Here is a 57671-nt window from a genome sequence, read left to right as displayed (position 1 = left end):
TGGCTTACGCCATAAACCAGTAATAAAAGAGACCGACTTTCAGGCCAAGGATCACAATGTAGGCACAGCAGTATTTCATGGTGCCAGACATGATCTGATTGGCCTGACCGTCCATTTTGGTGGCAGAAACCGCGATGGCGATGCTTTGCGGCGAAATCATTTTGCCCCCCGTAGCGCCAGAGGTATTGGCCGCCGCCAGCCAGTTGGGATCGATATGTAACTTGCTGGCAGCTATGGTTTGCAGCTTGCCGAACAGAATGTTCGAGTTGGTATCGCTGCCGGTAACGAACGTGCCCAGCGCGCCAATCACCGGGGCGAGGAAGACGTACGAGCTGCCGGTCAGATCGACAATCGACTGCGCCAGCGTGGAGATAATCCCGCTGAGATCCATCACCGTGGCCAGCGCGACGATCGCCATAATTGCCACGATAGAGTTTTTAAGCTGGAAAATCGTTTTGATAAATACTTCCAGCATCCCGCGTGCGGACGCTCCCTGAATAAAACCGCCGATAATGGTCGCAAAGATAATCAGCATCCCTGGTGTGGTCACCCATTCAACTTTCAGTGCCATCGTTTTGCCGTCAGCCAACGTGAAATGCAGCACAGAAGCCAGTTGGGACGCCGCACCTTTTATTGTCGGGAACAGCGGCGAACACAGCAGGATAAACACAAAAATAAACAGATAGATAGAGCCCACGCGGAACAACACTTTTGCCGAGCGCGGCGTGGTTTCGCGGGTATGGCTGACCTCAATGCGCCACTCGGGATCGGTTTTCCCTTTGCGCAGGCGACTGACCATCGCCACGGCAAACAGGCTGACCAGGCTACCGGCAAAGGCGGGTAATTCCGCGCCAAGATGGATGGCGACAAAATATTGCGGAACCAGCGTGGAAATGCCGCAAATCAACGTGATCAGAAATACGCCACGAATGGCTTTCAGGCCGCCGCCAATAATGCAGACAATCACAAACGGCAGCAGGATATTAAACAACGCAAGCTGCAAAATAATGGTTCCGCCTAAGGTATAAACCGGCAGATTAACCTGTTCAGCCAGAATAGAAACCGGGATCCCGACCGCGCCGAATGCGGTGGGAACGGTATTCGCCACGAGAGAAGCAATCGCTGCTTTCAGCGGGTTGAATCCCAGCGCAATCAGAATGCCGATCGGAATAGCGACCGCCGTGCCATAGCCCGCTGCGGCTTCAAGAAATCCACCAAAACACCATGAAATCAGCAGCACCTGAATACGCTTATCTTCGCTAATACTGGCGAGAATATCGCGCAAAATATCCAGCGCTTTGGTCGCCTGCATGACGTTATAACTGAAAATAGCGCCGAGGATCACAATCACGATCGGCCATAGTCCCTTCAGTGCGCCATACCCTATCGCGGCTTTCAGATTTTGTACGGGCATTTCCCAGAATATTGCCGATAGTGCAGCGGTGAATACCAAAGAGATCAGTACGGAATAATGGATGGGCATTTTTAATTTCAGTATTAAAAATACCATCAGCAGCAAAGGAGAGAGTGCCAGAGCAAACATTAAATATTCGTGCATTACAATTCCCGATTTACTTTTTTAGACTGAACTATATTTAGGGGGAAGGAAGCTACCTGAATAATAAAATAAAAAATGCAAACTGAATCGCTTCAGTGAAATAAAGTTATAAAGGTTAATAATTGTATAAATAATGTTATTTTTTTATTAAATATGAATAACCACTAAATATAATAATACCCATTAGAGTTAATCATTAATAGGTATGAAGCGGTCTTTGCAATAAATGAAATAAGCGTCTTGGCATCCAGTAAAAGAACGGAGTATGAATTATGTGGTAGTGGTAATTTCATTAAAAAAATGTGAGCGGTGCCGAAAGAAATAAAATGGGGTATTGCATGTGGATATTGATTGAGGGAATATTCTGTTTTGTCATACAAATGAACTTATAGCCATTTTCACTGGCCCTGATATAAGGAGCGGAGAGCCGCCCTCCATGAAACATACTGATAATAAGACCTTTTTGACGACTCTTACCCAATTGGTTGGCCCTGCTCATATCCTCACCGAACCGTCAAAAACTGCGCGTTACCGTAAGGGATTCCGCTCGGGTCAGGGTGATGCTCTGGCGGTGGTTATCCCCGGCTCTTTGCTTGAACTCTGGAAAGTCCTCAGCGCCTGCGTTGAGGCCGATAAAATAATCCTGATGCAGGCGTCGAACACAGGCCTGACCGAGGGTTCGACGCCAAATGGTAATGACTACGACCGCGAGATCGTCATTATCAGCACGCTGCGGCTGGACAGTCTGCATGTGCTGGATGAGGGCAAGCAGGTGCTGGCTTATCCGGGCACCACGCTGTACTCGCTGGAAAAGGCGCTGAAGCCGTTTGGCCGTGAGCCGCATTCGGTGATCGGCTCTTCGTGCATCGGCGCGTCGGTTATCGGCGGTATCTGTAATAACTCGGGCGGTTCTCTGGTCCAGCGAGGCCCGGCTTACACCGAGATGTCGCTGTTTGCCCGCATTGATGAACAGGGACGCTTGCAGCTGGTCAATCACCTTGGCATTGAGCTAGGTCAGACGCCAGAGCAAATCCTTGCCCGGCTGGATAACAATGCGATTGAAGCCGCGCTCGTCAACCATGACGGGCGTCACGCGCACGATCACGACTATGTTAGCCGCGTGCGGGACATCAATGCCGACACGCCAGCACGTTACAACGCTGACCCGGATCGCTTGTTTGAATCCTCTGGCTGCGCGGGCAAGTTAGCGGTGTTTGCCGTACGTCTGGATACCTTTGAAGCCGAGAAGAACCAGCAGGTCTTTTATATCGGTACCAATCAGACTGATGTCCTGACTGAGATTCGCCGCCACATCCTGGCGAATTTTACAAACCTGCCGGTTGCTGGGGAGTATATGCACCGCGATATCTATGATATTGCAGAGAAATATAGCAAAGATACCTTCCTGATGATCGACAAACTTGGCACGGACAAAATGCCGTTCTTCTTCAACCTGAAGGGGCGTACCGAGGCCATACTTGAGAAAGTGAAGATTTTTCGTCCGCACTTTACCGACCGCGCTATGCAGGCTTTTAGCCATCTGTTCCCGAGCCATCTCCCGGCGCGGATGAAGACCTGGCGCGATAACTATGAACACCATCTAATGCTGAAAATGTCCGGTGAGGGTGTGGCCGAAGCCCAGGCATGGTTAACGGACTATTTTAAATCGGCCGAGGGCGCGTTCTTTACCTGTACCGCGGAAGAGGGCAGTAAGGCGTTTCTGCATCGTTTTGCCGCTGCGGGCGCTGCCATTCGTTATCAGGCCGTTCATTCCGATGAGGTTGAGGATATTCTCGCGCTGGATATTGCATTACGCCGTAATGATACCGAATGGTATGAGCATTTACCGGCAGAAATTGATAGTCAGTTGGTGCATAAACTCTATTACGGTCATTTTATGTGCCATGTCCTCCATCAGGATTATATCGTTAAAAAAGGCGTAGATGCCCACGCGTTAAAAGAACAGATGCTGGAATTACTGCGCCAACGCGGAGCGCAATATCCGGCGGAACACAATGTCGGTCATCTGTATAAAGCGCCGGAGAATTTGGCGCGTTTTTATCAGGAGAATGATCCGACCAACACTATGAACCCAGGCATTGGTAAAACCAGTAAACAGAAAAACTGGGCATGAAATATGAATGAACATTTGTTTGATATCGCGATATCAAGCGCAATAAACAGAAATGAAGCAATGGAGTAGTTATTGTGAATGTAAATTTCTTTGTTACCTGCATTGGTGACGCACTGAAATCACGGATGGCACGAGACTCCGTATTGCTGCTGGAAAAACTGGGTTGTCGCGTGAATTTCCCCGAGAAGCAAGGGTGTTGCGGTCAGCCAGCCATCAACAGCGGTTACATCAAAGAGGCGATCCCTGGGATGAAAAACCTGATCGCCGCGCTGGAAGACAACGACGATCCGATTATCTCCCCTGCGGGCTCCTGCACCTACGCGGTAAAAAGCTACCCGACGTATCTGGCCGATGAACCGGAATGGGCGCTACGTGCTGAGAAAGTTTCCGCGCGTATGCAGGATCTCACCTCCTTTATCGTCAACAAACTGGGCGTGGTGGACGTTGGCGCCAGCCTGCAGGGGCGCGCTGTGTATCATCCTTCCTGTAGCCTGACCCGCAAACTGGGGGTGAAGGAAGAGCCGCTCACGCTGCTGAAAAACGTGCGCGGACTGGAGCTGCTGACGTTTGCCGATCAGGACACCTGCTGCGGCTTTGGCGGAACGTTCTCGGTCAAGATGGCCGAAATATCCGGTGAGATGGTGAAAGAGAAAGTCTTACATCTGATGGATGCAAAGCCGGAATATTTGATTGGCGCAGACGTCAGCTGCCTGCTGAACATTGGCGGCCGACTGCAACGGGAAGGCCAGCCGGTCAAAGTGATGCATATTGCTGAAGTGCTGATGAGCCGCTGAGGGGAAAGAGATGTCGATAAAAACCAGCGATGTAGAATTTAAACTGCGCATTCGTCAGCAGATAGAAGATCCGATCATGCGCAAAGCCGTGGCTAATGCGCAGGAGCGTATCGGCGCAAATCGGCAAAAAATGGTCGATGAGTTAGGCCACTGGGAAGACTGGCGCGATCGTGCCAGCCAGATCCGCGATCACGTTCTGAGCAACCTCGACGCTTACCTGTATCAACTCTCCGAGAAAGTGACGGAAAACGGCGGGCACGTCTATTTCGCCAAAACCAAAGAAGATGCCACTCGCTACATTTTGCAGGTTGCGCAAAGTAAAAATGCGCAGAAGGTGGTGAAGTCCAAGTCGATGGTGACCGAAGAGATCGGCGTCAACCATGTGCTGCAGGATGCCGGAATCCAGGTGATCGAAACCGATCTCGGGGAATATATCCTGCAACTGGATCAGGATCCGCCTTCGCACGTCGTGGTCCCGGCGATTCATAAAGATCGCTATCAGATCCGCCGCGTGCTGAACGAACGTCTGGGGTATGACGGCCCGGAAACCCCGGAAGCCATGACCTTGTTCATTCGTCAGAAGATCCGTGAGGATTTCCTCAGTGCCGAAATCGGTATTACCGGCTGTAACTTTGCCGTGGCGGAAACCGGCTCGGTGTGTCTGGTGACCAACGAAGGCAACGCGCGCATGTGCACCACGCTGCCGAAAACGCACATTGCGGTGATGGGCATGGAGCGTATCGCGCCGACCTTTGCCGAGGTGGATGTGCTGATCACCATGCTGGCGCGCAGCGCCGTGGGTGCACGTCTGACGGGCTACAACACCTGGCTGACCGGCCCGCGCGAGGCGGATAACGTTGACGGACCGGAAGAGTTCCATCTGGTGATTGTCGATAACGGTCGCTCGCAGGTGCTGGGCTCAGAGTTTCGCGATGTGCTGCGCTGCATCCGCTGCGGAGCCTGTATGAACACCTGTCCGGCGTACCGTCACATCGGCGGACACGGCTATGGCTCTATCTATCCTGGACCTATCGGCGCGGTGATTTCTCCGCTGCTCGGCGGCTATAAAGATTTTAAGGATCTGCCGTACGCCTGTTCTTTATGCACGGCCTGTGACAGCGTCTGCCCGGTGCGCATTCCTCTGTCAAAACTGATCCTGCGTCATCGCCGGGTGATGGCCGAGGAGGGCATTACGCCGAAAGCCGAGCGACGGGCGATCAAAATGTTCGCTTATGCCAATAGCCATCCGGGGCTGTGGAAAGTCGGGATGATGGCGGGCGCGCATGCGGCGAGCTGGTTTATCAATGGCGGCAAAACCCCGCTCAAGGTTGGCGCGATTGGTGACTGGATGGAGGCGCGCGATCTGCCTGATGCTGACGGCGAGAGCTTCCGCAGCTGGTTTAAAAAACATCAGGCGCAGGAGAAAAAGAATGGATAACCGTACCGCGTTTTTAAACACCATCGCCCAGGCGCTGGGTCGCCCGCTGCGCTTCGAGCCGCAAGCAGATGCCGCGCCGGTTAACAACTATGCCAACGAGCGCCTGACCGAGCTTAGCCCGCAGCAGCGCTGCGATGCGTTCATCCAGTTCGCCAGCGAAGTGATGCTGGCTCGCTGCGAGCTGACTCGCGAGGACCTGGCCGCAGACGCGGCGTTACGCCTGTGCGAAGAATTGGGTCAGCAGCCGGTGGTGCTGAGCGGCGACAGCCGGCTGGTGGAGCTGGGTATCACCGAACGCTTGCAGCAGGAATGCAACGCCGTGGTCTGGGATCCGGCGCGTGGTAGCGAAAATATTACCCAGGCCGAGCAGGCGAAAGTCGGCGTGGTGTATGCCGAATATGGCCTGACGGAGTCCGGCGGCGTGGTGCTGTTTTCCGCACCGGAGCGCGGGCGTTCCCTGAGCCTGTTGCCGGAGTCCTCGATTTTCGTGCTGCGTAAAAGCACCATCCTGCCGCGCGTGGCGCAGCTGGCAGAAAAACTGCATCAGAAAGCACAGGCCGGTGAGCGTATGCCATCGTGCATTAATATCATCAGTGGACCCAGCTCGACGGCGGATATTGAGCTTATCAAGGTGGTTGGGGTACATGGCCCGGTGAAGGCGGTGTATCTGATTATTGAGGATTGTTGAGGCAGGATGGAAAACCGCTCTGGCGCTATAGGCCAGAGCGGTATCGACGTTATGCAATCATGCTGATGATCAACACGATAATCAGGCCAACCACGGAGTTTACCAGCTCCAGCAGACCCCAGGTTTTCAGCGTATCCTTCACCGACAGGTCAAAGTAGCCTTTGAACAGCCAGAACGAAGCATCGTTGATATGGGTCAGGGTGTTGGAGCCCGCCGCTGTTGCCAGTACCAGCAACGCCGGGTCGACGCCCACCAGTTGACCGGTTGCCGGGTCGAGGATCGCTGCGCTAATAATCCCCGCCGCCGTCATGGCTGAGACCACGCCCTGACCCGTTGCCAGACGAATCAGCACGGTTATCAACCACGCCATGATGTAGGGAGAAATATTACCGTGCGACATCAGCATGCCGATGGTATCGCCGATGCCGGTATCGATAATGGTTTGCTTCAGTACGCCGCCCGCGCCGATGATCAGGATCACCATGGCGATGCTTTTCACCGCGTTTTCAAAGGCGTTCATTACCCACTGCATGTCATGACCGCGCGCGGTACCAAACAGCACGAAGGCGACAACCATGGCGATAAACATTGCAATCGGCGAGGAGCCTAAGAAGTTGACCACTTCCCACGCCTGCGTCCCTTTCACCAGCCAGATGTTGGCGATGGTGGTGGAGATCATGATGATCGCCGGGATCAGCGGCACCAGGATAGAAACTCCGAAGGACGGCAGGTTGTTCTGGTCAACCGGTACGTCGGCCTTCATGAATGACGGCGTTGGACGATCGAGGTTGCCGAGGAATTTCGGCAGAATAAGCCCGGCGCAGATCACGCTCGGAATGGTCACCAGGATACCGTAGATGTAGACCATGCCCATGTCAGCGCCGTAGGCGTTAACCAGCGCGACCGGACCCGGCTGCGGTGGGAACAGTGAGTGAGCGGTGGTGGCGGCGGCAACCGCAGGAATCGCCAGCTTGAGGAACGGGATCTTCGCTTCCGCGGCAATGACGATCACCAGCGGTGCCAGCATAATAAACGCCACTTCATAGAACATCGCCAGGCCGAAGATCAGACCAATAATGATCACCGACAGCTGCACGTAACGTAGACCGAGTCGCGCCAGCAGTGTATGGGCAATCTGATGCGCCGCCCCGGAGTCAACCATCAGCTTACCGATGACTGCCCCGAATACCACGATAATCGCCAGCTCACCCAGCGTGCTGCCAAAGCCGGATTTCATGGTATGCAGCAGTTCCATTAAATCCATTCCCGCCAGCATACCGACCGAGAGTGCCGCCAGCAGCAGGGCGACCATCGAGTTTATTTTGAATCTTAAATTGAGCACCAGCATCAGGCCGATGCCGAATACAACCCACAGAATATTGAGAACGTGCATATAACGTCTACCTTACTTTGGTTGAACTATTATGATTTTGGTTGAGATGTTACATATATTGGTCAACCTATGATGCGATGGATGTCACATTGCGTTACATGTTTACATTAATACTGGGTTGTCTGGACGTAAAAAGGCGATCTAATCAGCAGGTATCGTGATTTGGTTAACCAATTTAGCGCTTCAGGTTGACATGTAATACCAAAAGGAGGAATTTATGTGCCATATCGTCGAGTCCATAACGTAAATGAGGAATAAAACATGGAACAGACATGGCGCTGGTATGGTCCTAACGATCCGGTCACCTTAGCGGATGTACGTCAGGCGGGTGCTACGGGCGTTGTTACCGCCTTGCACCATATCCCGAACGGGGAAGTGTGGACGGTTGATGAGATCCTAAAACGCAAAGCCATTATTGAGCAGGCGGGTCTGGTATGGTCGGTCGTCGAAAGCGTACCGATCCACGAAGACATTAAAACCCGTTCCGGCAACTATCAGCAGTGGATTGCCAACTACCAGCAAAGCCTGCGTAACCTGGCCGAGTGCGGCATTCGTACCGTGTGCTACAACTTTATGCCGGTTCTCGACTGGACCCGTACCGACCTGGAATACGTCCTGCCGGACGGCTCCAAAGCGCTGCGTTTCGATCAAATTGAATTTGCCGCCTTTGAGCTGCATATCCTCAAACGCCCGGGCGCGGAAGCGGACTACACCGCCGAAGAGATTGCGCAGGCGCATGAACGCTTCACCACCATGAGCGAAGAAGACAAAGCACGTCTGACCCGCAATATCATCGCCGGTTTGCCGGGCGCGGAAGAGGGCTACACGCTCGACCAGTTCCGCCAGCATCTTGAACGCTATAAGGATATCGATAAAGCTGCGCTGCGTGAGAATTTTGCCGTCTTCCTGAAGGCGATTATTCCTGTAGCAGAAGAGGTCGGTGTGCGCATGGCGGTACACCCGGACGATCCGCCGCGCCCAATCCTTGGCCTGCCACGCATTGTTTCCACCGTGGAAGACATGCAGTGGATGGTCGATACGGTCAACAGCATGGCGAACGGTTTCACCATGTGTACCGGCTCCTACGGCGTTCGTGCGGATAACGACCTGGTCGACATGATCAAACAGTTTGGCCCGCGCATTTACTTCACACATTTGCGCTCCACGCTGCGTGAAGATAACCCGAAAACTTTCCATGAAGCGGCGCATCTTAACGGCGACGTCGACATGTACGAAGTGGTGAAAGCGATCGTTGAGGAAGAACAGCGCCGTAAAGCCGAGGGCAAAGAGGATCTGATTCCTATGCGCCCGGACCACGGTCACCAGATGCTTGACGACCTGAAAAAGAAAACCAACCCAGGTTACTCCGCGATTGGTCGCCTGAAAGGCCTGGCGGAAGTACGTGGCGTTGAGATGGCTATCCAGCGCGCTTTCTTTAGCCGCTAAAGCAGTGTTGCCGGTCGCCTGTCTGGCCGGCTTTTTTCTTTTCTCTCCGTTGGTCTTTCCGACGGGATCTGGAGTTCACGATGACAACGACAATTGCCAATAGCAACCTGCCGGTTGCACGCCCCGCATGGGACAGCTCTCGTCTGCAATCCCGCATTGTTCACCTGGGATGCGGCGCTTTCCACCGCGCGCATCAGGCGCTGTACACCCACCATCTGCTGGAAACCACCGACAGCGACTGGGGTATCTGTGAAGTTAACCTGATGCCGGGTAATGACTGCATACTGATTGAAAACCTGCGCAAGCAACAATTGCTGTATACCGTGGCGGAAAAAGGCGCGGACAATACCGTGCTGAAAGTGATTGGCTCAATGAAAGAAGCCCTGCACCCGGAGCTTGATGGCTGTGATGGTATTTTACAGGCCATGGCGCGCCCGCAGACGGCAATTGTCTCGCTGACGGTCACGGAAAAAGGCTACTGCACCGATGCCGCCAGCGGCCAGTTAGATCTCAATAACCCGCTGATTAAACACGATCTGGCGAATCCGGCCGCGCCGAAATCGGCGATTGGTTACATCGTACAGGCGCTGCATCTGCGTCGTGAGCAGGGGCTGGCGGCCTTTACCGTGATGTCCTGCGATAACGTGCGCGAAAATGGCCATGTGGCGAAAGTTGCGGTGCTGGGCCTGGCGCAGGCGCGCGATCCGCAGCTGGCGCAGTGGATTGAAGCGAACGCCACTTTCCCATGCACCATGGTCGACCGCATTGTTCCGGCGGCGACGCCAGAAACGTTGCAAGAGATTGCCGACCAGTTGGGCGTTTACGATCCGTGCGCTATCGCCTGCGAACCGTTCCGCCAGTGGGTGATTGAAGACAACTTTGTTAACGGTCGTCCTGACTGGGACAAAGTCGGCGCACAGTTTGTTGCCGACGTAGTACCGTTTGAAATGATGAAACTGCGCATGCTCAACGGTAGCCACTCTTTCCTCGCTTATCTGGGCTATCTTGGCGGTTATGAAACCATCGCTGACACCATGACCAATCCAGCGTACCGCAAAGCGGCGTTTGCACTGATGATGCAGGAGCAAGCGCCAACGCTGTCGATGCCGGAAGGCACCGATCTCAGTGCCTATGCGACGCTGCTGATCGAGCGTTTCAGCAACCCGTCTCTGCGCCACCGTACCTGGCAGATTGCGATGGATGGCAGCCAGAAACTGCCGCAGCGCCTGCTGGATCCGGTGCGTCTGCATCTGCAAAACGGCAGCGGCTGGCGTCATCTGGCACTGGGCATCGCGGGCTGGATGCGCTACACCCACGGTGTGGATGAACAGGGGCAAGTCATTGATGTTGTCGACCCAATGCAGGCCGAATTCCAGCGCATTAACCAACAGTTCCAGGGAGCCGAACGGGTGACGGCGCTGCTGGGGTTAAGCGGCATTTTTGGTCACGATCTGGCGGAAAACGCCGATTTTGTGGAAACGATTATCGCGGAGTATCAACAGTTGTGTGAACACGGCGCACGCGAGTGCGTTGCAGCGTTAAGCGCTGACGCATAACCTCCCAGGTATGACGGGTCAATCAAAATACTAATTTGGTTGACCCGTTTTCTGTTTTTGGCTTCCCGCAAATGCTATAGTTCAGGCGAAAAAAACGTTATTGGTAGGCCGGATAAGGTGTGCGCAGTCATCCAGCCTCCGGATTCTGAATTGACGCATCTGACGGACATAACACGATGAAATCAAACACTTCTCAGCAAAGACCCTACCAGGAAGTGGGTGCAATGATCCGCGATCTGATTGTCCAGACGCCGTACCTACCTGGTGAGCGCTTACCTCCGGAGCGTGAAATCGCCGAGAGGCTCAATGTCACTCGCACGGTGGTGCGCGAAGCGTTAATCATGCTGGAAATTAAAGGTCTGGTGGACGTGCGTCGTGGTGCCGGGATCTACGTACTCGACAATGCAGAAGCTCAGACTATCGACAGTTCGGATGTGAATCATTGCAATGATGCAGGCCCGTTTGAGCTGCTACAGGCGCGACAGCTGCTGGAAAGCAACATCGCCGAATTTGCCGCGCTGCAGGCCACCCGCGAAGATATCATCAAAATGCGCCAGGCGTTGCAGCTGGAAGAGCGGGAGCTGGCCTCCAGCGAACCCAACGGTTCTGAAAGCGGTGACATGCAGTTCCATCTCGCTATCGCCGAGGCCACGCATAACAGCATGCTGGTGGAGCTGTTCCGCCAGTCATGGCAGTGGCGCGAGAACAACCCGATGTGGATCCAGCTTCATAGCCATCTCGATGATACCCACTATCGTAAAGAGTGGATGGGTGACCACAAGCAGATCCTGGCGGCGTTAATCAAAAAGGATGCTCGCGCGGCCAAGCTGGCGATGTGGCAGCATCTGGAAAACGTCAAACAGCGCCTGCTGGAGTTTTCAAATGTTGATGACATCGACTTCGATGGCTATCTGTTTGACTCCTGGCCGCTGGATAAAGTTAACGCTTGATTTTACCACCTCTCACGCGGGCTGTTTCGGCCCGCTCGGCATTGCATAACAACCTTTCTTTTCACGTCTTAAACCTCATGTAAAGAATGGTTTCCATAGTCTTCAATGATCATTTTTTTCGCCGCCCCTGTGTGATGTAAATTGATTTTCATCAATTAAAAACAACTTATTTTTGCTTGCGAAAAAATGCGCTATTTACCTTATTTTTACCTTTTTGTGCTTATTTTTAGACAATACAGGTCTGTATTAAGTGAGAATCAAAGTGATTTCCGCTGCAGATAGTGCAGGGCCGCCTGGCATAACAGCGCATAAAAACAGATGTTTTGCGTAAAAGTAGACATTAATAACGGTATGTAACTCATTGTCTGTAGTGATGTTTTGATTGAGCATTATTATTAATGTGAATGATTCGTGGCTTTTTAATCATATGAATAAAAACGGACATATGTAAAGCTAACATTACACATTATTCTATAATCAAGTTATCTTTCATTTGAAATAACGTTCCAGTTTTTTGTTATTTATTAACAGTTTCATTACTATTGTGACTGTATTTTGCCGTTGACATGTTTTTACACTGACTGCATATTTCATCGCCATAAGCGTGTTTGCGTTCAGGAGATGATTATGCCCTCTCGAGATTACCCTGATATCCGAAAAGCCAGGGGAACCCGATCAAAAGATATGGTTCTATTAAGTGCCCGTGTCGATACTTCTCTATGGGAATATGTTCGGACGCTGGCATTTGAAACTCGTAAAAGTAAACAAGACATTATTGCCGAGGCATTAATGTTGCATCGCTCTATTAATGAGAGCACAAGCGAAGAATCTAAGTAATTACTCTCTGTTCGGGTTTTCTTTAAAACCCAAAATTGAAACAGGTCTTGCCACTTCATTATTGCCTTTATTGGTATATTTTTTCGGTGTGTTATTGGTGTTTCCCCTTATCTGGAGGGGACTTTTTTATGTGGGCATCCCGCCTTCATAACAAAGTTGATAGCAAAATTCACAATTAAAAGTGAGTAATAACATGAAAAAGTCAGTAGTGGCATTAGCTGTAATGGCATTAGGGGTAACCTCCGTTCATGCAGCGGAAATTTATAATAAAGATGGCAACAAACTGGATCTGTACGGCAAAGTAAAAGCGGTCCATTCCTGGACTGACGGCAATAACGCCGATGAGACCTACGCGCGTCTGGGTTTTCGCGGTGAGACACAAATCAACGATCAACTGACCGGTTATGGCCAATTTGAGAGTCAGTTTGATGCCTCTAAAGCAGAAGGTTCTCAGAATGGCGTTAAGACACGTCTGGCGTTTGCTGGCCTGGATTACGGCCATGACGTTAGCTTTGACTACGGTCGTAACTACGGTATCGCTTACGACGTGGGAGCTTACACTGACACTCTCTCAGAGTTCGGCGGTGACTCCTTTGAAGATGCTGACCGCTTCCTTACTTCACGCACTTCTGGCGTTGCAACACTACGTACCAAAAATCTGTTTGGTGCCGTTGATGGTTTGAGCGTTGGTGCGCAATTCCAGGGTAAAGGTGATGCGAACTCGGAAGACCCAGCGAAGCCTAATTTGACTAAGCAGCACGGTAACGGCTACGGCTTCTCCCTGGGCTATGACAATATCGCGGATTCTGGTGTTTCTGCCATTGCGGCCTATACAAAAAGCTCAATTACCGCGGCCCAAAAGAAAGGCAATACAGACGGTATATGGGATGGTGAAAACGCAGAGTTCTGGGGCGCAGGCCTTAAGTATGATGCAAACGCAATCTACGTTGCGACCATGTACGGCGAATCCCACAACCTGCTCCTGAATACGCGCGAAAAAAATTCTCAGGGTGTCCCTCAGGATGCGGACAAAGCGCAGCACTTTGAAGCGATGGCGGCCTATGTGTTTGATTTTGGTCTGCGTCCGAACGTGGGCTACGTCCATACGCGTGACAACAACAATAACGATCTGACCGAATACGTTGCGCTGGGCACAGACTACTACTTCAACAAAAACATGGTTGCTGATGTGGGTTACAAAATTAACCTGCTTGATGGCAAAGACGGCGACAACAAGGTTGTTGCGGGTCTGACCTATCAGTTCTAAGTAGTTATACTAGTACGAAAAAGGCGTCTTGGTTAAGACGCCTTTTTTACATCTGCTGGAGTTTAAACCGGCTGACTCTCTTTCATCTGTACACCGCTAAACAGCCATTGCCAGATGCCCACTTTTACCCATGCGACCACGCAGAGGATCAGATAAAAAAGCGGATTATGGGTAATGGTAACGCGCATGACTTCCATTAAATCCACATGCAAATTTCCGGCAATTGCCATATTGATAACAAAAATAGAGGCTACCGCGCTGGCCAGTAAAATAAGTATGGCATGTAACTTTGTTATCTCCGGTAACTTGCCAGAGGCCCATTGCCATAAGAATGTTGTTGATAACAGGAAGATAATAAACAATCCCAGTGCGCCAAACAGGCCAAAGTCTTTATAATCCATTAGCGTGCCAATTAAACCCGCTAAAATAATTAACCCCAGTAGTATTTTTTTAAACCACGACATGTGCCTTTCCCGAAGATGGTGTTGATGTTGAATTAATATGTCCATTTTTACGCATTTTAAATTGAGTTTATAAATGAACTGCCGGGAATTATAAATTGTCTGACAGGTAATTGCCGATTATTTGCGGTTTATTAAATGCTGACATTTAATTGCGGACTAATCCGAATATATCTTCTTTAGACGTTAGCCGGTTATACCCTTTTGGGCGAGGCGAAACGCTGTTTGTATAATTGCGTGAGGCTGATAAGCGCCGCAATAAACAACGCGACCGCGCCGCACACCGTGGCGTTAACGATCGCCTGTGCGCCGCTTCCCAGCAGGCTGGTTAATAGCGGACCAAGTATTTGCCCAATGCCGTAAGTCAGAGTGACCAGGCCCAGCAGATTAATATTGCGCGGTACGCTAAGTTGTCGGGCAAGCGGCATCACCAGTGAAGTGGTTCCCATAAACGTTGCGCCAAACCCCATGCTGCTTATCACCAGCAGCGGCAAGGAGCCGCTGGCGAGCGTCATGACCACGCAGGCGCTTTGAATCAGCAAATTCGCCGTCAGGCATTGCAATACACCCCAGCGTCGGGCGGCCCACAGCCAGGCGAAACACCCCGGAATTATCGATATGCCGACCAGCGACCAGAGATGGGCAGTCAACAGCGGCGAACCGGCACTTTTCGCCATCAGCGGCAGGTAGGTGGCGACAATGATGTAGCCAAATCCGGCCAGCCCGTACAGTAGCGCCAGCAGCCACCAGGACATAGGCTGATACTCTGTTTTTACCGGGGCCGCAGCGGGGAGCACGTGGTCGCGAGATGGCAGGAGTATAACCAGTAGCACGAAGAACAGAGCCGAGGCTGCCGCTGCGCCCAGCCAGAGCGTGTGCGATGAAAGCGCAAAATGCAGACCGATAATGACATATTCATTGCCCAGCAAAATGCCTGCACCAACGCCGGAGAACAACGCCGCGATCACGAAGGGATGCCGGGTATGATGCAGAACGATCATTGAGCCAAAGATCATCATACCGGCACTGGCGACGCCTGCCAGAAAGCGGATCAGCATCACCAGCGCGGGCTGCGTAAAGCTGGCCATCGCCAGAATCAGCCCTGCGGTAGCGAGCGCGGACGTTAGCAGCATCGGGCGTAAGCGTGAGGGAAGATGGAAGAGCCCGAAGGAGAAGAGCAGGCTTCCTGCCAGATACCCGGCGTAGTTGGCGCTGGCAATCCAGGAGAGTTGGTCAAACGTAAATAGACCTTCCGACAGCAGCACTGGCAGCATTGGTGTATACAGAAAGCGCCCAATTCCCATCCCCAGTGTTAAGACCAGCATGCCAAAAAGCGCGACGCTGATGGCATGACGATTTGAATCTGGGCTTCCCTGGGACATACGGACTCTCATTTCGCGCTGTTAGCTGATAATTGTTATATTACATGCGTAAATGATAATGAAAAGTAAAATAAAACTAAGTCCCCTGGCTCGTTCAGGAAGGAGGAAAAGTGGCAAGGCAGCGCCAGTCTCCGTTTTCAAGACGGTAGATAGATTCGGTATGACCCGGAATTATCCACTCATCCTCCTTGCCAGCAACACAGTCGATGTAAATGCACAGCCCGCAGCCACCGCGTAGCTCGCGGGGAATATCTGCCACCCGAAAGCACATACCCGCAGCCTGTAGCGCTTTACGCGTTTTGATGACGCCGAGGGTAGTATGAAACAAGAACAGTGTTTCCTTCACTCACGTTTCCCCTGACGCTGACCAATTAACGCGGCCCCAATCGCCCCAGCAAACTGCGCGTCGGGATGCGTGTGTACGGGAATGCCAATGTGGCCTTCAAGCATACGAGCAAAGGCGTGACAGTGGCTTACTCCCCCGGTAAATAACAGTGGAGCCTGCCCTGAAAGCCGTCCGATGAAATTCGCGCTGCGTCGGGCCATCGCGTTGATCACACCTGCTAAAATGGCCTCCGGCGCGACACCCGCAGAGCGCAGGCTGATAACCTCTGACTCGGCAAAAACCGTACACATGCTGGTGATGGCATGTGGTTCGACGCCAGCGGCAATCGCATCTAGCTGCTCTACGCTGGCGCCGAGCGTGCGTGAGATGACTTCCAGAAATCGTCCGGTCCCTGCCGCACATTTGTCGTTCATCAAGAAATCGCTGAGGTTGCCATCATCATCTAACTGGATGACTTTACTGTCCTGACCGCCGATATCAATCACTGTGCGGGTGCCGGGAGCCAGCAAGCGCGCCCCCAGCCCGTGGCAGGAAATTTCAGTGACCTGTTTGTCGGCATAATCCACGAGCTGCCGTCCGTAGCCAGTGAGGGTTAAAAATGGTCTATCGTTCAGCCCCGCTTGCAGGGTTTCCCATGCCTGAGCGATCGCTTCGGCAGGGCGAAAAGGTGTTGGGCAGAGGAAGCGACGTCTGATGACGTTCCTTTCCAACAAAATACCTTTAGTCGCCGTGGAGCCGGAATCGATCCCTATTGAGTATGTCATCCCTGTTCCTCACAACATTTCAATGAACGCGGCGACACGAGTGCTAAGTTGGCCGATATCCGCGCTGGAGTAGTCGGTTTCAATAGCGATATAGGGAATGTTGTGCTGCTGGCGGACGTGGCGTTTAATGGCCAGTGATTCAACGGCGTAAGTGTGGCAAGCCTGTAAAATGACATCGACGACGCCGTCAGCCTGGTACTCTTCAACCATTTGGCTGAGCATTTTCAGACGTTGATCGTTAGGGGAAATACATGAGCAGCCGATGGCGAGGTATTTATCGGTCAGCGCGTCGTAGACGTCGCCAGTTTCCTCCACGCACTGTTCAGTGGCTTTCGCCCCGGTGCAGTTTTCATAGCCCACCACCCAACCGCCGTTTTCTTCAATGGCACGAACCACTTTTTCTGCCGCGCCGCCGATGGGGCAGCCGGTTATCAGTATGCGTGGACGCGATGCCAGACGTTTCCCGGCCTGCCATTCCTGATGTACCCGCTCGGCCATGCTATTAAGCTCGTCGATCAGCGCTGCTTTATCAAAGCGGAAGGTTGCACCGTAGACGACTTTCAGAATGTCACTGCCGCTGAGTGCGGGTGGGTTGAGCTGACCAACGCGGTAGAAGTTTGCCAGTGCACGACGTTCCTGGTTTTTTAGAATGACGGCTTCACGTAGCGCGGCTTCGGTTATCGGGGTGCCAAAACGGGCTTCGATTATCTGCTGCAAACGCAGGATCTCGGCTTTCCACAGCGCCCGCGAAGCCGCATCACTGGCGCTGTTGGGCAGTTGCATCACATGTACCGCTTTAAATTCAGCCATGTACTCGTACATCTTCTTTTTACCATCGCAGGTCGTTTCGCCCACCACCAGGTCAGAGAAGTAGAAGTACGGACATTTATCCGTTTTACCAAACCCGTAGCTGCTTTTGATCAGTGGGCACAGGTTTCGTGGCAGATCTTTTTCGGCCTCTTCAATCGTTTCATCAGAGGTTGAGCATAGCGAAACGACGACCGCGCCTGCCGCCATCGCTATCTCCTGCGGCATAAAGGTGCAATAGGTCCCAACGAGCGGGATACCCTGCTCTTTAAGATCCATTACGGTGAGAAAACCTTTCTGACGGGCGTCGGAGAATTGATTAAAAATGGCGGGTAAATCGGTGATTAGCGACATGATTTTCCTTCCCCGTAACACGGGAGACAGTAAAAAGACGTCGCATTATAACCATGCAATTTATCTGGCTTTATTGATGTACAACAATTGTGCGCTTACAGATTACGACTGTAGACCCGTGAGACTTCCCCCCACGGATGATAGCCCGGCCCGTCAAAGTAAAATCCCGCTTTCTCGTATAAGCCTTCCAGGTCAGTACACAAATGGAGCTGCATAAAGCCTAGCTGTTTAGCCTGCTGCGCAATATGTTCAATCAGGCGAAATGCCAGACCGTGACCACGATAGCGAGGATCGACATAGAGCGCGCATAGCCACGGCCACAGTTCGCCGCGACTGATAAAATCATTAGTGATCAATCCGGCGCAGCCAACAATGCTGTCGCCGTCCTGCAGCCAGTACCACTGCGGTAGCGGGTTCTTTGCGCCAATGCAACGATGCAGCGCATCTTCGTATACCTTCACGGAGTCTTCTGAGGCCCATTGTTGCTGAAAGTAAGCGGTGACCTCGTGCAGTTTTTCCGGTGTTTCGCGCAGGGAAAAAATGCGGATGTTCATCGTCATTGAATTTTTCTCCTTAAAAATTCGCCAGCGTCAGCAGGGAAGGAATTTGCGACAACAGATATAACACCAGCCCAATAGAACCGCCAACCAGCGTGCCGTTGACGCGGATAAACTGCAAATCTTTACCGATGTTCAGCTCGATTTGCTGCGACATATCGCGTGCATCCCAGCTTTTCACCGTGTCGCTGATATGGCGCGTCAGGAAGGTGGCGAACTCTGGCGCTACTTTATGCGCGGCCTGTTCCAGATGCCCATTCAGTGAGGCGCGCAGGGCGCTGTCGGCTACCAGCGTTTCGCCGAACCACTGCCCGGCGCTGGCGATGCGCTGCTTCACGCGGGAATCATCGGCGTTAATGTCGGTTTTCACCCACTGACGCAGGTCTGCCCACAGCTCGCCAAGATAACGGTTGAAGGCTTCATCTTCCTTCAGATAGCTTTTCAGACTTTCGGCCCGCACGGCCATCTCCGGATCGTGTTTGAGCTTATCGATGAGCTTAAACGTGGCGCGATCGAAGGCATAGCGGATCTGATGCGCGCGATCGTGGCTGATGTCATCAAGCAAGGAGTTAACGGCATCAGACACCAGCTCGGCACTGTGCTCGCCCAGCCATTCGGTCGGCAGGATCTTCGCTTTCAGCGGATGTTCGGTTTCCAGCCAGTGCACGACCTGTCTGGCGATAAATGCCCGCGAGCTGTCGCGCTGGAGCAGGGCGATCAGTTGGGCGATCAGCGTGTCGAGCAGCACCTGATGGCGATTGTTTTTGGTCATGCTTTCCAGCATCAGCGCACTGGTACCTGAGAGATCGACCTTGTCGATGGCCTTGTGCACCGCCCGCTTGATCAGCCGCTGAATGCGCGAGTCGTCGGTCAGTTCGAGAAAACCGCTCATAATTTGCAGCAGATGCTGGCCGATGCGCTGGGCGTTTTCCGGCTGGCTGAACCAGTTGCCGATCAACAGCGCCGGTTCATGGCGGCGGATCAGCGCGACCAGCGACTGGGTATCGAGAAATTTTTCCTGGACAAATTGCCCGAGATTTTCGCCGATCCGATCCTTATTGCGCGGGATAATCGCCGTGTGCTGCGAGATAAACGGGATCGGCACCCGGCGAAAAAGCGCCACCACGGCAAACCAGTCCGCCAGCGCGCCCACCATCGCCGCTTCGGCGATCGCTTTGATCCCCAGTACCCAAAAGTTAGGCGGCAGAAACAGCGTGATGACGAAAGTGGCAGCGGCAATCAGCAGCAATGAGAGCGCCAGTCGCTTGGCGCGTTTGAGTTCAGCAATTTTATTCATAGGCTTAAGGATAGAGCCAGACGGGGGGATCGCGCAAAAAATGTGGAGCGCCTCCCATTTTCAGGTGGGCTGGGCTTACTCCGGGATCCAGTTGTCCCAGGCGGGTAAGGGGCCGAGTTCCGCCACCAGAAAATCGATAAACGATCGCACCTTAGGATTGCTGTACTTGCTGGGAAAGTACAGCGCATACAGGGCGTGAGTTTCACAGGTGATGGTGCCGTCGAGCATCAGCGGCGTTATCTCTTCTTTTTGAATATGATCGCCAATCAGATAGGTGGGCAAATACGCCACTCCCTGATCTTCTAACACCGACTTCAGTAATACCAGGCTGCTGTTGGCCTGGATTGGCATATGCAGTTTTAACTGGTGCAGGCGATCCTGTTCATCCGCCACCTTCAGCACCGGCGTGAGGCCTGGGTAAACCAGACAATCATGGTTGACCAGGTCGCTTCGGCGCTGGGGCATGCCTTTTTTGGCAAGGTAGCCGGGTGAAGCGCAGTACGCCCAACGGACTGGCACCAGCTTGCGCATCGCATAGTTCTGCGGCGGTGCGGTGGAGATGCGCAGGGCGATGTCGAAATCTGTTTCGTTCAGATTCACAAAGTTATCGTTGAGATCGATATACAGATTCACATCCGGGAACTGGGAGCGATATTTATCCACCAGGTTCACCAGCCGGGAATAACCAAACGCAATTGAGCAGGTTATGCGTAATTCACCCTGCGGGCTGTGGTAATAACCGGAAGTGGTATTCAGCGTTTCATCGAATTCTTTCAAAAGCTTATTAGCGCGGTTGAAGAGATATTGCCCGGCGTCGGTCAGGGTAATACTGCGGGTGGTGCGTTTAATTAAAGTCGTGCCCAGCGTGTCTTCCATCGCAGCCAGACTTTTGCTGACCGCAGACGGCGATACGTTGAGCTGCGCCGCGGCTTCTGACAATCCTCCGCAGTCGACGATTTTAGTAAAAAACTCCAGATGCTTGAGTGAAATCGGCGTACTCATAGTTTCCTTTAATTCACAAGTGATTTGCAAAAACGGTACGAATAGGCCGTTACATTCGCGTTTTAAACATGCAACTATTGAATCATAGGAAACAACTTGCTGGCAAAATGAAAAAATAACAACTTAGGTGAGTTACGTCACAAAATAAAAGGAGGCGAAACGGAAACTCATCACATTGTGAATTTAATCTCATTAATTATTATTCTAAAGGTACCGATTATGTGGTCACGACTCGAACCCTACAAATCGTCGATTATTTTATTAGTTGCTCTGGTGATTGGCGGCTTATTAGGTATTTATGCCCCATCGTTTGCAAGTAAACTCCAGCCAATAGGTCAGATATTCTTAAACCTGCTATTTATGATTATTGTGCCGCTGGTGGGGATCAGCGTTATGTCTTCGATCGCCAGTATGACCGACCTGAAAAGGCTGGGACGCATTATGGCGATTATCTTTATTGTTTCGATCGCCATGGCCTTTATTCCAGCCGCCGGGATCGTCGCGCTGGCGCTCTGGTATAACCCGGCGCAGGGCGTCACTATCGATCTCTCGCAGTCGGTACAGGCGGGCAGCGGTAAGATGGATTTTGTCAGTATGATCACCACCAGCGATTTTATCGGACTGTTTTCTAAGTCCAATATTCTGGCGCTGATCGTAATGGCGATCATCGCCGGTGTCGCAATTGGCCAGTCGGATCAGGCCGGTAAACGCATTGCGTCGCTGTTGGAAGACGCCAATACCGTGATCATGAAGATCGTGTCGATCATTATGAAGGTCGCGCCGATTGGTCTGGGCTGCTACTTCGCCGCCACCATGGCCAGTCAGGACTCTGCACTACTGTTAACCTTTGCCCGCGCCATCGGCCTGTTTATGGTTGCCACGCTGGTCTACTTTGTTTTTGGCTCAATTCTCTATTCGTATATTGGCGGCGGTATTCCGGCGGTCAAAGCCTTCTGGCGTAACGCGATTGAACCGTCTGCGACCGCGCTGGGGACCTGCTCTTCACTGGGGACGCTGCCGGTGACGCTGCGTGCCGGTAAGGCGATGGGGATTAACCCGGAAATCGTTGATGTCTCCATTCCGCTGCTGGTTAACCTCAACAAGGGCGGCGTGGCGATGATTGCCGCGCTAAAAATTGTCTTTATCTATTCCGTGCTGGGCATGGAATTCACCACCGAAACCTTCTTCCTGACGATGCTGATTGCGGTGCTCTCCGCCATTATCGTTGGTGGCGTACCGGGCGGGGCGTTCCTCGGTGAAATCTTTATCGTCACCACGCTGGGCCTGCCGATGGAAGCAATCCCGATGCTGGTGGTGCTGGGCACCATTACCGATGCGCCGGCCACACTGATTAACGTTATCCATGATTTGAATGCGGCGCAGATTGTTGAACGGTTCGCTGGAAAAAAGCAGACCAACACTGAAATAAACTCTACTGCTGCGGTGGTATAGGTCTCACACGGATTAAGAACAGGAGATGTTATGAAAGACGCAATGAAGCTTGAAACGCACCTGGTTGTTGCTGGTCGCGACAAACGCTATACCCAGGGAGCGGTGAATCCGGTTATCCAACGCGCCTCTTCACTGGTATTTGATACCGTGAAGGACAAGAAATTTGCCACCGCCAATCGCGCGAACGGCGAGCTGTTTTACGGCCGTCGCGGAACCTATACCCACTTTGCCTTCCAGAAGGCAATGAGCGAACTGGAAGGCGGCGTTGGCTGCGCGCTATACCCATGTGGTGCTGCGGCGGTGACCAATGCGATTCTGGCGTTTGTTCAGGGTGGTGATCATATTCTGATGACGGGTGCGGCCTATGAACCAACACAGGATTTTTGCAATAAGATCCTGAGTAAATTCAACGTGGAAACAACGTATTACGATCCGCTGATTGGTGCAGGTATCGTCGATCTTCTGCGTCCGGAAACGAAGGTGGTATTCCTTGAGTCACCAAGTTCTATCACCATGGAAGTCCAGGACGTGCCGGGGATGGTGAAGGCTATCCGCGCGGTGAATCCGGAGATTGTTATTATGATCGACAACACCTGGGCGGCGGGCGTGCTGTTCAAAGCGCTGGATTATGGCGTGGATATTTCCATTCAGGCGGGAACGAAGTACACCATCGGTCATTCGGACGGCATGCTGGGCACGGCGGTGTCGAACGCCCGTTGTTGGGATCGTCTGCGCGAGAACTCCTATCTGATGGGGCAAACGCTGGACGCCGATACGGCCTACAATGGCAGCCGCGGATTGCGCACCCTGGCGGTACGCCTTAAGCAGCATCAGGAGAGCAGCATCCATATTGCCCGCTGGCTGTCGGCAAGGCCGGAAGTGGCACGGGTGAATCATCCGGCATTACCGGAATGTCCGGGCCATGAGTATTTTCAGCGTGATTTTATTGGAAGCTCAGGCCTGTTCTCGTTTGTGCTGAAAAAGAGATTGACCGACGAACAGATGGCGAATTTCCTCGATAACTTCTCGCTGTTCCATATGGCCTATTCGTGGGGCGGATTTGAATCGCTCATTCTGGCGAACCAGCCGGAAGAGCTGAACAGCATTCGCCCGGCTGGAGAGGTGGATTTCAGCGGTACGCTGGTCAGGGTGCATATCGGCCTTGAGGATATCGACGACCTGATTGCCGATCTGGAAGCGGGATTTGCGCGCATTGCGTAAGGTGAGGTGAGCGTAGCCGGATGCGGCGCAAGCGCTTATCCGGCCTACATAGTTGTCGTAGGCCGGATAAGCGGGCAGGTTAGTTTTCAGTGGCTAACGTCGTTGCCTCATGCTGGCGTACCCGTTTGAGTAAACCTGCCAGCGTGAACACGACAGTGAGCCCTGCCGCAACCGCCAGCAGATGAAACGAAATCCTGCCGCCGTTAAACCATAGCCAGCGCCCAATTTCGACAGAAACCGCCATCACCGTCAGGATCACCATATTCAACGATGCGGAAACCGTACCCTTCGGTAAGTTGTTGGAAAACAGTGTAAAGCGGAACAGCGTTGGGAAGATCATCCCAATACCAAACGCATACAGGCTGGTCCCCAGCACCGACCACAGCCAGACGTGCGGCCACAGTAAATTGCCGACAATCAGCACTGCCAGCCCGCTCAGCTGTATAGGTGCGGCCCGCCAGATGAAGCGTGGTTGGGTCGGATCTTTCACGAAACGAACCACCACCATATTGGCGATGATAACTGCGCCGAACACCGGGGCCTGTGCCCAGGCAAACTCCGATGTGGTCATGCCGCCAGCATCGATCAGAATAACCGGTGAGACCGCCACCCAGCTCATCATCGGGATATAGCTTAACGACAGCGTGGCTGCGCCAAACAGGAACACCCGGTTGCGGAAAACGTCGCGGAAATCACGCACTACGCCGCGGGCACTGAACGGCACCGTGCCGCGCTGGACGGTTTCCGGCATGGCTAACATTAACCCAATCAGGGCGATAAGCCCCATGACGGCAATGATGGCAAACAGGATCTTCCAGTGTACAAAGTGCATCAGCGCGGCCCCGGAGAGCGGGCCGATAACCGGTGCAACCAACACAATGGAAGTGATTATCGCCATTAACTTAATGGCCTTCGTTTGCCCAAACGCCTCCTGCACCGTGACATAGCCAACGGTCGCGATAAAGCAGATGCTGGTGCCCTGCACAAATCGGGCTACCAGAAATTGCGTCATTGAGGTGGTGAACAGCGTGGCAGCGCAGGCGAGGGTAAAGATTAACGCCCCCGCAATCAGCACGGGTCGACGGCCAATTCGGTCGGAAAGCGGCCCCAGCAGCCATTGCAGCGCCATGCCGCCCGCCAGATAGAGGCTCACCGCAGCGGGTGCCAGGCTAACATCGGCGTTGAAATCACGTACCACATTGATGATGCCAGGCTGGATCAGGTCCGTCGACAGATAGGCGGCGAAGTCATATAAAATCAACGCGACAGGAAAAAATAGCGTTGTGGCGCGTTGGGAGAAAAACGCGAGAATCCGTTGCATAAAACAGCTCCTTGTCGGGAGAAAACCCTCAACGGGAATAGCGAAATTCAATACCGTCTTTGAGACGTCACACCGATGACAGAAAAAAGCAGACTGCAAATGTACTGAATTTCATGTAATCAAAAACGCTGTCTGCGCGAAGCGCAAACAGAAGATACGCTCACTGACGCGGGGTCAGAAAACGTAACGATTACAGGTAACAATCAGCACATCGCACCTCAGGAAGAGTAAGTTGAACGGGTAATAACCATCCGCAGTTTAATGCGGATTGGATATTAATTAAACGAGTTTATCCGGTTTATGTGCAGAAAATCGCCCTGGAAATCAGACTACGATGCTCTGCAAAAACCGCAGAGCGATGGCACAACCGAAGATAATCAATACACCGCCAGCGATACGTTCTACCCATAATATCCCTCTGGATAACCGTCGCTGGATCTGCGGTAAACCGATGAACATCACGATCAGCAGATCCCAGCACAGCACTACGCTGGTCATCCAGATCCCGCTCATGGTTTGTTGCAGCAGCGTCACCGACGGGCCGAGCAGGGCGGTCATTAGCGCCAGATAGAACAGCGCATTTTTGGGGTTGAGCAGTGACGAACCCAATCCCAGCAGTAGCTGTTTGCCAAATCCTGGACAGGTAGACTGGGCGTCTGTTCCGGTCAGCGTTTGCGGGCGGCTGCGTACCAGCAGGCTGCCAATCCACAATAAATAGAGCGCGCCAAGCGGCTCAATAACCGTAAACAACAGGGGAAGCTGGCGCAGGATCCCCCAACCGATAATTGCCAGCAGGACATACAGCCCGTTGCCGAAAGCGATCCCCACGCACAACCCGGCGCTGCCGCGCATCCGGTATCGTGCGGCGTAACCGACCAGTAAAAAGAAGTCCGGCCCGGGGCTAAGCAATGCGACGAAATGCGCCAGCGCCAGCGCGGGAAAAGCAGAAGGAAAAAGTACAGAAAGCAGCGACATAGCGACCTCAGAGAATGAATCTGAGAGCACCGTACGCCTGACGCAGCGCTAATTATTGTCTGATATTGATCGTCCCAACGCGTACTGGCGCGGTGTGGCGGCGGTGTAGCGAACAAAGGTGCGATGGAAATGGCTCTGGTCGGCAAACCCGCTCTGGTATCCGACATCGGCAATTTCGTCTCCGGCCCGCAGCCGCTGGCGAGCATAGTCAATCCGTATGATGTTCAGATAACTTCCTGGCGTCAGCCCGGTATCTTGCTTAAAGGTACGGATCAGCGTCTCTTTACGCATATGACACTCATGTGCCAGCTCATCGAGCGAGGGCGGCGCGAGCAGGCTGGACTGCAACCGTTCGCGCAGATACTGGCTGGTTGCGCTTAGGTTGTCTTGTGTGACCGACTGCAACGGCAGCGTGTGCAGCAATGCTTGTGCGGCATCCGTTATTTGCGCGGTTTGGCGTTGCGGTATGAGCGTCACAAGGTGCATATAACGCTGGAATAATTGCGCATCGCGGATAACGGGAGCAGGCGTGCAAAGCCGCTGATTGGTGTTCTGTGCAGGCAGATTAGCAAGACACCACTGGGCATCAAGATAAAGCATATGATAGCTGCGAAACTGTCCGTTAACAGGATTACAGCTGTGAGGTGCCAGCGGCGGTATCACAATCAGATCGCCCACCTGCAGATGGTATTCCTCGCCATCGCACTGACAGCACGTTTCCCCCTCGAGAATTGCCCCAATCGAGAGCTGAGAGTGGTGATGCCGCTTATAGGCCTGCTGGCTCTGCCAGGTGCTGCGCAGTTCCAGCCACGGCAACTGCTCATCACGCCAGAACGATTGTGGAATATCTCGGGTATGCGTCACATCGTGTCCTCCCTGAAAGTGATGGTTTGTTATAGCACAGGCCGGGAGGTGAAAAAGTGGGAATGCGCATTGAGATGGCGATTCTGCGTGACGTGTTCCAGACAAATGTAGACGTTACATAAGGGCGTTGTTATCCCGGAAATCGCCTCGCAAAGAGAGAAAGTTGCAGGTGAGGATGTGGTTTTCCGGCGCTACAGTCATGGCATCTTATTTTCAGGTGAAGGATCGCCATGAACAAAGCTTCCGCTTCAACACCGCATGATGCGGTTTTTAAAACATTTTTACGTCACCCTGAGACTGCACGGGATTTCCTACAAATACATCTTCCCGCTTCGCTGCGCGAGCTTTGCGATCTTCGGACGCTTAAACTCGAGTCAGACAGTTTTATCGAAGAGAATTTACGTGCGTACTATTCCGATGTGCTGTGGTCGGTGAAAACGACGGATGGGGATGGATATATTTATGTAGTGATTGAACACCAAAGCACACCGGATGCGCATATGGCATTCAGACTGATGCGCTATGCGGTAGCGGCCATGCAGAAACATTTAGATGCCGGGCATCAGCAGTTGCCGCTGGTGGTGCCGATGCTGTTTTATCACGGCGCTAAAAGCCCGTACCCTTATTCGCTGTGCTGGCTGGATGAGTTTGCCAACCCGAAGCTGGCTCGTCAGCTGTATGCTGCGGCGTTTCCGCTGGTGGATATTACGGTTATTCCGGATGACGAAATTGTGCAGCATCGACGTATGGCGCTGCTGGAGTTAATCCAAAAACATATCCGTCAACGCGATCTTATGGGGTTGGTCGAGCAAATTGTTTCCCTGCTACTTACCGGACTGACTAATGACACTCAGATAAAGACGCTGTTTAATTATATTTTACGAACTGGCGATGCACCTCGATTCAGTGAGTTTATTCGCGGGGTTGCCGAACGTTCACCGCAGCACAAGGAGCAATTGATGACGATCGCGGACAGATTACATGAGGCAGGACTACAAAAAGGCAGGCTGGAAGGGCTTCGAGAGGGGCGACGTGATGAGGCACTGCGTATTGCCCGCACCATGCTGGCAGATGGCATCGATATCAGCACGGTACAAAAAATCACCCGACTTTCCGCTGAAGATATTCAGGGTTTAAGACATTAGATATAGCTTAAACTGCCTAATTGCCTGCCCGGAAGCGCCGGGCAGCTCGATCTACTCTATTGCCGTTTTTACCGCCTCTCCGAGCTTCTGCATTACTTCCCGATGCTTATCGTTTGGCGGCAATGCGCAGTTGATGCGCACACAGTTGCGATACTTCCCCGATGCGGAGAACAGAGAACCCGGTGCAACCTGGATTTTGAGGCGACAGAGCTGCTTAGCGACACAGACCATATCGACCTGGAGCGGCAGCTCGACCCACAGCATAAAGCCACCTTTTGGTCGGGTGACGAAGATCCCGCAGGGGAAGTATTCCCGTACCCAGCAGGTGTAGATCTCCATATTGCGCTGATAAATCTGGCGCATACGACGAATATGTCGATGATAATGACCTTCGCGCACAAAGGAAGCCGCTGCCAGTTGCGTAGCGGGAACGTTAGTTCCAATGACGGCGTACTTCATGTGCAGCAGTTTGTTGTAATAACGACCGGGCACCACCCAACCCACGCGCAGACCGGGGGCGACGGATTTGGTAAACGAACTGCAGAGTATTACGCGGCCGTCGCTGTCCCAGGAGTGGATCGTGCGCGGGCGCGGGTACTCTGTGGCCAGCTCGCCATACACATCGTCTTCAAAAATGACGATGTCGTGACGCTGGGCGAGGGCGAGCACCGCCCGTTTACGCGCATCCGGCATAATGAATCCGAGCGGGTTGTTGCAGTTGGGAACCAGCAGCACACCTTTGATCGGCCACTGATCCAGCGCCAGCTCCAGCGCTTCAATGCTGATCCCGGTATCCGGATCGGTTGGGATCTCAATCACCTTGATCCCTAAGCCGCGCAGTAGCTGCATCGTGCCGTAGTAGGCCGGTGATTCAACGGCGACAATATCTCCGGGCTGGCAGACCGTCAGCAGCGCCAGCGACATTCCGCTCTGACTACCGCTGGTGATCACAATATCATCTGCATTAACCACCGAACCGCCGTCCAGCATCAGCCGCGCAATCTGCTGACGCAGTTCACGGCATCCGGAGATTTCATCGTAGCCCAGTATTGCGCGCAGATTATGCTGTGCCACGCGGCTGAGCTCGCGCCACAGCGGCTTCAGGCTGGGTTGATTAATATCGGGCACGCCGCTGCTAAACGGGATTATCGATTTGTCCGCGTTGCCCTTTAGCATATCCAGCACCTGATCCCACTGTGTTATTTCGACCGGACGCTGTACCGGACGCGACATCGGTGGCACGGGTGGCTGCGCTTTTTGTGGCGCGACAAAATAACCGGAACGTGGTTGGGGCGTGATCAGCTGGCGCTGTTCCAGCGTCTGATACGCCTGCTGGACGGTGCTGATGCTGACCCCATGCTCCTGGCTCAGGCTGCGAACCGAGGGCAGTTTTTCGCCATGGCGATACAGCCCTTGCTCAATGCGTTCGGCCAGCAGATTGGCCAGATGTTGGTAACGCGTCATGCTGTATCCCTCATGGGTACCATACAGATTAAAAAATCAGTACAGATTGGTGTGAAAAAAGCGATGCAGAACTCTTTTTAACCAATCTGTATGTTAAATAAAAGTACTTTGTGAGTCTGTATTGTTTTAGGCCAGATCCGTGAAGATAAAGCCTCTGGCAAGGCGGGGAGGCAAGGTATGGAATTTCACGAGAATAAAGCAAAACAGCCGTTTATTGGGTTTGTACTGATCTGGCGGGCATACAAGGCGTGGCGGCTGCGAGCGCAAACGCGGCGCGTATTGCAACAGATGAGTGATGAGCGGCTGCGGGACGTCGGGCTGCGACGCGATCAGGTGGAGTGATTTTCTTTTATTGACTGAGGCTGGGGTTATCGTCCCGGCCTCTTTTATATTCACGATATTTATCAATTCATGCTTCTGGATAGCCTGTTCCTTGATACTTATCCTGATAAGTATTGTTTTCTTTTCAGCGATGAGGGGAAAATAAGATGACTGAAGATGAATTGTTTGCCCGCCGACCAATGGGAATGCGCATGGCAATGGTGGTGCGCCAGTGGCGGGCCATTATTGATGCTGCCATCACCGATACTGGCCTGACGCAGTCCAGCTGGACGGTACTGATGCAGCTGTATCAACTGGGAGACAACGTCTCGATCAGCGAACTGGCACAAATGCAGGGCATTGAATTGCCTCCGCTGATGCGCACCCTCTCACAGCTGGAAAAGCAGGGGTATCTGCTGCGTTCCACATCGCCTTATGACAAACGTATCCGCCTGCTAACGCTGACCGCGCAAGGCCGCTTAAGGCTGGACGAACTCAACCGGGTGATAGAGACATACCAACATCGCGTCACCTGCACCATCCCTGAGGCGGAACTCGCTTCCTTCAGCGCCACGCTCAATCAAATCGCCTGCAATCTGCGGACAATCCGCGAAGAAGACAATCAACACTAAAAAATATGATGACCCCAGAACAAAAATTTGCCCGTTGGGTAAGGGTGAGTATTGCCGCTTTCCTGGTAATATTCGCCTGGTTTATCGTTGCTGATATCTGGATCCCGCTGACGCCGGACTCCACGGTGATGCGTGTGGTAACGCCCGTTTCCTCACGCGTTTCCGGCTACGTCTCGCAGGTGCATGTACACAATAATAGCCAGGTGAAGAAGGGCGATTTGCTGTACGAACTGGATCCGACGCCGTTTATCAATAAGGTCGAGGCTGCGCAAATCGCCCTTGAGCAGGCGAAGCTGAGCAATCAACAGCTGGATGCGCAGATAGCTTCCGCGCGCGCCAACCTGCGCACCGCGCAATTCAACGCCCATAACGATAAGACCACCCTTGATCGCTATCAGCGCCTGAGCGCCATGCAGAACGTGTCGCAATCCGATCTCGACAAGGTGCGTACCGCCTGGCAGACCAGCGAGCAGTCGGTGGCGGCGCTGAATGCCAGTATTCAGAACCTGCTGATCCAGCGCGGCGAGCGCGATGACAAGCGTAACGTGACGCTGCAAAAATACCGTAACGCGCTGGAAGAGGCGCAACTGAACCTCGGCTGGAGCAAAGTATATGCCCAGACCGACGGTACGGTGAGCAATCTCCAGCTTAGCCCCGGACTTTACGCCACCGCCGCCACGCCGCTACTGGCGCTGGTCAGCCATCAGACCGATATCGTGGCTGACTTTCGCGAGAAAAGCCTGCGCCACACTCGGGTAAATACCGATGCCGCCGTGGTGTTCGATGCCATGCCGGGCAAGGTTTTCTCTGCTCGCGTTACCAGCAGCGATGCCGGTATTCTGGCGGGTCAGGAGCAGGTTAACGGCCAGCTGTCGCAGCCGGAACAGTCCACCCGCTGGGTGCGCGATGCCCAGCGTATGCGCATTCACGTCGCGCTGAACGAACCGCTCGACACGCCGTTACCGACCGGGGCGCGCGCCACGGTACAGCTGTATAACAGCGAGGGGATGTTCGCCCGCACCTTTGCCGGGGCGCAGATCCACCTCGTTAGTTGGCTGCATTATGTCTATTAACACGCTGGCCCACGTCTTTACGCCGCACGGGAATATTGTCTATACCGCCAATGATTTTCGCCAGACCCTGCGTATCTCCGTTGCCGGGACAATCGCGCTGAGTATCTCGACATTCTACAACGTGCAGTACGGCGTATTTTTTGTGGTTTATCCGCTGATGCTGCTGTCGCTGGTGCCAGTATTCAACCGCCATGTGGCAACACAGTTTGTGTTCAGCGCGGCGGTGAACTACGTTGAAATGGTGCTGATTGTCGGTTATCTCTCGCAGTGGCCGCTGATCATGACGCTGGTGGTGTTCGGCCTGTACGTGATGCGCTTTCGTTTTATGAGCAAAGGCCCGCTGTTTCTGCTCGGTTCGATGGGCGTGGTGTGCCAGAGCACGATGCTCAACTTTATGAGTTATCCCACCACCAACTGGCATACGCTGATGTTCTCCAATATGGAAGCCTGCGTCATGGCAGTGGCGCTGAGCGCGCTGCTGCATTATCTGATCCCGGACGTAGAACCTCGCCAGCCGCCGCCGCGCATTGAGAAAGATGCCGCCCGGGTGCGCCATGAATCGTTGCTTTCCGGTACGGTGGCGACGATGATTTTTGTGGTCTTCCAGATCTGCGATTTGAGTGATTCGCTGTCGGCGCTGATGGCCGGCATTTTGATCCTGTTTCCGATGCACTACCGCGGCGCGGTGATCAGCTCGATTTGGCGCGTGGTCGGCGTGGTGCTGGCCTGCCTGTATATTCTGCTGGTGCAGCTGCTTATCTATGATTTCAGCAACCATATGCTGCTGATGATGCCGCTGATTGGCCTCGGGCTGGCGTTCAGCGCCCGCCTGCACGTAATGGAAAAAGTCGGGGCGGGCGTGGGTTTTGCTAGCATCACCACTATCGGCATTATGTTTGGCCAGAACCTGCACCCGGATCAGGACCTGGTATTCAGCGATCTGTACCGTATCACCTCCGTCACCGTCGCTCTGGTGGCAACGCTCACCATGGTATTCCTGGTACACCGGGTGTTGAACTGCTTTGCCGCGACGCGATTTGTGATTACCGAGTGAGTGGGGCAAGTGCCGGATGGCGGCTGTGCCTTATCCGGCCTACGGGGAAGTGCTATTTCCAGGCCCGGTAAGCGTAGCGCCACCGGGCAATTCAGCAGGCGATTACTTCTTCAATCCCGCAAACGCGGCTCGGATCTCGTCTTCCGGCAAATTAATGCCGATAAACACCAGTTGGCTGTGCGGTTGCTCGTCGCCCCACGGGCGGTCCCAGTCGGCGCTGTACAGGCGCTGGACGCCCTGGAACAGCAGGCGGTTTGGCTCGCCTTCAATCCACAGCATACCTTTGTAGCGCAGCAGCTTCTCGGCGGATTCCAGCAGCAGGTTTTCCATCACTCGCGACACGTCGCTGATGTTTACCGGGTAATCCAGCTCGACGACGATCGAGGAGATATCGTTTTGCTTGTCGGCGATAAAGTGGAAGCGCGGTTTGGCGCTGACCACGTTCTCTTCCAGCATAAAACCGTTGGTGTCGAACAATTGCGCGAGGTCGATATCGCCATGCGTCACGGTGTAAATCGGCGCACGGGCGTTGATGCGCGACAGGCGCTCACGCAGTTTTTCGCTTTCACCCGCGACGTCGGTTTTGGTGAGCAGGATCCGGTCGGCGTAGCCGACCTGCGACTGGGCGATGGTGAACTGGTTCATCTGCTCGTCGGCATGTACCGCGTCAACCAGCGCAATTACGCCGTCCAGCAGGTAGCGTTCGCAAATCACTTCATGGGAGAAAAAGGTCTGGATGATCGGGCCGGGATCGGCCATGCCGGTGCATTCGATCACCAGACGGTCGAAATTGATGGCGCCTTTGTCGAGGTTATCGAGCAGGTCTAACAGTGCGTCTTCCAGCTCACTGGAGCGGGTACAGCAAATGCAGCCGTTGGTCAGGGTTTTGATCTGCGTGGCGCGATCGCCAATCAGCTGATCGTCCACCGAGACTTCGCCGAATTCGTTTTCGATAACGGCAATCTTGTAACCGTGCTGCTCGTTGAGAATATGGCGCAGCAGGGTGGTTTTACCCGCGCCAAGAAAACCGGTGAGTAGGGTAACTGCAATCGGGGTCATTCACTTCTCCTTCTAACAGCAACTGCTTCCGCCGCTACCGTAGCGGGCTTCCTGGCGCTCGCGGAAGAATTCTTCGTAGGTCATGTACGGCTTATCGGGATGGTTGGTCTTCATGTGCTCGACGTAGTTGTCGTAGTCCGGAATACCAATCAGCATTTTCGCCGCCTGACCGAGATATTTTTTTGCCTGACCTAAAGTACCAAACATGGAACGCCCTGTTAATGAATAAAGCCGGATGGCGGCTTGCGCCTGATCCGGCCTACGTTAACTTTACTTTGTAGGCCGGGAGCGCAGTTCGCCACCCGGCTTCAGGTTAGTGGTGTGAAGAGGTCTTCACGCCGCCTTCCGGCACCGGTACATACGGCGTCTCTTTATCAGAGCGACCGTTGATGGCGCGGGCTTTCTGCCAGGTACGGAACCCGTAGAAAATGATGCTGTACACCACCACCAGGAACAGGATACTCAGACCTGCGTTGGTGTAGTTATTGACGACGATGTGGTTCATGTTGGCAATCTGCTGAGCGGTCAGTTCGCCGCCGTTAGCAATCTTCTCTTTGTACTGATTCGCCATGAAGAAGAAGCCTTCCATCTGCGGGTTGGTGCTGAACAGTTTCAGACCCAGCGCCCAGGTGGTGCAGATAAGCAGCCATACAGCCGGAACAACGGTAACCCAGATGTATTTGGTGCGCTGCATTTTAACCAGTACCACGGTGCCGAGAACCAGTGCCACGGCAGCCAGCATCTGGTTAGAGATACCGAACAGCGGCCACAGGCTCTTAACGCCGCCCAGCGGGTCAACAACGCCTTGATACAGCAGGTAACCCCACAGGCCTACGCAGCCCGCAGTACCGATGATACCCGCAACCAGAGAATCGGTTTTCTTCAGGAACGGCACGAAGTTACCCAGTAAATCCTGCAGCATAAAGCGGCCAGAACGGGTACCGGCATCCAGTGCGGTCAGGATGAACAGCGCTTCAAAAAGAATACCGAAGTGGTACCAGAAGCCCATATCAGCCATCGGCAGCACTTTGTGGAATACGTGAGCGATACCAACGGCCAGCGTCGGTGCGCCACCTGCTCGGTTCAGAACGGACGGTTCACCGATGTCTTTCGCGGTTTGCAGGATCTGCTCAGGCGAAATGACGAAGCCCCAGGAGCTGACGGTCGCTGCCGCATGTGCGGTGACGTCTTTCAACTGCGCCATAATCAGCGGTGCGTTTTCGCCGCTCATTTCATGCAGGTTCGGCATGGTGATGCCAAGGCCCGCAGGCGGGGTGTTCATCGCGAAGTACAGACCTGGTTCGATGATAGACGCGGCAACCAGCGCCATAATTGCGACGAAGGATTCCATCAGCATCGCGCCGTAACCGATAAAGCGCGCATCGGTTTCACAGGCCAGCAGCTTCGGTGTGGTACCGGAAGCAATCAGCGCGTGGAAGCCAGATACCGCACCACACGCGATGGTGATGAACAGGAACGGGAACAGAGCGCCTTTCCACAGCGGACCGGTACCATCAACGTACTGGGTCATCGCTGGCATTTTCAGTTCCGGGTTGAGGATAACAATCCCCACCGCCAGACCGACGATAACGCCGATTTTCAGGAAGGTAGCCAGATAGTCGCGCGGGGCGAGGATCAGCCATACCGGCAGCAGCGCAGAGATAAATGCGTAGCCGATCAGGGTAAAGGTAATGGTGGTGTCTTTAAAGGTCAGCGCCGGGCCCCAATACGGGTCGTGCGCAATCACGCCGCCGAAGTAGATAGAAGCTACCAGCAGCACAATACCAATCACCGACACTTCGCCCACGCGTCCCGGTCGCAGGAATCGCATGTAGATCCCCATGAACAACGCGATAGGTACGGTTGAGCAGACGGTGAACACACCCCACGGGCTTTCTGCCAGCGCTTTCACTACGATCAACGCCAGTACTGCGAGGATGATGATCATGATTAAGAAGCAGCCGAACAGCGCAATGGTTCCCGGGATCGGGCCCATCTCTTCTTTGATCATCTCACCCAGAGATGCGCCGTTACGGCGGGAAGAGATAAACAGCACCATGAAGTCCTGTACCGCACCGGCCAGCACGACGCCTGCCAGCAGCCACAGCGTACCGGGCAGGTAGCCCATCTGCGCGGCCAGTACCGGCCCAACCAGCGGACCTGCACCTGCGATAGCGGCAAAGTGGTGACCAAACAAGACGTTACGGTTGGTTGGAACGTAGTTCAGACCGTCATTGTTGATGACCGCCGGCGTGGCACGCGTTGGGTCAAGTTTCATCACCTTTTGGGCGATGTACAGGCTGTAGTAACGATAGGCCACCAGATAAACAGAAACTGAGGCGACCACGATCCACAGGGCACTAATGTGTTCACCCCGACGTAATGCCACTACCGAGAGGCAGAATGCACCGATGATTCCGAGAATCACCCAGGGTATGTGCTTGAATATCTTTTTCGTATCCATAGTAAAACCTGGTATCTAATTAATAATTGGCCGAAGCCGCGTGGGTTTGATCTTGTGTTTGAGGAGGTTATTTGACTGCTATGTTGGGGGGATCTTGCCAGAGAATTACGCGCGTAAAGTAAGGTAAATAAGTGAGCGGTTGTATGTCAGCTTAAGCGGTCCCAAGTGTCAGTGAGCGGTAAACTGCGGGGAGAACGGGGAAATTTATGTGATTGAGATCACGGCATTATAGCGTTTGCCTGCCTACATGCCGTGTTTTCCCACTGACAAAGCACCTCACTGGGAGACTCAGATTACGATATAACAGTAAGGCGTATGTTCGATGTCTCTGAGCAACACATGTTTCTTACGTGATTTAGTCAGGTAATATTTTTCATCCAGATAGTAGTCAATGAGTTCATCGAGACGCTCTTTATCTATGCGGGGCGTTACCCCCAGCGTCCAGAAGCTACGCAGCTCTAATTCCGAACGTTTGATTTTTGCGCTTTTAACCAAATCAGCAATCATATTTCTGACGCAGCTTGTCGGATCCTGGTTCTGTTTGAGTTCAAGCGCAATGTAGCTATCCTGCGTCCAGCCTTTTTTCCGCAACAAGAAATCTGCACGTACAGACAAACGCTGTGGATTTTTCCGGAGATCGCAAGCAAGAGTTTGCTCACGCCACCATTCATGACCCGTCGAAGCTAGCAGATTGGCAAATTCTATCTGCATCCAGACTTCCCAACCGGAGATGTTGTACTGATCGATGATATTGAGCTTTTGGCGAATATCTTCACGTTCAAAAAAGTGGTGTGCGAGGGTGGATAGGTGATCAAAATCGCGATTTAACATAGAAGCATCCTTTCCTTCAAAAAACGGAATCCTACACCTAAGACGTAATGGAACGACTAATTTTTTGCGTAATTTGTCATAGGGAACGGTATTTAATGTGAAAACGATAATTTTGTGGCAATTGCTGGTACCATAAAGTTTTCTCTTTCCAGGCCGAAAACCAGAGTATCTGTCTAGCGGAAAGAGAAAACATGTTAAAACGAATGAAGATTGTTACCAGCTTACTGCTGGTATTGGCGCTATTTGGCCTTTTACAGCTCGCCTCGGGCGGCTTGTTTTTTAACTCACTTAAGAATGACAAAGAGAACTTTACCGTTCTGCAAACCATTCGCCAGCAACAGTCTGCGCTGAACGCCACCTGGGTTGAGCTGCTGCAAACGCGTAACACCCTGAACCGGGCAGGCATTCGCTACATGATGGATCAGAGCAATATTGGCAGCGGCGCGACCGTTGCCGAACTGATGCAGGTAGCCAGCACGGCGCTGAAGCTGACGGAAAAAAACTGGGCGATCTACGAGTCGCTCCCGCGCGATCCGCGCCAAAGCGAAGCCGCTTTCCAGGAGATCAACCGCACCTATGACATCTATCACGGTGCGCTGGCGGAGCTGATCCAGTTACTGGGTGACGGGAAGATCAACGCATTCTTTGATCAACCGACACAGAGCTATCAGGATGGTTTTGAGAAGCAATATATCAACTACATGCAGCAGAACGATCGCCTGTATGACATCGCGGTGGCAGATAACAACAGCTCTTACAGCCAGGCGATGTGGGTGCTGGTTTGTGTGCTGATTACCGTACTGGCGGCGATTATTGCGGTGTGGTTTGGTATCAAGCTGACCCTTATCTCCCCAATGAACCGTCTGATTGACAGCATTCGTCATATCGCCAGCGGTGACCTGGTGAAACGTATTGAAGTGGAAGGGTCCAACGAGATTGGACAGCTGGCGGAAAGCCTGCGTCACATGCAGGGTGAGCTGATGAATACCGTGGGTGACGTGCGTAACGGTGCCAACGCGATTTACAGCGGGGCCAGCGAGATTGCGATGGGCAATAACGATCTCTCCTCCCGTACCGAGCAGCAGGCTGCATCTCTGGAAGAAACCGCAGCCAGCATGGAACAGCTGACGGCGACCGTGAAGCAGAACGCCGAAAACGCGCGTCAGGCCAGCCATCTGGCGCTGAGTGCTTCTGAAACCGCGCAGAAAGGCGGCAAAGTGGTGGATAACGTGGTGCAAACCATGCGTGACATCGCGTCCAGTTCGCAGAAAATCGCCGACATTATCAGCGTCATAGACGGCATTGCCTTCCAGACTAACATTCTGGCACTCAATGCCGCAGTAGAAGCCGCGCGTGCGGGTGAGCAGGGCCGTGGATTTGCGGTGGTTGCGGGTGAAGTACGTAACCTGGCCCAGCGTAGTGCGCAGGCCGCGCGCGAGATTAAGAGCCTGATTGAAGACTCGGTCAGCCGCGTGGATGTTGGTTCAACGCTGGTAGAAAGCGCCGGTGAAACCATGGATGAGATCGTCAATGCGGTAACCCGCGTGACCGATATCATGGGTGAAATCGCCTCTGCTTCTGATGAACAGAGCCGCGGTATTGACCAGGTTGGTCTGGCCGTTGCCGAGATGGATCGCGTGACGCAGCAGAACGCCTCGCTGGTGGAAGAATCCGCCGCCGCCGCTGCGGCGCTGGAAGAGCAGGCCAGCCGCCTGACTCAGGCCGTTGCCGTGTTCCGTATTCAGCATGACCAACAGCGTGCGCGTGACGTTGCGGCCGCTAAACCGGTTTCAACGGTCCAGCCGCGCAAAGCCGCGGTAACGGATGCCGGGGATAACTGGGAAACGTTCTAAGCCTGTGATGCCGGATGGCGCTGTCGCTTATCCGGCCTACGGGAAAGTTACGTGGTTGCCGGATGGCGCTGTCGCTTATCCGGCCTACGGGAAAGTTACGTGGTTGCCGGATGGCGCTGTCGCTTATCCGCCTACGGGAAAGTTACGTGGTTGCCGGATGGCGCTGGCGCTTATCCGGCCTACGGGGAAATATACGTGGTTACCGGAAATGTTACGTAGGCCCGATAAGGCGTAGCCGCCATCGGGCAATTAGCGCAACATCAGGTGCATGGCACAGCGCGATTCAAATGCCAGTCCATGCGCTGCTTCCTCTTCTCTTTTCTGGCGCAACTTTTCAGGCAGCGTCTCGTCAGCCAGCATTTCAAATCCCAGTCGCGCGTACCACGGCGCATTCCACGTCACATCGCGGAAGGTGGTCAGCGTGAGCGACGTGTAACCTTTCTTGCGCGCCTGTTCGGCAACATACTCAATCAATCTGCGGCCAATTCCTTTTCCCTGCCACTCCAGATGCAGCGACAGTTCAGCAATAAACAGCGATGACCCCAGCGTTTCGGCAACCAAAAAACCGACCGGAAGTGCATCGACCTGCGCCAGCCAGCTCATGCCTGCGGCGGCAAAAGCCTGATGCTGAGCAGCCGATAAAATCTGGTCTTCAGCAATCCACGCCAGTTCGGGGATGCGTAAAAAACGTTGCCCCGCAGATCGTTCGATGGCGGGAAGAGCGGCAGTATCTGCCAGGGTAGTGGCGCGCAAGGTGATGTTCATACGAGGAGCATAACATGCCCGATAAACGTGGTGTTATCGGGCATCTGGAGGATTAATCTTTACGCGGATCGCTGATGGGTTGGCGAACCAGGAAGATGTAGGCGAGGGCACCCACCATGGTGACGCAGCCGCAGATGATCAGCGCCAGGCGGAAAGAGTTGGTGGTATCAACAATAAAACCGGTGACGATCGGTGCGAACGACGCGCAGATAAAGCTGGCAAAGTTCTGGATACTGCCCACGGAAGCGGTCATACGTGAGGCGACGGCGACGTGGATCAGACCCCAGCACGAGGTACCTGCGAAGTGGATACAGAACAGCGCCATACCGATCAGTAACACGGCGGCCATTGACGTTGTGGCCTGCGGCACGACGAAGGTGAAGGCTGCGGAGCAGAACATCCCGGCGATAATACAAATCTTACGGCTCTTAATCGGCGCCATACCGCCTTTCACCAGCCAGTCGGTGACAAAACCGTTAATTAGCATGCCGGCTGCGCCAAACAGGAACGGGATCGCCGCCATTAATCCGGTGCTTTTTAAATCCAGGTTGTAGGAGGTTTGCAGGTAGCCCGGCAGCCAGGCCAGGTATAGCCATGCGGTATAGTTGATGCCGCTAAAGCCCAGCATCATGCCCCACATGGTACGGTTGCGGAACAGGCTGCGCCATTCGGCAAAGCTCAGCGGATCGCGGCGGGCATTGACGCTGCCAGCGTTCAGGTACGCTTGTTCCGTGGCGCTCAGCTCAATTTGCTCGCGGTTGCGATACAGCATGTACCAGCCGATGGCGAGGAAAATACCCAGCACGCCAATGGTGATGAACATCCAGCGCCAGCCCATTACCAGCATCATGGCAGCCAGAATCGGCGGGCTAATGGCAACCCCGATGGTGGAGGCGGCGTTGAATAATCCCATCGGGCGGCCGCGCTCTTTGATGTTAAACCAGTCGTTGATGACCTTTACGCCGCACGGGTTCATTGGCGCTTCGCCGATCCCCATCCCGATACGCACCAACACAAACTGGGTGAAGCTGTGCACCATGCCGGATAGTGCCTGAAACAGCGACCAGAAGAACATCCCCAGTCCCAGCATAATGCGCGGACCTTTGCGATCCAGCAGCGGACCGCAGGGCAGTTGCGCAATACCGTAAGCAAGAGAGAATACCGACAGCAGCACGCCGATTTGCGTGGCGCTCAACCCCAGTTCTTCACGAATCGTTAAGTTGGCGACCGACAGTGAGCTGCGGTCGAGGTAATTAATCACCGCAGCAAAAAATAATAAAATCATTGCTGTGGTCTGGATACGTTTAATTCGGCTACTGCGTTGCACCATGCCCTCAGGCGGAACATTAATATCCGCAGATGACGACGTGCCAAACGAAGAACTTGGGTCGAGGGTAATATTATTTTTTTCCACGCCGGACTCCTGAACCTCAATAATTTATTTTTCACACAGCAGGACTGTGCAGTATTGAAAAAATACCAGTGATGAATCAATTTGCTCATCACTGCTCACAAAAGTTTTTAATGCAGTCGACTTAGCGTGAGCATAGGCAAGAGGTATTTTTCAGGCGTTTTTATTTTTATAAAATCGTGCTCCCGGTAATGATTTGCTGTTTTTTATCGGTACTTAATGAGCGACGTTACAACCCTGGTTGATGGAGCGAATCATCGATTGTTTGGCTGAATTCAAATGGTTACAGAGCGCGAGGGTGGCATCCAGGTCGCTGCGACATATTAGCGCGCTGAGGATGGTCATATGCTCATCAATGGCAATGATGTTACGCTGCTTGAGGTCGCTCTCATCCCACTGATAGTGGAAGTGGAAAATCACGGAGATGATTTCAAGTGATTGATTAAAAAATACATTATCGGCAGCAGAGAGTAGCAAAGCATGGAACTCACGATCTAACTGCGAGAACATGCGAAAGCTGCTGCCAATGCTGTCGCGTAGGATCCGATGGCGCTCCAGCAGCGTTTTAGCCTGCAACCAACGCGGGTCATCGTCAGGCAGATTGAGGAAATGCTGCAGAGAATGCGTTTCCAGCATCTCTCTGAGTTCAAACAGCTGTTCCGCATAGGCCTGATCGAACTGCTTCATGCTCCACTGACCGCGTTTTTCGTTTTTAATCAGGTTGTAACGTTCGAATTTTAAAAGATATTCCCGTACTACCACCGGGCTGACGCCTGCAGCTCTGGCAAGCTGCAGTTCGGAGAAGCTCTCGCCTGCACGCAGCTGTCGCTGGTTGATCATGGTGAAAAACGCCTGTTCAAAAATCCGGTTTTGCTCGGTCATGGAGGCGGTGGTGCAGGCAAAACCATCGTCATGGTCGGGTTTTCGCACGATGACGTAGTGGCTGCCGACCTGGGTCAGAACGCCGCACTCGCCTAAGTGGCTCAGCATATGGCGCACGGTGGTGCGGCTGATGTTGTACATCTCCGCCAGTGCGCTTTGTGAGGGGAGTGGGGAAGGGATATGACCACGCGCCATATCATCGATTATCTGGTTAATCACATTGTGGCGTAAGTTCTGCGAACGGCTCATGGCTTCTCCTTTTTATCTATTAAAACCCGATTTAAAACATTTTTATGCGCTGGGATTCACAGATTGTGTTTCTGCTTTCTCCGTCTTTTTTATTTTCGTTGATATCTGAGGCAACAAAAAAACAGGAGAGCAGAATCATGTCTACGATGAATACGTTGATTTGCCAGGAACCTAAAAAATTAGTCTGGAAAGAGCGCGAAATACCTATTCCGGGTGAGGGTGAAGCATTAATTAAAATTAAGTCGGTAGGAATTTGTGGTACCGATATTCATGCCTGGGGTGGCAATCAACCTTTTTTCAGCTACCCGCGTGTATTAGGGCATGAAATATGTGGGGAAATTGTCGGTCTGGGTAAGAATATACAGAATCTGAAAAATGGTCAGCAGGTGGCGGTTATTCCTTACGTGGCCTGCCAGCAGTGTCCGGCATGCCTGAGCGGGCGCACCAACTGCTGCGAGAAGATTTCAGTGATTGGCGTGCACCAGGATGGCGGTTTCAGTGAATATCTGTCCGTTCCGGTGACCAACCTGCTGGATGCGCAGGGGATTGACCCGCAGGCGGCGGCGCTGATTGAGCCTTATGCCATCAGCGCCCATGCGGTACGCCGGGCGGCGGTGGCTCCGGGTGAGCAGGTACTGGTGGTCGGCGCGGGTCCGATTGGTCTGGGGGCGGCAGCGATTGCCAAAGCCGATGGCGCACAGGTGGTGGTCGCCGATACCAGTCCAGCACGCCGGGAGCACGTGTCTTCCCGGTTGGGACTCCCGGTTATCGACCCATCCGCTGAAGATTTTGATGCGCAGCTGCGCGCTCAGTTTGGCGGTTCGTTGGCGCAAAAGGTTATTGATGCCACGGGGAATCAGCATGCGATGAACAACACGGTGAATTTGATTCGTCATGGCGGCAGCATCGTTTTCGTTGGGCTGTTCAAAGGCGATTTGCAGTTCTCTGATCCGGAGTTCCACAAGAAAGAGACCACCATGATGGGCAGTCGCAACGCCACGCCGGAAGATTTCGCCAAAGTGGGCCGTTTGATGTCGGAAGGCAAACTGACCGCTGACATGATGCTTACGCACCGTTACGCGTTTGCCACACTGGCAGAAATCTACGAACGGGATGTGATTAACAACCGTGAGCTGATTAAAGGCGTGATCACGTTCTGAGAGGGGAAATGCGATGAAGACATTGAATCGACGTGATTTTCCGGGGGCCATCTACCCAACGCGCGTGATCCAGTTTGGTGAAGGAAACTTCCTGCGGGCGTTTGTTGACTGGCAACTGGATATCCTCAACGAGCAAACCGATCTGAACGCTGGCGTGACCATCGTTCGCCCGATCAATACCGATTTTCCGCCGTCGCTGAATACCCAGGACGGGCTGTATACCACGCTTATTCGCGGGCTAAACGAGCAGGGCGAGGCGGTGAGTGAGGCGCGGCTTATCCGTTCGGTGAATAACGAAATCAATCCGTATCAGGATTTCGCGGCGTATCTGGCGCTGGCGCACAATGCGGACATCCGTTTTGTGTTTTCGAATACCACCGAAGCCGGAATTAGCTATCACGCAGCGGACCGTGTGGATGACGCGCCGCCGGTGAGTTTTCCGGCCAAGCTGACACGCCTGCTGCTGGAGCGCTTTAACCACTTTGCGGGCGCGGTGGATAAGGGCTGGGTAATTATCCCGTGCGAGCTTATCGACTATAACGGTGAGGCGCTCAAAACGCTGGTGCTGCGGTATGCGCAGGAGTGGCAACTTCCTCCGGCATTTGCCGACTGGGTGGAGACGGCAAACACGTTCTGTTCCACGCTGGTCGACCGTATTGTCACCGGCTTTCCGCGTGAAGAAGCCGCTGCGCTGGAGGCTACGCTAGGCTATCACGATGCGTTTCTCGATACCGCGGAGCATTTTTACCTGTTTGTGATCCAGGGGCCGCAGTGGCTGGCAGAGGAGCTGAAGCTGGCGCAGTGTCCGCTGAATATCCGGGTGGTGAGCGATATCAAACCGTACAAAGAGCGCAAGGTCGCTATCCTCAATGGTGCGCATACGGCTCTGGTGCCGGTCGCGTGGCTGTGCGGGCTGGAGACCGTTGGTGAGGCGATGCAGGATGCTGATGTCCGCCGCTTTGTCGAACGAGCGATTAGTGAGGAGATTATTCCGGTGTTGGATCTCCCGGCGGACGAATTGCGTGAATTTGCCGACGCGGTGAGCGGGCGTTTTCAGAACCCCTACATTCGCCACCAGTTGCTTTCCATTGCGCTTAATGGGATGACCAAATTCCGCACCCGAATTTTGCCGCAGCTGCTGGCGGGTCAGCACAATGGGCGCTGGCCCGTGCGGTTAACGTTTGCCCTCGCTGCGCTGCTGGCGTTTTATCGTGCAGAACGCGACGGGGAACGCTATCCAATACAGGATGATGAGCAGTGGGTAAGCCTCTATGCCAGCCTGTGGCCGCGAGTTGGCAATGATTTAACGCTGCGTGAACTGGTGGATGCCGTGCTTGGCGATGCGGCGCACTGGGGAGAGGATTTGACGTTGTTACCTGGCCTTGCCGGGCAGGTCACGGCCAATCTGGAGATGATTCTGGTGCAGGGTATGCGCCAGACGGTGAAAGGTCTGGAATAAGGTTGCCATGCAGCGCCCGGTGTGGTGTTGGGCGCTGTTTTTTTTCAGACAATACATTCGGTTAACGATAGGTCTGATAAGCAAAGCGCTATCAGACCTATCATGTTACGAACCCTGAGCCACGACTTTGATTTCAACCATTCCGATCCCCAACTTACGCGGTGAGTGACCGAGAATATTGCCCTCGTTGGTGGCGACCGGATCGGGTGGAACAATTACCAGCGTATCGGCATCAGCCGGGTTATCAAAATGTAAGATGGTGGTGGTGACGTCATGGCCTAACACCAGCGTCTGTTCCTCGTTGCCAACGCGCACGGGAATAGGGCGATTAGCATTGTCGCCGAAGGCTTTCGCGGTAATGACCAGATCGAATTTCTTCGGTAGCGGGGCTTTGTACTCAATCGTTACTTCTTCGCTGAGCTGCGCATTGGACCAGCGTCCCCAGGATTCGGGGCGTGAAATACCGCTAAACTGTTTGACCTCTTCCGGCGCGCCCGCCACGTTGAAAACGAAGCTATCTGCTTTGTAGCGAATGTCATTATCGACAATTTTCAGCGTATCGACGTTACCTTTATAGCGCTCCATGTCGATCACCGTGTCTTTAAATACGGTTTTACTTTTCCACTTAGCTTTATCGACGTGCTGTACGATTTGCTGCCCGCCCAACTGCCCCTGTGATACGCACCAGTCGGTAGAAAGCGCCAGCTCCGGCGCCCACAGTTGCGCCATTTTGTAGCAGCGATCGACCCAGACGAAGTTATCGCGTGGGGCGAAATCTGCCAGTTGGAAGCGCAGCGGGGCCGAGTATTCGCTTTCCGGCAGCGGCTCGACGCGTTTGTCCGATACGCGCAGCAGCAGCGGCAGGCGGAAATGACTGCCGGAGAAAGAGATCATATTTTTGTCCTGGTCGACGGTGAACTCTTTCATCTCTTTCGGGAAATTCCACAGGCGAATGATATCGGGCTTCCACGCCAGCATTTTTTCTTTGATGTTCAGGAACACTTCCGACACGGATTCGCTCGACAAGCTGCTGCGGCCAAGGCCGATAAAGTTATCGCCGCCGAGAATATCCAGTACCGTTGCGCCGTTATCCATCGTATTACGTTTCACCGCCAGCGTGTCCTGTTGCGGTTGATCGCCGCGCAGCACGAAGAACAGGTTGTTGCGGTCCTGCTTGTTCAGATACTTCCATGCGGTGTTGTTCATCGCCAGATGATCGGAAGACACCACGATAATGGTATCTTTAAACCACGGCGATGCTTTGATTTTATTGATAAATTCGGCAATGTTTTCTTGGCTGCAGCTGACCGCGCTGAACGATTGGTTGGCCTTCCCGTCGATGTCATAACGTTTACGGTTGCAGCTACGGGAGATAAATCCATCCGGATGATGGGTATCCACGGTCAGGGTAAACAGTGAAAAACGCTGGCCCGAGCGCGAAAGCTCTTCGAATTTTTTCCACGCTTCGTCCAGTACGGTATCGTCGTAGAAGCCCCAGTCGTTACGATAGGCCGGGTCCGCCACCACGCTTTTTAACTCTTCCGCACCATACAGATGGTCAAAGCCGTGAGATTTCAGGAACACGTCTTTGCCAGCAAAGCGCAGGTTGGCACCCTGCACAAAGTAGTTCTGATAGCCGGAGTTTTTCAGGATATCGCCCAGACAAATATTGTTAGGGAAGAAACTTGAAACAGACGCAGAGGCGTTGCCTTCAAACGGCGCAAACAGCGGAATACCGCACTGGGAGGCGACCATGCCCGCGATGGTGTAATCCGTACCCGGCAGTTGCATGGTGTTGCTGAAATCCAGACCTTCGTTTTTCAACGCGCCGAGTTCCGGGGTCAGATCCGGGAATGCGTCGTTATTAAAATAGGTGCGTTCGAGGCTTTCGCCGTAGATATAAACCAGGTTCAGCTTCGGGTTGGGAATGGTTTTTGATGGCTCTTTATAATACGTCGGGAAATCCGGGTCGCCATCGCGTGACTGCGACTTCACCAGTTCGGTTATCTGGTGAAACGCCGGGCTGGCGTCAACGGAGGCCAGCGCCAGCAGCAGGGCCAGCAGACTGTAACCCACGTGATGCGGGTGATGGCGACGGCGGCGCAGAACCCAGCCGAGAGCGACAAAAACGGTCGTCAGCGCCAGCGCGATCCCAACGCCCGGCAGGATATATTTGCCGATACCTGCACCGGTCAGGCTGTTGGTCAGCGTGTACAGAACCGCGTCATTGATCCCGTCGCCGGTGAAATAGTCACTGGCGTACAGCGTGATATTCAAGACAATAAAAATCCCCAGCACCGTTAACGTGGCGGCAAACCACCAGGTGTTGCGACCCGCTTTCCAGGCATAAATCAGCACTGAAGCGAGAAACAGAGTGATGGAGATTAATTCTGACAACGGTCGATCCTCAGTAAACCGGGCAATTGCCTGGCAGGCTAATCATTTGGTGAGAGAACAATGTAATAGCGTTGTTACATTGCTGCAATTGTAGTGACATTAAATTACGTTGTTATTCAGAATTGGTTTAGTTATGCGCGTTTTTGTGGGGAAATACTGTTTATTTGGAATGTGAATGTATTGTCGAAAATAAATAGATGCCGCGCAGGTTATACGCGGCATGTCGTGCGTCAGGAAATGAAGTTCATGCCCTGTTTTAACACCAGATCGCAGGCCTTGGTTTTTACCTGCTTCGCCAGCGAGCTGTTGCCAATCGTGTTCAGGTCCAGCTGTTGACCATCTTTGGCGTTGAGCAGACCCTGAATCCCGTCCATATAGTTGGTGTCTTGCTTCTGCTCAGGAGCACTGAGCCCCAGTTTATCCAGCACCTGGTTTTTGACGTTTTGCGTGTCGGTGACCGAGGCCAGCTTCTGTTTCGCGCAATATTCCAGGATCCCGGCGGCGTTATTCATGCTGCTGGAGGTCAACGACTGATTGCTGCCATTCAGCAGGCTGGTCAGGGAAGAGAGCGACGAGCTGCTTTGCGAGCCGGAGCTTTGTTTGCTCAGCTCACTGGCCGCGCTGGAGAGCGAATCCTGCCAGGAGGCGGCGAAAACGCTGGTAGAGATGAGCGTGCTGGCGGCAAGCGCACAGCACAGCAGACGTTTGGTAGTTTTCATCATTATATGCAACTCGTGTTATGCCTTTTCAGCGCAGTATAGCGCTGGCAGTCTTAGGAGTGGTCCTAATACGTTAATACTCTTTACCGGTGACCCGACTACGGTAGCTTTCCCAGTTAAAAATGACCCACAGGCTGTTGCCAAGGCGCATACGATCCATCACGCGCTCGCCGAGCAGCTTGTTCATTTCATCCATATTGCTGTTAGTTAACATGCCGGTCGGACGTTTTGAGGACGAACGGCGATCGACAATCTGATTAATGATCACTTTTTCATAGCGGGATTCGGTCTGCATGCCGATCTCGTCGATCACCAGCAGATCCACATTGCTCAGATCGTTGAGCAGCTGTTCTTCGCTGGTTTCACGATTACTGAACGTTTCTTTCATCGCCGACATTATATCGGCCACGGTAATGATCAACACTGACTTACCACGCAGCAGCAGTTCGTTGCAGATGGCAGCGGCTAAATGGTTTTTGCCGGTGCCGGGTTTGCCGGAGAAGATAAAGCTGGCGATGTTGCCGTCAAACTCTTCAACATACTGGCGGGCTTTGCTCAGGGCGTTCATCTGACCTTCGCACTCTACCCGATAGTTTTCGAACGAACAGTTCTGATGCAGCGGACGGATACCGGAACGGTTGAATGTGCGCTGCATTTTCATAGCCCGGTTTTCGCGGGCCAGCGCTGCGGCACGAATTTCACCTTGCTCTTTTTGCCATGCCAGCAGCTCTTCGCCCGTTTTAAAGGCGGGCTCGACATTAGGTGGCATCATTTTTTGCAGACGTTTCATCAGGTCGCCAACGTTTTTCATCGTTATCCTCTAAAACCCGGTGGAATGTGGCTGTCAGGTTCACTGACGCTGTTCACATCGCGCTTTGGCATTCCGCCATTGCTGGCCCGTCCAATCTGAATGCTGCGCGCCAGTTTTTGCTGCCACTGAATATGGTGAAAGACTTTTCCTTCAGCCTGCCAGTAGGCAACAAATGAGGCCAGTTCTTCAGCAGTAACCGGCTCTCTCAACGCTACGCCCCATAAAGCGGCCTGACGCTGAAAGTCGGCATCAGGCTGCCAGGCAGCGTACATCGCAAATTTCCCCATTGGTACGGCAACGGGAGCAGCTTGCGGCTCTTCATAAAATTGATCATCTAATGTCACATCGCTTCCCGGGCGTGACAGTTTCTCCTCAAGCGCCAACAGCTCAGCCAGTCTCGCAGGCGTCACCGCGTAAAACGCTGGCGCATTGTTAGCGAATACGGCTACGGCGCCACCCGCAGACCTGGCCAGCACGGCGTGGTGATCGTGTAGTAAGGCGTCAATGCTAGTGACGTCTGGCGTCAAAATTTTGCAGGGCATAATGTTTCTCAATACTGAACAACAACCGAGAAGGGAACTGCTTTTATAGTAACACAGAGAAGAAGGAGAGCAGCAGATGAGGGGGGAGATTCCCCTCTCTGCATGGTATTAAAGAAAGTGCACCGTCAAACGCGTGGGCGTTTGCGATACAGCCATAACCCTGGCACGGATAGTCCGATGGAGAGCGCGCCGACAATCGATGAGGCTTTCAGGAAATTGGTCAGCAGGGTGATCATCAGCGCTTCGCTGTAGCCAAAATGGCCGATTTTTACCGCCGAGATCATGGCGGTGTAGGCGGAGATCCCAGGAAACATCGGGATCACTGCCGCAACGGTAAAGACTTTCGGATGCGCCAGATACCAACGCGACCACTGGATCCCAATGCAGCCGACCAGCAGCGATGCCATAAAGGTTGACCATTCGATATTAAACCCTGCGCTCATCATTGCCATTCGCGAACCGTGACCGAGCGCGCCGAGTAACGCACACCAGGGGAGCGCCCGATGAGGGACATTAAATACCATGGCAAATCCTACTGCCGGGATCGCCGACAGGATCATGTCCTGCATTAACGCCAACATGAAATCGATCACGCCCATCCGCGCAGCCCCCATAAGGTCATCGACATGACCACGCCAATGCAGGTCGCCAGTGTAAGCAAACTGGCAATTGCCCAGCGGGCGAGCCCGGTATTAATGTGTCCCTTAAACATATCCGCGACGGAGTTGATCAGCGGAAAGCCTGGAACCAGCAGCAGCACGCTGGCAGCCATGGCGATGGTCGGGGTGTGGTTAAACGTCGGTAGCGTCAGCAGCAGACCAGAAATCGTTGTCGCCACAAACGCGGTGATGCAAAAGTTAATTTGTGGGTGCAAATGCCGGGATGCCAGAATCTGACGGATATACATTGCCACCATGCTGGCGAAAAAAGTGATCACCGCACCATCCCATCCGCCGTTATTGAGCTTACAAAAGCAGGCGCAGGACAAGCCGACCATGAAGGCGACCAGCCATCTTGGATAGCGTAGCGGCTTAATCTGGCTAAAGCGTTTCTCTACCCCTTTAATATCCAGCAGTTTATGTTCCGCCAAAATGACAATGTGCTGCACTTCCGTCACGACGTGCATATTAATGCCGCGATCCTGATTTTTTCGCGTTGATGTCAGGCATTGCCCGTCTTTAATGGTGGTCAGGACGATAGCGTTAGAGGAGATGGCGCTTTCTACGCTATCCATGCCAAGTGCCAGCCCGAGTCGGGTGGATAACTCGTCAACCAGAGCGCTTTCTGCCCCATGCTGAAGTAAAAAAAGTCCGCATTGAATACATAACCGTGTAACCGTTCGCTGTGACGACTGCTCTGTTTGCATGGCTCGCTCTGACTGAAAAGGATCTCTTTGAGTGACGAATGTCTTCTTTTTATCATGAAGCATGAGCCCGCTGGCTCTGGCTAAGATCAATCTTTGTGTCGAAAAAAGACACAGGTGATACGGTTGCGGTATCTTAACGCCCCCGTTCGCTAAGGTACGAGGGGGAGACATGATTGAAATGTAGCGTTATTTTCCCGGATGGCAAATACGTAAGCCATGCTAACGATCTATTGTAGTTATTATAATTGTACAGATAATGTATTTATACGTAATTGTGCAATAATAGCTTAGAATTTGGCGCTATTTGGATGGTGCCGTCAATACTTTTTGAAATAAATACCAAGGATAACAATTCACCCCGCTTATTGTTCGGAGTATTTTCCTGTGAGTTAAGATTATTAATCCACCTAGGAAGATTTAATTAAGTACGATTGCGGACTGGTGAGTGTGGAGGGGATATGTTGCCAGGACGCTGCAAAAACGCAATTATTATTAGTAAATCACCGATTATACAAACTGGTCTTAAAGGTATAATGCAGGGAAAGTTCTCCGATTACGAACTTACCTACTGTCGTTCTGTTGAAGAACTGACGTTATTACAGCTACGGTGTGCTGATTTGGTGATTGCTGATTTAACCGGAGACTGCAATTATCCTCGTTCAGTCTGCGAGCAATATTATTCTTTATTATCTCAATATCGTGATATTCACTGGGTATTTCTCGTATCTCGTATCTTTTATCCTCTGGCGGTTGAACTACTGATGTGTCCTGTCAGTTCGCTGCTCTCTGACGCCGAGCCGATTGAAAGTTTAGTGAATGTCATTCACGCGGGAAATACACGAGCAGAGAGAATAAGCAAGGCACTGCTCTCTCCGCCTGCTATGCCGCAATTGTTAGACCATAGCGCACGATCTATTGTTCTCACTCTCTCTGAAAGAAAAGTATTGCGCCTCCTTGGGAAAGGCTGGGGGATTAACCAGATTGCGGCGTTGCTGAAAAAAAGCAATAAAACAATAAGTGCCCAAAAGAATAGCGCTATGCGTCGCTTGTCGATAAATAGCAATGCAGAAATGTATGCCTGGATAAATAGTTCTCAAGGATCGCGAGAACTTAATTTACCTTCAGTTTATGGAGAAACCACGGAATGGAAAGCAGAATCATCAAAAGAAACGTTGCACTGGTAGAAAAGTGCACGATGAGCAGCGTGGGTATTAAGAGTTTATTTAATACCATACCGGATGACCAATATAAACTTCATCTCTTTTCAAACCAGCCCGCTTTTAGCCAGGCAATGTTAAAGATGTCGTTTTCGGCAGTTATTTTTTCCCTCTCTGCAATCAGAACCGATCGTAGAGCAGGGTTGGCCTATTTAACGGAGCTGGCGATAAATTATCCGCGGATTCGCCGTGTGGTGATTGCCGATGATGACGCTGAAGCGCGTTTAATTGGTTCCCTGTCCCCCTTGCCGTTAGATGACGTTGTGAGTAAAGCTTCTTCGTTAACGGTGTTGCAGGACGCGTTATTTACGGCGTTAAGCAGCCCTGGCCGGGGAACCGAAGGCACGAAAAACCATTGGTATATTAATCAAAGCCGTATGCTCAGTCCGACAGAACGAGAAATACTGCGCTTTATGTCGAATGGTTATTCGATGCCACAGATTGCTGTTCAGCTTGAACGGAACATCAAAACCATTCGGGCACACAAATTTAATGTGATGTCCAAACTGGGGGTCAGCTCGGATGCCGGGTTACTGGATGCGGCCGATATCCTGCTGTATCTGCGTGCTGGAGAGCCAGCGCCTTTTATGCAGGCGGTTTCGTGACGGGCAACGTTGACGTGTTTCTTGCCGGGTTTGGCCGCCGGTTTAGCGTGTGAAACATTACTGACACACGTCAACCCAGGTGGCAGAAGTCAGTTCAGCCATCCTTTCAGGCGTGATGCGAACCGCGCTGTGGATGGCACCTGCGGCAGGCAGCACTTCAGCGTAGTGTTTCAGAGAAACATCACAGTACACTGATATCGGTGTTTCTAATCCGAAGGGGCAAACGCCGCCAACGGGGTGCCCCGTCGCGTTTACGACCTCATCACTACTTAACATTCGGGCTTTGGCACCGAATGTACTCTTTAGCTTTTTATTATCCAGTCGGGCATCGCCTTTTGCTACGACCAGGATGATATCGTTCTTCACCTTTAGCGAAAGTGTTTTCGCTATTTGGCCAGGTTCAACGTTATGGGCTTTTGCTGCCAGATCAACGGTTGCTGTGCTCTGGTTTAATTCGATGATCTCGATATCTGGTGCATGTTGCGCCAGGAATTGGCGTACTGATTGCAAACTCATTCTTCTCTCCCTAACGCTTACAGATAGCCCTGCACAGCAGAAAATTGCAGGATGTAATTTGTCATAGGGGCAACCACACTGTAAATATTTTATTGTAACAACATAGCAACATTAGCAGTTTTTCGATCTTCTTCACAATCAAAGAAACCGGTTACAGTAACCGGTTGCAGAATGCTGAAATGACGATTAATACTGAAGTTGTCACTTCCTCTGTATCACATAATAAGAGCCATCTATGAAACTTAACTCGAAAAGCGGTAGCGCTGGTGTTCCTCCCGGCACGGTTGCGAAAAGTGGTAATGGGCTTTACGTGGTGGCGGTGTTGATGCCAGCACCGTTGCAGGGTTTTGCACAATGGGAGAACGGCTATGTCTACTAACCATGCTGTGTTTAACGTGATTTTCCGTTTTGTTGAAAATTACGTTAGTCCTGTCGCCGGGCGCATCTCTTCGCAACGACATGTAATGGCCATTCGCGACGGTTTTATTTCGGCGATGCCTTTTATGATTGTAGGCTCTTTTCTGCTGGTTTTTGCCTACCCGCCTTTTTCTCCGGATACCACCTGGGGATTCGCCCGCGTGTGGCTGGATCTGGCAAAACAGTTTGAAGGCCAAATCCTCACACCGTTTGATATGACGATGGGGATTATGTCGGTCTACATATGTGCGGCTATTGCTTATAACCTGGGTAAGCACTATGTGAAGTCGCATCAGTTAGATCCGTTTATGTGTGCGATGCTATCAATCATGGCTTTTTTGCTGATTGCCGCGCCAAAAACCAAAGGCACAATGCCGGTTGATAGCCTGGGAGGAACGGGGATTTTCACCGCCATCCTGGTGGCCATTTACTGTGTTGAAATGATGCGCTTCCTGAAGGCGCACAACATCGGCATCCGTTTACCCGATCAGGTGCCGCCGATGATCAAAAACTCTTTCGATCTGCTGATCCCGGTGCTGGTGGTAGTACTGACGCTTTACCCGCTGAGTCTGGTGATACAGTCGCAGTTTGACATGCTGATCCCGCAGGCCATTATGGCCATCTTTAAACCACTGGTGTCGGCTGCAGATTCTCTGCCGGCGATACTTCTGGCGGTATTGATTGGCCACCTATTGTGGTTTGCGGGTATTCACGGCGCGGCAATTGTGTCGGGAATGCTGCAAATGTTCTGGCTAACTAATCTTGGAATGAACCAGTCGGCGCTGGCGCAGGGCGCGCCGTTACCGCATATCTTTATGGAAGCGTTCTGGACGTTCTTTATTGTGGTCGGTGGGTCAGGCGCAACGATGGGGTTGGTGATTTGCTATCTGCGTAGTCGTTCGGCTCATCTACGCTCGATTGGGCGTCTGAGCGTAGTCCCCAGCATTTTTAATATTAACGAACCGGTGATTTTTGGTACGCCGATTGTCATGAACCCTGTGTTTTTTATCCCTTTCCTGCTGGCCCCAATGGTGAATGCGGTACTGGCCTGGGCGGCGATGAAACTGGATTTAATTGGGCGGGTCATTTCAGTGGTTCCCTGGACCGCACCGGCACCGGTTGGCGCGGCATGGGCATTAGGCTGGGATTATCGTGCGGCTATCCTGGTGGTGCTGTTGGCGCTGGTGTCGGCCGTTATCTACTTCCCGTTCTTTAAAGTCTACGAAAAGCAGCTATTGGCGCAGGAAAAGGAAGAGGCGCAGCGTATGGAAGAGGAAAACCAGCAGGTTGCATAAATATCTGGCGAGGGGCTACGGCTCCTCGCTTACTTCAGCGTGCAGTCTCCGCATTGCTGAACGTCAGGCAGGCGATAGCGTTGGCAGCAGGTTCTGCGTACTAACAGCCCCTCACGCGGAACAACGGTTCGCCACAGAGGGTTATCCTGACCGCAGGAGAGTTGTTTCTCAAAAAAGCAGGTCTGGCGCAGCGTAGTCAGCAGTTCCTCACCTAGTAACGGCTTCATTTCCGTTAAATACCAGTGAATTAAATATCCGGTGTTGCTCCAGATAAGCTTCGCGTTGATCTCGCCAGTCGCTTCAAGCGCCTGCACAACCGGTGTCAGTGCTGAGAGAATCAGCGTTTCCATGCGTTGTTGAGGAGACAGGGCTGTAGCCTGGTGATCCTGATGGACGTCGATCCAGAAGCAGGCCGCTCGGCCCGTTTCGTGAAACTCTATGCGCATATGTTCAGGAGAGACGTCGATAGCCTCTTTTTGCGTCAGCAGAGCCACCATTAACGGAGGCATCATCAGGCCGATATACCATTGCGCCCAAAGAGAAATCAGGGGCTTATTTTCGCGGGGTAGCGTGGGCTGGTTGCGATAGATATGGTCTGAATAAACGGCCAGCAACGAGCTAAGCATCGCCGGTTGTGTCCATTCATGCAGCGTCATTGCACCAGGCACAGGCGTTTCGTCAAGACGAATGAAGTCCAGCAGGTGCTCGCGAGTTTTGGCTATCGTTGCGCGTACGGCAGCAGCCAGCGAGGGCATCTCTGAGGGGAGATGGCTACGCCAGATGACATCTTCAACGATCGGTGCGGAACGATAAGCCATGTCGATATAAGGATGTTAATCTTAATGATAATGATTGCTAATCCTATAATTGACATTGAGCGATGGCAAGATCTTTGTCGCCATCCCGAGCGGCAGCGCACAGAAAGCTCAGGTAGAGGGGCAGTTTACCCGCAGCTCATCGCTGACCAGGGTATTGTTACGCCCAAGATTCTTGGCCTCGTAAAGGGCTTTATCCGCTTTGGCGATAGCAGCATCAATATCCTGTTCTACCAGAGGTGCAATGCCGATACTGACGGTTACGTTGGTTGCCACGCTCTCATTAAACATGTGAGGGATTTTAAGGTCGTACACTTTCTGGCGGATACGTTCGGCGGCAGCCTGGGCCTGCTGTGGATCGACCGCGGTCAGCAAAATCATAAATTCTTCACCGCCAAAACGCGCCACCACATCCCGGGAGCGTACGGAGTCTCGGATGGCGGCAGAAACACGGATCAACGCCTGGTCGCCCATCATATGTCCGTAATGATCGTTATAGGATTTGAAATGGTCGATATCCAACAGCAGAACGAAGTGCCTCGAATTACTCAGAGCCAACAGCGTATCGAGCCGGTGTTGCAGCCCCCGGCGATTATACAAACCGGTTAGCGGGTCGAGCATGCTGAGCCCGTTCAGGGTTTCCCTCTCCTCCAGCAGTTTGTACATCAGTTGCTGAGCGAATCCATCGTAGCGCTTTTGTATCACATGCTGGATGGCGATACCGGCCATAGGCAGCGCCATAAAATAGAAAATCCGCAAACCATGTTCGCTGCCGTTAAGCCATAAACAAACGGCGACGGAGGGGAGTGAGTGGAGCGTAAACGCGATGATATTATTGGCAAAAGCGATAGAGCCAATAAACAGTACGCTGAGCAGCGCTATTAACAGGAAATAATAATCATTCTGACCTAGAGCGTTATATTTCAAGAATATATGTAACGCCCATAACAAGCCAAAAACGATTGAAATAAAAGGGAGATTAATTCTTTTATCCGCGTATTTCCCATGCCATACCAGCAGCAGTGTACTCATCACCAGCATCAGCAACGCCGGTACTGATAAGGCTTTGACCGCAAACAGAGGGAAAAAAAGCGTAAACAGCGCGGAGACTGCGTTGAGCAGTAGAAACAGTCGTAAAGAGAGTTGGTATTTTTTTGTGCGCAGAGTTCGCCAGGATTGTACTGTCATAGGTAAATATTGTTAGTTATCTGCAATGTACGAAGGTGTGTGGCTTTGTTGAATAAATAAGATTTCGTGCGAACGACCCTGTAGCTGGCTGGATTTTCAGGCAATACGCACGCTTTCTGGCATCCCAGCCTTTGTCATCCTGTTCAACGCACGCACCATGGCCATAGCTTCCGCTACCTGACCATCGTAGTCACGCAGCGTCAGTGAATCTCCCAACAACTGCTTCATTCTGTACATTGCCGTTTCCGCTATCGAGCGACGGTTATATTCCGTTGTCCATTTCCACCGTGCATTGCTTCCGCTCAGCCGCTGATTAGCAACGGCACGGTTGCGGTCTGCGTACTCACCGGGCCAGTAACCTGCTCCTTTTCGGGGAGGAATAAGCGCGCTGATTTTTTTGCGGCGCAGTTCATCGTGACAGAGCCGGGTATCGTAAGCCCCGTCTGCCGCGGCTGCCCTGATTTTTCTGTGAGTCTGCCGGATAAGGCCCGGGAAGGCTTCTGAGTCCGTGACGTTATTCAGCGACAGGTCTGCACAGACAACTTCATGTGTGTTGCTGTCAACAGCAAGATGCAACTTTCGCCAGATACGACGGCGCTCTTTGCCGTGCTTTCTGACTTTCCATTCGCCTTCACCAAAGACCTTCAGCCCGGTGGAATCAATCACCAGGTGTGCGATTTCACCCCGGGTGGACGTTTTGAAACTGACATTAACCGACTTTGCCCGCTTACTGACACTGGTGTAATCCGGGCAGCGCAACGGAACGTTCATCAGGGCAAAAATGGAATCAATAAAACCCTGCGCAGCCCGCAGGGTCAGCCGGAATACGCGTTTAATCACCAGAACGGTGGTGATGGCGAGATCAGAATAGCGCTGGGGCCTTCCTCGTGATGAAGGCGTTGCCGACTCATACCAGGCCTGAATCGCCTCATCATCCAGCCAGAAAGTGAGGGAGCCACGGTTGATGAGAGCTTTGTTGTAGGTGGACCAGTTGGTGATTCTGAACTTTTGCTTTGCCACGGAATGGTCTGTGTTGTCGGGAGGATGCGTGATCTGATCCTTCAACTCAGCAAAAGTTCGATTTATTCAACAAAGCC

The 57671-nt window shown here is 52.8% G+C and carries 54 protein-coding genes; 23 read left to right on the top strand and 31 right to left on the bottom strand.

All coding sequences use genetic code 11. The features are described 5' to 3' along the window. Positions 1 to 4 precede the first annotated feature (4 nt). A complete protein-coding gene (locus tag OGX94_RS14510; protein ID WP_079937197.1) occupies positions 5 to 1558 on the bottom strand; it encodes an L-lactate permease in 1554 nt (517 codons plus the stop codon). 436 nt (positions 1559 to 1994) lie between these two features. Here OGX94_RS14510 and dld point away from each other — a divergent pair, with 436 nt between their 5' ends. The 4 genes from dld (at position 1995) to OGX94_RS14490 (ending at position 6612) form a co-directional block, all read left to right on the top strand. Beyond that, a complete protein-coding gene (gene dld / locus OGX94_RS14505; protein ID WP_257662261.1) occupies positions 1995 to 3692 on the top strand; it encodes a D-lactate dehydrogenase in 1698 nt (565 codons plus the stop codon). 74 nt (positions 3693 to 3766) lie between these two features. After that, on the top strand, positions 3767 to 4486 hold the full coding sequence (locus OGX94_RS14500) for a (Fe-S)-binding protein (RefSeq protein WP_001102107.1): 720 nt from the start codon (positions 3767 to 3769) through the stop codon (positions 4484 to 4486). A gap of 10 nt (positions 4487 to 4496) precedes the next feature. Next, the gene (locus OGX94_RS14495) at positions 4497 to 5924 is read left to right on the top strand and encodes a LutB/LldF family L-lactate oxidation iron-sulfur protein (RefSeq protein WP_003830092.1); all 1428 of its coding nucleotides are present in this window, start codon (positions 4497 to 4499) and stop codon (positions 5922 to 5924) included. Then, the gene (locus OGX94_RS14490) at positions 5917 to 6612 is read left to right on the top strand and encodes a LutC/YkgG family protein (protein ID WP_003830091.1); all 696 of its coding nucleotides are present in this window, start codon (positions 5917 to 5919) and stop codon (positions 6610 to 6612) included. The genes OGX94_RS14495 and OGX94_RS14490 overlap by 8 nt, the downstream gene beginning before the upstream one ends. A 49-nt stretch (positions 6613 to 6661) precedes the next feature. On the opposite strand, the gene gntP is transcribed toward OGX94_RS14490, so the two are convergent. After that, positions 6662 to 8005, bottom strand: coding sequence for a gluconate permease GntP (gene gntP / locus OGX94_RS14485; protein WP_003033260.1), 1344 nt, complete (start codon positions 8003 to 8005; stop codon positions 6662 to 6664). Between the two features lie 261 nt (positions 8006 to 8266). Between gntP and uxuA the strand changes: the two genes are divergently transcribed. From uxuA to OGX94_RS14460, 5 genes are all read left to right on the top strand, one after another. Next, complete coding sequence (uxuA, locus tag OGX94_RS14480) at positions 8267 to 9451, top strand: mannonate dehydratase (RefSeq protein WP_003830090.1); 1185 nt, start codon at positions 8267 to 8269, stop codon at positions 9449 to 9451. An 80-nt stretch (positions 9452 to 9531) separates the two neighbouring features. Beyond that, positions 9532 to 11007, top strand: a complete 1476-nt coding sequence (locus tag OGX94_RS14475; RefSeq protein WP_003830089.1) for a fructuronate reductase — start codon at positions 9532 to 9534, stop codon at positions 11005 to 11007. Positions 11008 to 11183: 176 nt separating this feature from the next. After that, positions 11184 to 11957, top strand: a complete 774-nt coding sequence (uxuR, locus tag OGX94_RS14470; RefSeq protein WP_286569451.1) for a Uxu operon transcriptional regulator — start codon at positions 11184 to 11186, stop codon at positions 11955 to 11957. Between the two features lie 627 nt (positions 11958 to 12584). Further along, on the top strand, positions 12585 to 12794 hold the full coding sequence (locus tag OGX94_RS14465; RefSeq protein WP_003830087.1) for a hypothetical protein: 210 nt from the start codon (positions 12585 to 12587) through the stop codon (positions 12792 to 12794). A 193-nt stretch (positions 12795 to 12987) separates the two neighbouring features. Next, complete coding sequence (locus tag OGX94_RS14460; RefSeq protein WP_286569449.1) at positions 12988 to 14061, top strand: porin; 1074 nt, start codon at positions 12988 to 12990, stop codon at positions 14059 to 14061. A gap of 62 nt (positions 14062 to 14123) precedes the next feature. Here OGX94_RS14460 and OGX94_RS14455 read toward each other — a convergent pair whose 3' ends face one another. The 8 genes from OGX94_RS14455 to OGX94_RS14420 all read right to left on the bottom strand — a co-directional run bounded on the left by OGX94_RS14455 (position 14124) and on the right by OGX94_RS14420 (position 21031). Continuing rightward, positions 14124 to 14525 carry a hypothetical protein gene (locus tag OGX94_RS14455; protein WP_257662263.1) on the bottom strand — a complete coding sequence of 134 codons (402 nt, stop codon included), beginning with the start codon at positions 14523 to 14525 and terminating at the stop codon, positions 14124 to 14126. Positions 14526 to 14716: 191 nt separating this feature from the next. Further along, the gene (locus OGX94_RS14450) at positions 14717 to 15904 is read right to left on the bottom strand and encodes an MFS transporter (RefSeq protein ID WP_257662264.1); all 1188 of its coding nucleotides are present in this window, start codon (positions 15902 to 15904) and stop codon (positions 14717 to 14719) included. 94 nt (positions 15905 to 15998) lie between these two features. Next, on the bottom strand, positions 15999 to 16250 hold the full coding sequence (locus tag OGX94_RS14445) for a putative Se/S carrier protein (RefSeq protein WP_003830079.1): 252 nt from the start codon (positions 16248 to 16250) through the stop codon (positions 15999 to 16001). Then, positions 16247 to 17014: a putative 2-hydroxyacyl-CoA dehydratase activator YjiL gene (yjiL, locus tag OGX94_RS14440; protein WP_257662265.1), complete on the bottom strand. Its 768-nt coding sequence runs from the start codon at positions 17012 to 17014 to the stop codon at positions 16247 to 16249. Before yjiL ends, OGX94_RS14445 begins: the two co-directional genes overlap by 4 nt. Before the next feature lie 9 nt (positions 17015 to 17023). Further along, positions 17024 to 18175 carry a double-cubane-cluster-containing anaerobic reductase gene (locus OGX94_RS14435; RefSeq protein WP_257662266.1) on the bottom strand — a complete coding sequence of 384 codons (1152 nt, stop codon included), beginning with the start codon at positions 18173 to 18175 and terminating at the stop codon, positions 17024 to 17026. 95 nt (positions 18176 to 18270) lie between these two features. After that, positions 18271 to 18735, bottom strand: a complete 465-nt coding sequence (locus OGX94_RS14430; RefSeq protein ID WP_003830072.1) for a GNAT family N-acetyltransferase — start codon at positions 18733 to 18735, stop codon at positions 18271 to 18273. A 13-nt stretch (positions 18736 to 18748) separates the two neighbouring features. Further along, a complete protein-coding gene (locus OGX94_RS14425) occupies positions 18749 to 20029 on the bottom strand; it encodes a DUF445 domain-containing protein (protein ID WP_257662267.1) in 1281 nt (426 codons plus the stop codon). Between the two features lie 75 nt (positions 20030 to 20104). Next, a complete protein-coding gene (locus tag OGX94_RS14420; RefSeq protein ID WP_003830068.1) occupies positions 20105 to 21031 on the bottom strand; it encodes a LysR family transcriptional regulator in 927 nt (308 codons plus the stop codon). A 219-nt stretch (positions 21032 to 21250) separates the two neighbouring features. Here OGX94_RS14420 and OGX94_RS14415 point away from each other — a divergent pair, with 219 nt between their 5' ends. Together OGX94_RS14415 and metC are read left to right on the top strand one after the other, a co-directional pair. Continuing rightward, entirely contained in the window at positions 21251 to 22483 is a 1233-nt protein-coding gene (locus tag OGX94_RS14415) for a dicarboxylate/amino acid:cation symporter (protein ID WP_003830065.1), read from the top strand. Positions 22484 to 22513: 30 nt separating this feature from the next. Further along, on the top strand, positions 22514 to 23704 hold the full coding sequence (gene metC, locus OGX94_RS14410) for a cystathionine beta-lyase (RefSeq protein WP_003830063.1): 1191 nt from the start codon (positions 22514 to 22516) through the stop codon (positions 23702 to 23704). 79 nt (positions 23705 to 23783) lie between these two features. Here the strand turns inward: metC and mdtM are convergent, their stop codons facing one another. The 3 genes from mdtM to OGX94_RS14395 all read right to left on the bottom strand — a co-directional run bounded on the left by mdtM (position 23784) and on the right by OGX94_RS14395 (position 26864). Then, positions 23784 to 25025, bottom strand: a complete 1242-nt coding sequence (gene mdtM / locus OGX94_RS14405; RefSeq protein WP_063941055.1) for a multidrug efflux MFS transporter MdtM — start codon at positions 25023 to 25025, stop codon at positions 23784 to 23786. A 324-nt stretch (positions 25026 to 25349) separates the two neighbouring features. Then, positions 25350 to 26000, bottom strand: coding sequence for a LysE family translocator (locus OGX94_RS14400; protein ID WP_257662268.1), 651 nt, complete (start codon positions 25998 to 26000; stop codon positions 25350 to 25352). A 48-nt stretch (positions 26001 to 26048) separates the two neighbouring features. Beyond that, positions 26049 to 26864, bottom strand: coding sequence for an AraC family transcriptional regulator (locus OGX94_RS14395; RefSeq protein ID WP_257662269.1), 816 nt, complete (start codon positions 26862 to 26864; stop codon positions 26049 to 26051). A gap of 230 nt (positions 26865 to 27094) precedes the next feature. Here OGX94_RS14395 and OGX94_RS14390 point away from each other — a divergent pair, with 230 nt between their 5' ends. Beyond that, positions 27095 to 28009, top strand: coding sequence for an Rpn family recombination-promoting nuclease/putative transposase (locus tag OGX94_RS14390; RefSeq protein WP_149384490.1), 915 nt, complete (start codon positions 27095 to 27097; stop codon positions 28007 to 28009). A gap of 51 nt (positions 28010 to 28060) precedes the next feature. On the opposite strand, the gene OGX94_RS14385 is transcribed toward OGX94_RS14390, so the two are convergent. Next, positions 28061 to 29473 carry an aminotransferase-like domain-containing protein gene (locus OGX94_RS14385; RefSeq protein WP_257662270.1) on the bottom strand — a complete coding sequence of 471 codons (1413 nt, stop codon included), beginning with the start codon at positions 29471 to 29473 and terminating at the stop codon, positions 28061 to 28063. 177 nt (positions 29474 to 29650) lie between these two features. Between OGX94_RS14385 and OGX94_RS14380 the strand changes: the two genes are divergently transcribed. The 4 genes from OGX94_RS14380 (at position 29651) to OGX94_RS14365 (ending at position 32553) form a co-directional block, all read left to right on the top strand. After that, the gene (locus tag OGX94_RS14380) at positions 29651 to 29815 is read left to right on the top strand and encodes a DUF1127 domain-containing protein (protein WP_008786105.1); all 165 of its coding nucleotides are present in this window, start codon (positions 29651 to 29653) and stop codon (positions 29813 to 29815) included. A gap of 146 nt (positions 29816 to 29961) precedes the next feature. After that, positions 29962 to 30426, top strand: a complete 465-nt coding sequence (locus tag OGX94_RS14375) for a MarR family winged helix-turn-helix transcriptional regulator (protein ID WP_164563162.1) — start codon at positions 29962 to 29964, stop codon at positions 30424 to 30426. Positions 30427 to 30431: 5 nt separating this feature from the next. Further along, entirely contained in the window at positions 30432 to 31499 is a 1068-nt protein-coding gene (locus tag OGX94_RS14370) for an HlyD family secretion protein (protein ID WP_149281679.1), read from the top strand. Beyond that, positions 31489 to 32553 (top strand): DUF2955 domain-containing protein, encoded by a 1065-nt coding sequence (locus tag OGX94_RS14365; RefSeq protein ID WP_164563161.1) that lies wholly within the window; start codon positions 31489 to 31491, stop codon positions 32551 to 32553. Before OGX94_RS14370 ends, OGX94_RS14365 begins: the two co-directional genes overlap by 11 nt. 102 nt (positions 32554 to 32655) lie before the next feature. Here the strand turns inward: OGX94_RS14365 and yjiA are convergent, their stop codons facing one another. The 4 genes from yjiA to OGX94_RS14345 all read right to left on the bottom strand — a co-directional run bounded on the left by yjiA (position 32656) and on the right by OGX94_RS14345 (position 36907). Further along, positions 32656 to 33612, bottom strand: coding sequence for a GTPase (gene yjiA / locus OGX94_RS14360; protein ID WP_003830040.1), 957 nt, complete (start codon positions 33610 to 33612; stop codon positions 32656 to 32658). Positions 33613 to 33624: 12 nt separating this feature from the next. Next, positions 33625 to 33819: a YbdD/YjiX family protein gene (locus tag OGX94_RS14355; protein ID WP_003830038.1), complete on the bottom strand. Its 195-nt coding sequence runs from the start codon at positions 33817 to 33819 to the stop codon at positions 33625 to 33627. 106 nt (positions 33820 to 33925) lie between these two features. Then, entirely contained in the window at positions 33926 to 36076 is a 2151-nt protein-coding gene (btsT, locus tag OGX94_RS14350) for a pyruvate/proton symporter BtsT (protein WP_003830033.1), read from the bottom strand. Between the two features lie 288 nt (positions 36077 to 36364). Further along, positions 36365 to 36907, bottom strand: a complete 543-nt coding sequence (locus tag OGX94_RS14345) for a hypothetical protein (protein ID WP_003830032.1) — start codon at positions 36905 to 36907, stop codon at positions 36365 to 36367. Between the two features lie 191 nt (positions 36908 to 37098). On the opposite strand from OGX94_RS14345, the gene tsr reads away from it, so the two are divergent. After that, complete coding sequence (gene tsr, locus OGX94_RS14340) at positions 37099 to 38760, top strand: methyl-accepting chemotaxis protein (RefSeq protein WP_008786110.1); 1662 nt, start codon at positions 37099 to 37101, stop codon at positions 38758 to 38760. Positions 38761 to 39009: 249 nt separating this feature from the next. Here the strand turns inward: tsr and OGX94_RS14335 are convergent, their stop codons facing one another. The 3 genes from OGX94_RS14335 to OGX94_RS14325 all read right to left on the bottom strand — a co-directional run bounded on the left by OGX94_RS14335 (position 39010) and on the right by OGX94_RS14325 (position 42067). Next, the gene (locus OGX94_RS14335) at positions 39010 to 39525 is read right to left on the bottom strand and encodes a GNAT family N-acetyltransferase (protein WP_126957774.1); all 516 of its coding nucleotides are present in this window, start codon (positions 39523 to 39525) and stop codon (positions 39010 to 39012) included. A gap of 52 nt (positions 39526 to 39577) precedes the next feature. Beyond that, positions 39578 to 40939, bottom strand: coding sequence for an MFS transporter (locus OGX94_RS14330; RefSeq protein WP_003830025.1), 1362 nt, complete (start codon positions 40937 to 40939; stop codon positions 39578 to 39580). 213 nt (positions 40940 to 41152) lie between these two features. After that, on the bottom strand, positions 41153 to 42067 hold the full coding sequence (locus OGX94_RS14325) for a GntR family transcriptional regulator (protein ID WP_003830023.1): 915 nt from the start codon (positions 42065 to 42067) through the stop codon (positions 41153 to 41155). A gap of 137 nt (positions 42068 to 42204) precedes the next feature. Here OGX94_RS14325 and OGX94_RS14320 point away from each other — a divergent pair, with 137 nt between their 5' ends. Together OGX94_RS14320 and OGX94_RS14315 are read left to right on the top strand one after the other, a co-directional pair. Further along, entirely contained in the window at positions 42205 to 43227 is a 1023-nt protein-coding gene (locus tag OGX94_RS14320; protein WP_032942306.1) for a zinc-binding alcohol dehydrogenase family protein, read from the top strand. 13 nt (positions 43228 to 43240) lie between these two features. Then, the gene (locus OGX94_RS14315) at positions 43241 to 44686 is read left to right on the top strand and encodes a tagaturonate reductase (protein ID WP_257662272.1); all 1446 of its coding nucleotides are present in this window, start codon (positions 43241 to 43243) and stop codon (positions 44684 to 44686) included. A 105-nt stretch (positions 44687 to 44791) separates the two neighbouring features. Here the strand turns inward: OGX94_RS14315 and opgB are convergent, their stop codons facing one another. The 6 genes from opgB to OGX94_RS14285 all read right to left on the bottom strand — a co-directional run bounded on the left by opgB (position 44792) and on the right by OGX94_RS14285 (position 50521). Next, positions 44792 to 47083 carry a phosphatidylglycerol--membrane-oligosaccharide glycerophosphotransferase gene (gene opgB / locus OGX94_RS14310; protein ID WP_063941068.1) on the bottom strand — a complete coding sequence of 764 codons (2292 nt, stop codon included), beginning with the start codon at positions 47081 to 47083 and terminating at the stop codon, positions 44792 to 44794. Positions 47084 to 47313: 230 nt separating this feature from the next. Further along, a complete protein-coding gene (locus OGX94_RS14305; protein ID WP_003830016.1) occupies positions 47314 to 47805 on the bottom strand; it encodes a YjjA family protein in 492 nt (163 codons plus the stop codon). Positions 47806 to 47875: 70 nt separating this feature from the next. Beyond that, positions 47876 to 48613, bottom strand: a complete 738-nt coding sequence (dnaC, locus tag OGX94_RS14300) for a replicative helicase loader DnaC (protein WP_003019133.1) — start codon at positions 48611 to 48613, stop codon at positions 47876 to 47878. Between the two features lie 2 nt (positions 48614 to 48615). Further along, entirely contained in the window at positions 48616 to 49155 is a 540-nt protein-coding gene (gene dnaT, locus OGX94_RS14295) for a primosomal protein DnaT (protein ID WP_003830011.1), read from the bottom strand. A 125-nt stretch (positions 49156 to 49280) separates the two neighbouring features. Beyond that, complete coding sequence (locus OGX94_RS14290) at positions 49281 to 49754, bottom strand: threonine/serine exporter (RefSeq protein ID WP_003830008.1); 474 nt, start codon at positions 49752 to 49754, stop codon at positions 49281 to 49283. Beyond that, the gene (locus OGX94_RS14285; protein ID WP_003830006.1) at positions 49745 to 50521 is read right to left on the bottom strand and encodes a threonine/serine exporter family protein; all 777 of its coding nucleotides are present in this window, start codon (positions 50519 to 50521) and stop codon (positions 49745 to 49747) included. Before OGX94_RS14285 ends, OGX94_RS14290 begins: the two co-directional genes overlap by 10 nt. A 458-nt stretch (positions 50522 to 50979) precedes the next feature. Between OGX94_RS14285 and OGX94_RS14280 the strand changes: the two genes are divergently transcribed. After that, entirely contained in the window at positions 50980 to 51705 is a 726-nt protein-coding gene (locus tag OGX94_RS14280) for a helix-turn-helix transcriptional regulator (RefSeq protein WP_003830004.1), read from the top strand. Then, positions 51666 to 52343 (top strand): DNA-binding transcriptional activator BglJ, encoded by a 678-nt coding sequence (gene bglJ / locus OGX94_RS14275; RefSeq protein WP_257662273.1) that lies wholly within the window; start codon positions 51666 to 51668, stop codon positions 52341 to 52343. The genes OGX94_RS14280 and bglJ overlap by 40 nt, the downstream gene beginning before the upstream one ends. A gap of 57 nt (positions 52344 to 52400) precedes the next feature. Here bglJ and OGX94_RS14270 read toward each other — a convergent pair whose 3' ends face one another. Continuing rightward, positions 52401 to 52859, bottom strand: a complete 459-nt coding sequence (locus OGX94_RS14270; RefSeq protein ID WP_003830001.1) for a YbaK/EbsC family protein — start codon at positions 52857 to 52859, stop codon at positions 52401 to 52403. A 235-nt stretch (positions 52860 to 53094) separates the two neighbouring features. Here OGX94_RS14270 and OGX94_RS14265 point away from each other — a divergent pair, with 235 nt between their 5' ends. Then, positions 53095 to 53238 (top strand): hypothetical protein, encoded by a 144-nt coding sequence (locus OGX94_RS14265; protein ID WP_188055350.1) that lies wholly within the window; start codon positions 53095 to 53097, stop codon positions 53236 to 53238. Then, on the top strand, positions 53228 to 54571 hold the full coding sequence (locus tag OGX94_RS14260; RefSeq protein WP_063941069.1) for a PTS sugar transporter subunit IIC: 1344 nt from the start codon (positions 53228 to 53230) through the stop codon (positions 54569 to 54571). The genes OGX94_RS14265 and OGX94_RS14260 overlap by 11 nt, the downstream gene beginning before the upstream one ends. Before the next feature lie 29 nt (positions 54572 to 54600). Here the strand turns inward: OGX94_RS14260 and fhuF are convergent, their stop codons facing one another. From fhuF to OGX94_RS14245, 3 genes are all read right to left on the bottom strand, one after another. Then, on the bottom strand, positions 54601 to 55389 hold the full coding sequence (fhuF, locus tag OGX94_RS14255) for a siderophore-iron reductase FhuF (RefSeq protein WP_257662275.1): 789 nt from the start codon (positions 55387 to 55389) through the stop codon (positions 54601 to 54603). A 108-nt stretch (positions 55390 to 55497) separates the two neighbouring features. Then, positions 55498 to 56574, bottom strand: coding sequence for a GGDEF domain-containing protein (locus OGX94_RS14250; RefSeq protein WP_003829994.1), 1077 nt, complete (start codon positions 56572 to 56574; stop codon positions 55498 to 55500). A 96-nt stretch (positions 56575 to 56670) separates the two neighbouring features. Continuing rightward, on the bottom strand, positions 56671 to 57639 hold the full coding sequence (locus OGX94_RS14245) for an IS5 family transposase (protein ID WP_000654811.1): 969 nt from the start codon (positions 57637 to 57639) through the stop codon (positions 56671 to 56673). Positions 57640 to 57671: the final 32 nt, after the last annotated feature.

Source organism: Citrobacter sp. Cpo037 (assembly GCF_030332945.1).
Classification (GTDB): domain Bacteria; phylum Pseudomonadota; class Gammaproteobacteria; order Enterobacterales; family Enterobacteriaceae; genus Citrobacter; species Citrobacter portucalensis.
This window is presented reverse-complemented; position numbering and strand designations above follow the sequence as displayed.

Bases quoted from the DNA above. Each gene is read 5' to 3' on its own strand.
- OGX94_RS14510 (WP_079937197.1), bottom strand. From the start codon at position 1,558: ATGCACGAATATTTAATGTTTGCTCTGGCACTCTCTCCTTTGCTGCTG.
- dld (WP_257662261.1), top strand. From the start codon at position 1,995: ATGAAACATACTGATAATAAGACCTTTTTGACGACTCTTACCCAATTG.
- OGX94_RS14495 (WP_003830092.1), top strand. From the start codon at position 4,497: ATGTCGATAAAAACCAGCGATGTAGAATTTAAACTGCGCATTCGTCAG.
- OGX94_RS14490 (WP_003830091.1), top strand. From the start codon at position 5,917: ATGGATAACCGTACCGCGTTTTTAAACACCATCGCCCAGGCGCTGGGT.
- gntP (WP_003033260.1), bottom strand. From the start codon at position 8,005: ATGCACGTTCTCAATATTCTGTGGGTTGTATTCGGCATCGGCCTGATG.
- uxuA (WP_003830090.1), top strand. From the start codon at position 8,267: ATGGAACAGACATGGCGCTGGTATGGTCCTAACGATCCGGTCACCTTA.
- OGX94_RS14475 (WP_003830089.1), top strand. From the start codon at position 9,532: ATGACAACGACAATTGCCAATAGCAACCTGCCGGTTGCACGCCCCGCA.
- uxuR (WP_286569451.1), top strand. From the start codon at position 11,184: ATGAAATCAAACACTTCTCAGCAAAGACCCTACCAGGAAGTGGGTGCA.
- OGX94_RS14465 (WP_003830087.1), top strand. From the start codon at position 12,585: ATGCCCTCTCGAGATTACCCTGATATCCGAAAAGCCAGGGGAACCCGA.
- OGX94_RS14460 (WP_286569449.1), top strand. From the start codon at position 12,988: ATGAAAAAGTCAGTAGTGGCATTAGCTGTAATGGCATTAGGGGTAACC.
- OGX94_RS14455 (WP_257662263.1), bottom strand. From the start codon at position 14,525: ATGTCGTGGTTTAAAAAAATACTACTGGGGTTAATTATTTTAGCGGGT.
- OGX94_RS14450 (WP_257662264.1), bottom strand. From the start codon at position 15,904: ATGTCCCAGGGAAGCCCAGATTCAAATCGTCATGCCATCAGCGTCGCG.
- yjiL (WP_257662265.1), bottom strand. From the start codon at position 17,014: ATGACATACTCAATAGGGATCGATTCCGGCTCCACGGCGACTAAAGGT.
- OGX94_RS14435 (WP_257662266.1), bottom strand. From the start codon at position 18,175: ATGTCGCTAATCACCGATTTACCCGCCATTTTTAATCAATTCTCCGAC.
- OGX94_RS14430 (WP_003830072.1), bottom strand. From the start codon at position 18,735: ATGACGATGAACATCCGCATTTTTTCCCTGCGCGAAACACCGGAAAAA.
- OGX94_RS14425 (WP_257662267.1), bottom strand. From the start codon at position 20,029: ATGAATAAAATTGCTGAACTCAAACGCGCCAAGCGACTGGCGCTCTCA.
- OGX94_RS14420 (WP_003830068.1), bottom strand. From the start codon at position 21,031: ATGAGTACGCCGATTTCACTCAAGCATCTGGAGTTTTTTACTAAAATC.
- OGX94_RS14415 (WP_003830065.1), top strand. From the start codon at position 21,251: ATGTGGTCACGACTCGAACCCTACAAATCGTCGATTATTTTATTAGTT.
- metC (WP_003830063.1), top strand. From the start codon at position 22,514: ATGAAAGACGCAATGAAGCTTGAAACGCACCTGGTTGTTGCTGGTCGC.
- mdtM (WP_063941055.1), bottom strand. From the start codon at position 25,025: ATGCAACGGATTCTCGCGTTTTTCTCCCAACGCGCCACAACGCTATTT.
- OGX94_RS14400 (WP_257662268.1), bottom strand. From the start codon at position 26,000: ATGTCGCTGCTTTCTGTACTTTTTCCTTCTGCTTTTCCCGCGCTGGCG.
- OGX94_RS14390 (WP_149384490.1), top strand. From the start codon at position 27,095: ATGAACAAAGCTTCCGCTTCAACACCGCATGATGCGGTTTTTAAAACA.
- OGX94_RS14385 (WP_257662270.1), bottom strand. From the start codon at position 29,473: ATGACGCGTTACCAACATCTGGCCAATCTGCTGGCCGAACGCATTGAG.
- OGX94_RS14380 (WP_008786105.1), top strand. From the start codon at position 29,651: ATGGAATTTCACGAGAATAAAGCAAAACAGCCGTTTATTGGGTTTGTA.
- OGX94_RS14375 (WP_164563162.1), top strand. From the start codon at position 29,962: ATGACTGAAGATGAATTGTTTGCCCGCCGACCAATGGGAATGCGCATG.
- OGX94_RS14370 (WP_149281679.1), top strand. From the start codon at position 30,432: ATGATGACCCCAGAACAAAAATTTGCCCGTTGGGTAAGGGTGAGTATT.
- OGX94_RS14365 (WP_164563161.1), top strand. From the start codon at position 31,489: ATGTCTATTAACACGCTGGCCCACGTCTTTACGCCGCACGGGAATATT.
- yjiA (WP_003830040.1), bottom strand. From the start codon at position 33,612: ATGACCCCGATTGCAGTTACCCTACTCACCGGTTTTCTTGGCGCGGGT.
- OGX94_RS14355 (WP_003830038.1), bottom strand. From the start codon at position 33,819: ATGTTTGGTACTTTAGGTCAGGCAAAAAAATATCTCGGTCAGGCGGCG.
- btsT (WP_003830033.1), bottom strand. From the start codon at position 36,076: ATGGATACGAAAAAGATATTCAAGCACATACCCTGGGTGATTCTCGGA.
- OGX94_RS14345 (WP_003830032.1), bottom strand. From the start codon at position 36,907: ATGTTAAATCGCGATTTTGATCACCTATCCACCCTCGCACACCACTTT.
- tsr (WP_008786110.1), top strand. From the start codon at position 37,099: ATGTTAAAACGAATGAAGATTGTTACCAGCTTACTGCTGGTATTGGCG.
- OGX94_RS14335 (WP_126957774.1), bottom strand. From the start codon at position 39,525: ATGAACATCACCTTGCGCGCCACTACCCTGGCAGATACTGCCGCTCTT.
- OGX94_RS14325 (WP_003830023.1), bottom strand. From the start codon at position 42,067: ATGAGCCGTTCGCAGAACTTACGCCACAATGTGATTAACCAGATAATC.
- OGX94_RS14320 (WP_032942306.1), top strand. From the start codon at position 42,205: ATGTCTACGATGAATACGTTGATTTGCCAGGAACCTAAAAAATTAGTC.
- OGX94_RS14315 (WP_257662272.1), top strand. From the start codon at position 43,241: ATGAAGACATTGAATCGACGTGATTTTCCGGGGGCCATCTACCCAACG.
- OGX94_RS14305 (WP_003830016.1), bottom strand. From the start codon at position 47,805: ATGATGAAAACTACCAAACGTCTGCTGTGCTGTGCGCTTGCCGCCAGC.
- dnaC (WP_003019133.1), bottom strand. From the start codon at position 48,613: ATGAAAAACGTTGGCGACCTGATGAAACGTCTGCAAAAAATGATGCCA.
- dnaT (WP_003830011.1), bottom strand. From the start codon at position 49,155: ATGCCCTGCAAAATTTTGACGCCAGACGTCACTAGCATTGACGCCTTA.
- OGX94_RS14290 (WP_003830008.1), bottom strand. From the start codon at position 49,754: ATGGGCGTGATCGATTTCATGTTGGCGTTAATGCAGGACATGATCCTG.
- OGX94_RS14285 (WP_003830006.1), bottom strand. From the start codon at position 50,521: ATGCAAACAGAGCAGTCGTCACAGCGAACGGTTACACGGTTATGTATT.
- OGX94_RS14280 (WP_003830004.1), top strand. From the start codon at position 50,980: ATGTTGCCAGGACGCTGCAAAAACGCAATTATTATTAGTAAATCACCG.
- bglJ (WP_257662273.1), top strand. From the start codon at position 51,666: ATGGAAAGCAGAATCATCAAAAGAAACGTTGCACTGGTAGAAAAGTGC.
- OGX94_RS14270 (WP_003830001.1), bottom strand. From the start codon at position 52,859: ATGAGTTTGCAATCAGTACGCCAATTCCTGGCGCAACATGCACCAGAT.
- OGX94_RS14265 (WP_188055350.1), top strand. From the start codon at position 53,095: ATGAAACTTAACTCGAAAAGCGGTAGCGCTGGTGTTCCTCCCGGCACG.
- OGX94_RS14260 (WP_063941069.1), top strand. From the start codon at position 53,228: ATGTCTACTAACCATGCTGTGTTTAACGTGATTTTCCGTTTTGTTGAA.
- fhuF (WP_257662275.1), bottom strand. From the start codon at position 55,389: ATGGCTTATCGTTCCGCACCGATCGTTGAAGATGTCATCTGGCGTAGC.
- OGX94_RS14250 (WP_003829994.1), bottom strand. From the start codon at position 56,574: ATGACAGTACAATCCTGGCGAACTCTGCGCACAAAAAAATACCAACTC.